The sequence below is a fragment of the Paramagnetospirillum marisnigri genome (genome assembly GCF_001650715.1).
In the GTDB taxonomy this organism is placed as follows: domain Bacteria; phylum Pseudomonadota; class Alphaproteobacteria; order Rhodospirillales; family Magnetospirillaceae; genus Phaeospirillum; species Phaeospirillum marisnigri.
On record NZ_LWQT01000120.1, the window covers coordinates 1 to 56,684 of the forward strand.

A 56,684-nucleotide genomic window follows, 5' to 3' on the forward strand; every position below is an offset into this window, starting at 1 on the left:
ATCCACCCAGACGATGCCCTCACTGTGACAGGCTCCTTGCGGATGCTGCGGAGCCTAAAGTGCCAAAGTAGTGCTAGTGTCCCGATTCTGAAATTCGCAGCATCCAATTCAAGCTCCTTTCGAATTTCAGAATCGATCTGGACACTAGTAACTTATTGTTTCTAGTGTGGTTTGCGAATTCTAAGTTCCTAATGTCGGGTGCGGAAAAATGATAGGAACTTCGAATCCACCACACTGGGACATGGAGACGCGTTGATGCCAAACCCGCCCGTTTCCGCCTCTGTCGCCAAGGCGGTCCCTCAGGCCCAGGGCGTCGGCTCGACCCCGGAAGAGATCATCCAGGCCCATGACGGCTATTGGAGCGAATTCCTGCCAGGTCTGGAGGCCAGGGCGGCAAAGGGCTTGAGCCCCGGCGAGATGGCCGAGGCGGTTCGTTCATTCGAGTGGGGGTATAACGGCTTCATCAACCCACCCATCCGCGAGAGAATTCCCCGGCTGGATTTCGGCGAGTTCGCCGACCGGCCCGCGCCTCAGCGCCTGGCGGTGGAAGATGGCCGCTACGTGGCCCTGGAGCACTCGCAGGACTATGGAGTGGTCTTCGACCTGCTGCGCTCCATGGTCACACCCGATGTGGATTGCGTGGTGGAGTTCGGCAGTGGCCTTGGTGCCAATCTCGCTCGTCTGCGAGCCAGCCTGCCGGATCGATTTCCCACCTATATGGCCTGCGAGCCTGCCGAGGGCGGACGGCGGGCGGCCCGGCTGATGTTCGCCAATGATACGGCCGTGCGTCTGGAAGCCCACGCTTTCGATTATCACCAGCCCGATCTGGGAGTCTTGGACAGGTTTCGGCGGGTTGTGGCCTTCACCAGTCATTCCATCGAGCAGATCCCGATCCTTGGCGATGCCTTCTACGACAGTCTGCTGGCCGCTCCGGTGGTCTCCTGCCTGCATTGGGAGCCCTTCGGCTGGCAACGCTTTTCCAACCTGTCCGATCTGGTGGCGCGCTGCCGCCAGGACCGGGAGGCCTGGGTGGAGTTTCACCGCAGCTTCGTCTATCGCCTGGAGGATCAGTATCTGCAGACCAACGCCGCCGCCTGGTCGTCCATGCTGGATTACAACACCGACCTGCTGAAACAGGTCTCGCGGCGCTCGGAGGAGGGCAGGGTGATGCTGACCGCCCTGGGATATGACCTGGAGGGGGTGAATCCCTTCAACCCCTCCTCGCTGGTGGCGTGGCGCAGACCCTGATCAGTGGGACAGCAGGGTGGTGACGCCGATGATCCCCCAGCCGACCACGGTTCCGCCGATCACCACCACCGACACCACCAGCGCCGCGACGCCGATGACGCGCTTTGCCCAGCACTTTGCCGTCCCGCAGGCTTCCGAAGTCATGCCATCCCTCTGATCTTTAAATTAGAACGTTCGCATAATTAGTGTGATTCCGGTCAAATACAAGCTTGGCCTTCTTGCTTGCGTGCATTGAAGGCATGCATGAACGACAAAGGCCCCGGCCGTTCCCGGCCGGGGCCCCGGATTACGCGGCTGCGAGACGGATCAGCCGTGATGGACGCCACCGCGCAGGATGCGGATATAGTTCACCCGGTCGAAAGCGGCCACGTCGCCGACGGCCCCCCGGCTCATGCGGCCCCGGATTTCCGAGATGTTTTCCACCTCGCGCAGCTTGAGATCGGCCACCAGGCCGTCATGCAGGGTCTTCATGTAATCGACGCCATGGCGGAGCAGGGCGGAGGTGGTCATCACCGCATCGGCGCCGACGAACAGATACTTGACCACCTCGGCGGCGGTCTGCACCCCGGTGCTGGCGGCGATGGAGCCCTTCACATTGCCGGCCAGGGCGGCGATCCACAGCAGGGGCAGACGGATTTCACCCTTGTGGCTGAGCTTGAGGTCACGCACCAGCGCCAGTTCCTCCAGATCGATATCGGGCTGGTAGAAACGGTTGAACAGGACGAAACCGTCCGCGCCCGCCTGGTCCAGGGTCTTGACCATATGGCCGACCGAGCTGAAATAGGGGCTCAGCTTCATGGCGACCGGGATCGAAACGGCTCCCTTGACCGCCTTCAGGATGTCCACATAGCGGGCCTCGACCTCGGCGCCGCTTTGGTTCAGATCGGTGGGCAGATAGTAGATGTTCAGCTCGATGGCCTGGGCGCCCGCCTGCTCCATCTGGGTGGCATAGTCGATCCAGCCGGTGCGGGTGGTGCCGTTGAGGCTGGCGATCACCGGAATATCCACGGCGGCGCGGGCCTTGCGGATCAGGTCGAGATAGTTCTTCGGCCCCACATTCTCGGCCATATGGGCGGGGAAATAGGAGAAAGCCTCGGAACTGCCCTCGGCCACCAGACGCTCCATCTCATCGATCTCGTTCTCGATGTCTTCCTGGAAGATGGAGGGAAGCACCACCGCTGCCGCGCCACAGTCTTCCAGCTTGCGCAGATTGCCGATGTCCAGCGATAGCGGCGAGGCCGACACCACCAGGGGGTTCTTCAGGGTGAGGCCGAGATAGCGGGTGGACAGGTCCATGGGGGCGTTCCTCTACTTGGCCGAGGCTTCGGCGAGTCTGGTACGAGGCTAGCGTGGCCGGACCTTGCAGGCAAGTCGCCCGGCATCGACAGGGCCGGACTTAACCATTATCGTCACCGCCATCATGACCGATCCACGCTCTCCCCATCTCTGGCTGGCGCTTAGCCCCCATGGTTTTGGCCATGCCGCCATGACGGCTCCGGTCATCGCCGAATTGCGCCGCCGCCTGCCGGGGCTGCGTCTGACCATCCAGACGGCGGTGTCCCCCGAATTCCTGAGCAGTCGCTACGGCACCGACTTCACCCTGGTGCCCCATATCCCCGATTTCGGGCTGCGCATGCTCTCGGCCACGCATATCGACCTGGAAGCCTCGGCCCGGGGCTATGTGGAGTTGCATGCGGATTGGCCCGGGCTGGTGGCGCAAGAGGCCGCACGTCTGCGGGCGGCGGCCCCGGACCTTGTCCTGGCCAACATCCCCTATGTGACCGTCGCGGCGGCCCATGCCGCCGGAATCCCCGTTGTGGCGCTGAGCTCGCTGGAATGGGCGGACATCTATGACCACTATCTCGGCCACAGGCCGGAGGCCGACGCCATCAAGGGCCAGATGGCCGAAGCCTATAATCGGGCGGCGGTGTTCCTGCGGGTCACTCCCGCCATGGATATGCCCAGCCTGCGCAATATCCGCGACATCGGGCCGGTGGGGATGAAGGGCAGGGGGGACACGGCGGCGCTGAAGGCGCGACTTGGCCTGGGCGCGGCGGATCGGCTGGGGCTGATCGCCTTCGGCGGCATCGACCACGACATGGATCTGAGCCGCTGGCCGCGCCTGCCCGGCTGGCATTGGCTCAGCACCCTGGCGGCGCCGGAGTCGCGTGACGACATCCGGCCCTGGAGGGAAACGGGCTGGGACTATGCCGACATGGCCGCCTCGGTGGAGGTCATCGTCACCAAGCCGGGCTATGGCACTTTTGTCGAGGCGGCCATGGCCGGTGTGCCGGTGATCTATACCGCGCGGCCCGATTGGCCGGAATGTCCCCATCTGGACGGATGGTTGAAACAGCATGGGCGAGCGGTGGAATGTCGGACGGAGGATCTGTCCGGGGATGGTCTCGAAATTCAACTGCGAAAGTTGTTTTCCCTTCCGATTCCGCCACTTGTGACCGCAAACGGCAATTGTGAAGCGGCGGATATGCTTGTCGCCATGCTGCGTGGCTAGACGGTTTGGCTGCGAACGCAGTTGCGGGGGTGAAAATTGTCACGACGGGGTATCGAAATCCATTCACAGAATCATTATGTGTGTGACGTCGGTTGGCCGTGCCGTGGTACGCAGCCGCCGAGGCTCCCCGGTCTTCTCCTCTTCCGGCGGGTGCCGACACAGACTAGGCGGGGCGGCTTCGAGCGCGATGGAGCCAGCCCCGCTTTTCTTGCCTTGCGGGGATGATCGATGAGTCAAAGTCTGATCTATGTGACTGCCTCGGGGCGGGAAGAAGCGCTGAATCTGGCGCGTGTCCTGGTGGAATCACGGTTGGTGGCCTGCGCCAATGTGCTGGATGGCGCCACCTCGCTCTATTGGTGGGAGGGCAAGGTGGCCGAGGAGCGCGAGGCGGTCATGATCTGCAAGACCCGCTCCGCCCTGGTCCAGGCGGTGATCCACCGCCTCAAGGAACTGCACAGCTATGACTGCCCCTGCGTGGTGGTCATGCCCATCGCCACCGGCAATCCCGACTTCCTGGCCTGGGTCGACGCCGAGACCGCCCCCGCCATTACCTAGGCAGCCAGACCGAGGCCATGGCCTGGGCGGCGATGCCCTCCTTGCGGCCGGTGAAGCCCAACCCCTCGGTCGTGGTGGCCTTGACGCTGACCCGGTCCTGGGAAATGCCCAGGATCTCAGCCACCCTGGCCGCCATGGCGGCGCGATGGGGGCCGACCTTGGGGCGTTCGCAGATGATGGTGACATCCACATTGACTATGCGGCCGCCCTTGGCGGTGACCAGGGAGGCGGCATGGGCAAGGAAACGCCAGGATTCGGCGCCCTTCCACTTTGCATCCGATGGCGGGAAATGGTGGCCGATATCCCCCGCCGCGATGGCGCCCAGGATGGCGTCGGTCAGGGCGTGTAGCGCCACATCGGCGTCGGAATGACCCTTGAGCTTGCGGTCATGGGGGACCAGTACACCACAGAGCCAGCAGCCGGAGCCGTCCTCGAAACAGTGAACATCGTAGCCCGAGGCGGAGCGGACCTCGCCGGGGCCTTCGAACAGGCGGCGCGCCCGCTCCAGGTCGGCGGCGGTGGTCAGCTTCACATTGTCCTCGGAACCGGCCACCAGGGTGACTTTCAGCCCGGCCCGCTCGGCCACGGCGGCGTCATCGGTCAGTTCCTCGCCCAGCACGGCGGCATGGGCCGCCAGGATCTCGGCGAAGCGGAAGCCCTGGGGGGTCTGGGCCCGGAACAACTGGTCGCGGTCAACCGTGTCGGCGACGAAGCCGTCCTTGCCCCGCTTGAGGGTATCGGCCACCGGCACGACGGGCAGGGCGGCGGCGTGGCTGTCCAGGGCGGCGACGACGCGGCCGATGGTCCCGGCGTCGATGAAGGGCCGCGCCCCGTCATGGATCAGCACCTTCGACACATCCAGCCCGGCAAGGCTTTCCAGGCCGAGGCGGACGCTGTCCTGGCGCGAGGCACCGCCCGGGACCGGCTCCAGCACCGGAAGTCCGGCGGCGGCGATATCGTAAAGCTGGCGGTCGTCGGGATGGATCACGGCGCGCACCATGTCCACCTCGGGATTGGTGGCGAAGGCGGCCAGGGTATGGCGCAGGACCATGCGACCGGCCAGGTCGTGGTATTGCTTGGGCAGGTCGCCGCCGAATCTGCGCCCACGCCCCGCCGCCACCACCAAAGCCACCGTTTTGCCCATGGTCCGCCTCCGCTGCAAAGAGCAGGTAAACTATGACCGATGGGCGCATAGCTCAACCTCTTTGCGATGCGGCAAAGGATGGTATAGTCGCCATCATGTCCGCTTCACTGGTCCTCAACCTGTTCGCCGTGGTGGCGCTGCTTCCGGCGGCGCTGATTCCGCTGCGCTCCGAGGCTGATCGCGACGGCCCGTTCTGGGGGGCCATCGCCCTGGCGGTGTCCGGTCCGGCGGCCTGGGGCGTGCTGCTGGTCAGCGAGGGCTGGCAGACCAGCCTGTCGGCGGCGCTGTGGATCAGCATCGGGGCCTGCGCCGCCCTGTTCGCCGCCCAGTCCATGGTCTCGCGCCAGGCCTGGCGGCTGGCGCCGCTGCTGATGCCGTTCCTGGCGGTGCTGGGCATCCTGGCCTCGCTGGTGCGCCATGTGGAGGATCCCCAGCCCCTGGTGGGCGGCGCGCCCGCCGCCTGGCTTGACATTCATATCATCGTTTCGGTGCTGACCTATGCCCTGCTCACCCTGGCGGCGGTGGCCTCGCTGGGGGCCTTCCTGCAGGAACGCGCCCTCAAGCGCAAGCGGCCCACCCGCCTGACCCGCATGCTTCCCAGCGTGGCCGATGGCGAGAGTCTGGCCGGGCGTCTGCTGCTGACCGGCGAACTGGTCCTGGGGCTGGGACTGATCACTGGCATGGCCACCCAGTATTTCGAGACCGGCGCCCTGATGGTGTTCGGCCACAAGACCCTGCTGTCGCTGGTGGCCTTCGGCCTGATCGGGCTGTTGCTGATCGGGCATCGGGTCTGTGGCGTTCGCGGCCGCATGGCCGCCCGGGTGGTGCTGGTGTCGTATCTGCTGCTGACTCTCGCCTATCCCGGCGTCAAATTCGTCACACAAGTGCTGCTTTCCTAAGCTGCCCGTTCCTGTGGCAGCTTTTGCCGTTGCGTCTTGGGGCAACTGCATAATAAATAAGCACCATGACAGAACAGCGACGCCACTCCCTCGCCATTGGTCCGGTCCGTCTGGACAGCCCCGTCATCCTGGCCCCCATGGCCGGGGTCACCGACATGCCCAACCGCCGTCTGGTCAAGCGACTGGGGGCGGGTATGGTGGTGTCCGAGATGATCGCCAGCCAGGCCATGATCCGCCAGAACCGCCAGACCATGAAGATGGCGTCCCACACGCCTGATGAGTTTCCCATGGCGGTGCAACTGGCGGGGTGCGAGCCCGAGGTCATGGCCGATGCCGCCCGCCTCAACCAGGATCTGGGCGCCGCCATCATCGACATCAACATGGGCTGCCCGGTCAAGAAGGTGGCCCTGAAGGGCGAGGCGGGCTCGGCCCTGATGCGCAACGAGAATCTGGCGGCTCGCATCCTGACCGCCGTGGTCAAGGCGGTGTCGATTCCGGTGACCCTCAAGATGCGCACCGGCTGGGACATGACCAGCCGCAATGCCCCCAGTCTGGCGAAGGTGGCCGAGGAGTGCGGCATCCGTATGGTGACGGTGCATGGCCGGACCCGCAGCCAGATGTATAGCGGCTCGGCCGATTGGGCCTTCATCGGCGAGGTGAAGCGCGCCGTCTCCATTCCGGTGGTGGGCAATGGCGATGTGGAAAGCATCGACGACGCCCGCACCATGCTGGAGATGTCGGGCGCCGACGGCGTGATGATCGGGCGCGGCACCTATGGGCGGCCCTGGCTGCCGGGGCAGGTTGCCCATTACCTTGCCACCGGAGATCGCTTGCCCGATCCCGGCCTGGCGGAGCAATACACCATCCTGACGGAGCATTTCGAGGCCATGCTGCTTCATTACGGAAGCGTGGCTGGCGTGCGCAACGCCCGCAAGCATATCGCTTGGTATTCCAAGGGCCTGCCCGGTTCGGCCGAGTTCCGCGCCGAGATCAACCGCCTGGGCGAGGTCGAGGCGGTGAGGGAGGCCATCCGCCGCTTCTACGAGCCGCTGCTGTGCCGGGAGGCGGCATGATGGGCGGCCCCGCTTTCCGGCCCGGGGCCGCCTATGACCCCGGCATGGTCCTTGGCGCCCTGGGGGCGGCGGTCCTGGCGGTGGATTCCGACAACACCATCCGCTACGCCAATGGGGGCGCCGAGCAGTTGTTTTCCTGCGGCGCCAGCTATCTGTGCGGCCGGGCCATCACCGAGTTCCTGCCCCCCGATTCGCCGGTCCTGGCGCTGCTGGAACAGTCGCGCGGCGAAAGCATCTCGGCGGCCGAGCACGGTATCGCATTGGATACGCCGCGTACCGGCCACCGTACCGTTTCGGTTCAGGTCTCGCCCATCGTCGAGATGCCGGGCAGCGTGGTGGTCAGCCTGCACGAGCAATCCATCGCGCTCAAGATCGGCGCCCAGCTCACCAGCCGCAACGCGGCGCGCTCGGTGACCGCCATGGCCTCGATCCTGGCCCATGAGGTCAAGAATCCGCTGTCGGGCATCCGGGGCGCCGCCCAGTTGCTGGAGCAGAACGCCAACGAGGACGATTGCATCCTGACCCGGCTGATCTGCGACGAGGCCGACCGCATCGTCGCCTTGGTGGACCGCATGGAGGCGTTTTCCGACAAGCCCACCGTGGCGCGCCAATCGGTCAACATCCATCGGGTGCTGGAACATGTGCGGCGCATCGCCGAGGCCGGGTTTGCCCGCAACATCCGGGTGGTGGAAAGCTACGACCCGTCACTTCCCGCCGTGTGGGGCGATCGCGACCAGTTGATCCAGGTCTTCCTCAACCTGATCAAGAACGCCGCCGAGGCGGTGCCGGAGGAGGGCGGCGAGATCATCCTGTCCACCGGCTACCAGCACGGCATCCGTCTGGCCCTGCCGGGCAGCGACGTGCGTCGTCATCTGCCGCTGGTGGTCAGCATCCAGGACAATGGACCGGGTATCCCCGAGGATCTGCGGCCCAATCTTTTCGATGCCTTCGTCACCACCAAGACCACGGGCAGCGGCCTGGGTCTGGCCCTGGTGGCCAAGATCGTCGGCGATCACGGGGGAGTGATCGAGTTCGACAGTGTTCCGCGGCGCACCATTTTCCGGGTGATGCTGCCCATGGTTCAGGATGGGGATGTATGAGCACCATGACCACTACCGCCACCATCCTGGTGGCAGACGATGATCGCGGCATCCGCACCGTGCTGTCCCAGGCCCTGGGTCGCGCCGGTTACGAGGTGCGGACCACCGGCAATGCCTCGACCTTGTGGCGCTGGGTGTCCGAGGGCGACGGCGATCTGGTGATCACCGATGTGGTGATGCCCGATGAAAGCGGACTCGACCTGCTGCCGCGCATGAAGAAGATCCGGCCCGATCTGCGCATCATCGTCATGAGTGCCCAGAACACCTTGCTGACGGCGGTCAAGGCCACCCAGCGCGGCGCCTTCGAATACATGCCCAAACCCTTCGACCTGAAGGAACTGGTCAACGTGGTCGGGCGCGCCCTGTCCAGCCCGCGCGCCGCTCCCGCCGATGCCGCTTCGGGCGATGACGAGGAGAAGCTGCCGCTGATCGGTCGTTCGGCGGCCATGCAGGAAATCTACCGCACCCTGGCGCGCCTGATGGGCACCGACCTGTCGGTGATGATCACCGGCGAATCCGGTACCGGCAAGGAGTTGGTCGCTCGGGCGCTGCACGACTACGGCAAGCGCCGCAACGGTCCCTTCGTCGCCATCAACATGGCGGCGATCCCGCGCGAACTGATCGAAAGCGAACTGTTTGGCCATGAGAAGGGGGCGTTTACCGGCGCCACCCAGCGGGCCGCCGGTCGTTTCGAGCAGGCCGAGGGTGGTACCCTGTTCCTGGATGAAATCGGCGATATGCCGCCCGAGGCCCAGACCCGGCTGCTGCGGGTGCTGCAGGAAGGCGAATACACCACGGTGGGCGGGCGCACTCCCATCCGCGCCAATGTGCGCATTGTCGCCGCCACCCATCGTGACCTGACCCAGCTGATCCGTCAGGGCCTGTTCCGCGAGGATCTGTTCTATCGCCTGAACGTGGTGCCGATCCGGCTGCCGCCGCTGCGCGAACGCTCCGAGGATGTGCCGGAACTGGTGCGCCACTTCCTGGCCCTGGCCAATGCCGAGGGTCTTCCCGCCAAGACCATTGATTCCCAGGCCATGGAACGGCTGAAAAAGCACCGCTGGCCCGGCAATGTCCGCGAGCTGGAGAATCTGGTTCGCCGCCTGGCGGCTCTCTACTCCCAGGAAGTGATCGGTATCGAGGTCATCGAGGGCGAGTTGGTGGGCGGATCGCCCGTGGCCGATGCCATCGGCGGCGGAGTCGAGGGCGAGGGGCTGTCAGCCACGGTGGAACGGCATCTGCGGGAATATTTCGGCAATCACGGCGATGGATTGCCGCCCGCCGGGGTCTATGACCGGGTGCTGCGCGAGGTGGAGAAGCCGCTGGTGACCATCGCCCTGGAAGCGACCAGGGGCAACCAGATCAAGGCGGCGCACTTGTTGGGGCTCAACCGCAACACGCTGCGCAAGAAGATCAAGGATCTGGATATCCAGATCAGCCGCGGCCTCAAATAGTCATGGCCGCCCGTCCGGGAGCCCTGATCCGACTCCGGCTGTGGGCGCGACGGGTCGATCTGCCCCGGCGCCTGTCCTATCTGCTGACCTTCGCGGCGGTGCCCTCGGTGGCCGCCACCGTCTGGGCCATGGGCGTGGCGGGCGGCGCCACTCCCGACCCCCGCACGGTGCTGTCGCTGCTGGTCCTCGACATGGTGCTGCTGCTGGCCCTGGGGGCCGTGGTGGGCTTTCGGGTGCTCGAGGTGCTGCGCGCCCGGCGGCAGGGGTCTTCCGGGTCCAAGCTGCATTTGCGCTTCATCATGCTGTTCGCCCTGGTGGCGGTGACGCCATCGGCGCTGATGAGCGTCGGTTCCGCCGCCTTTTTCCGCTATGGCGTGGAAAGCTGGTTCTCGGATCGGGTGCGCACCGCGCTGCAGGCTTCGTTGCAGGTGGCGCACGCCTATCTGGAGGAGCACAAGCAGATCGTCGGCGGTGATGCCCTGGCCATGGCCAACGACATCAACCGCGAGGGCGGGCTGCTGCTGCGCTCGCCGCAGGCCTTCGCCCAGTTCCTCGGCACCCAGGCCGCCATCCGCGGCCTGACCGAGGCGACGGTGTTCGATTCGCGCGGCACCATCCTGGCCCGGTCCGGACTGATCTTCGCGGTCGAGGCCAATATCGACCAGATTCCGCAATGGGCCTATGACAAGGCGCGGGCGGGCGACGTGGCGGTGATGACCGGCAGCGGCGACGACCGGGTCAAGGCGCTGGTGCTGCTGCCCGGCCTGTTCGGCGAGACCTATCTGTTCGTCGGTCGGTTCGTCGATCCCAAGGTGGTCGGCCATATGGAGCAGACCTCGGCGGCGGTGGCCCAGTATGAACGGCTGGAAGGTCGCCGGTCTGGCCTGGAAACGGCCTTCTCCCTGGTCTTCGCCGTGGTGGCGCTGCTGCTGGTCCTGACATCGGTCTGGATCGGGCTGAGCATGGCCAACAAGCTGGCGACCCCCATCGCCCGTCTGATCGATGCCGCCGAGCGGGTGCGCTCGGGCGATCTCGATGCCAGGGTGGCCGAGGATGCCGCCGACGAGGTGGGCGTGCTGAGCCGCGCCTTCAACCGCATGACGCATCAGCTCGGTACCCAGCGTACCGAATTGATGGATGCCAATCGCGAACTGGACGAACGCCGCCGCTTCACCGAGACCGTGCTGTCGGGTGTTTCCGCCGGGGTGATCGGGCTGGACCGGCAAGAACGCATCCACCTGCCCAACCGTTCCGCCAGCGAACTGGTGGGCCGCCCCCTGGACGAGGAGGTGGGGCACCCTCTGCGCGAGGTTCTGCCCGAACTGGCCGAGGCCTTGGACGAGGTGGTGCGCCGCCCGGATCGACTGGTCCAGCGTGAGGTTCGCCTTGATACCCCCGGCGCCCGGTCCCGCATCCTTCTGGTTCGGGTCGCCGCCGAGCATCTGGAGGGCGAGATCATCGGTTATGTGGTCACCTTCGATGACATCACCGAACTGGTTTCGGCCCAGCGCAAGGCGGCCTGGGCCGATGTGGCGCGCCGTATCGCCCATGAGATCAAGAATCCCCTGACCCCGATCCAGCTATCGGCGGAGAGGCTTAAGCGTAAATATCTCAAAGAGATACAGACAGATCCTGAGACGTACATTAAGCTGATCGAGACCATCATCCGTCAGGTTGGGGATATCGGGCGCATGGTGGACGAGTTCTCGTCCTTCGCCCGCATGCCGGCACCGCAGATGAAGAGCGCCGATCTGGCCGATATCTGCCGACAGTCCTTGTTCCTGCAACGCACCGGTTCGCCCGAAATCGAGTTCGTCGCCACCATTCCGGACCAGCCGGTGGTTCTGGTCTGCGACGGCCGCCTGATCGGTCAGGCGCTGACCAATCTGCTGAAGAACGCGGTGGAAGGCATCCAGGGAAGGGAAGATCCCGACGCTCCCAAGGGGCGGATCGGCCTGACCCTGGCGCTTCATCCCGATCGGGTGGTGATCGAGGTTTGCGATAACGGCAAGGGCCTGCCGCGCGAGAACCGCGAGCGGTTGACCGAGCCCTATGTCACCACGCGGGCCAAGGGTACCGGATTAGGTCTTGCCATCGTCAAGAAGATCATGGAAGACCATGGCGGTGACTTGTATCTTGAGGACGCGCCTGACGGCGGCGCCCGTGTCGGGCTGATCTTCCCCCCGAGCGAGCCCAGTGGTCAGGCCCCCCAGTCTGGTGCGGAAATCCATGGCGCATGACATCCTGATCGTCGACGACGAAGGCGATATTCGCGCTCTCATCGCCGGTATCCTTGAGGACGAGGGACATTCTACCCGCGAGGCCTCCAATTCCGACGAGGCGCTGGAAGGTATCCGGGCGCGGCGTCCCAATCTGGTGATCCAGGATATCTGGCTGCAGGGCTCGCGCCTCGATGGGCTGGGTGTGCTGGAAGCGGTCAAGCGCGACCATCCGGAAGTGCCGGTGGTGATGATTTCCGGCCACGGCAATATCGAGACGGCGGTGCAGGCCATCAAGGTCGGCGCCTATGACTTCATCGAGAAGCCGTTCAAGGCCGACAGGCTGCTGTTGGTGGTGGAGCGCGCCATTGAGGCCGCCCGGCTGCGGCGCGAGAACGAGGAACTGAAACTGCGCGCCGGGTCCACCGGCGAGCTGATTGGCGGGTCGGTGGCGGTGGCCCAGGCCCGCCAGGCCATCGACCGGGTGGCGCCCACCAATTCCCGGGTGCTGATCACCGGACCCGCCGGTTCGGGCAAGGAAGTGGTGGCCCGCCTGATCCATGCCCGCTCGCGCCGGGCCGATGGCCCCTTCGTGGTGCTGAATTGCGCCGCCATGCATCCCGACCGCATGGAGGTGGAGCTGTTCGGCACCGAGCACGGCATGGATGGTCCCGAGACTCCCCGCAAGATCGGTACCTTCGAACAGGCCCATGGCGGCACCTTGCTGCTGGACGAGGTCGCCGACATGCCGCTGGAGACCCAGGGCAAGATCGTTCGCGTCTTGCAGGACCAGATGTTCGAGCGGGTGGGCGGTGGAAAACGGGTCGAGGTCGATGTGCGCGTCATCGCCACCACCAATCGCGATCTTCAGACCGAGATGGCTTCGGGACATTTCCGCGAGGACCTGTTCTATCGCCTGAATGTGGTGCCGGTGCGCATGGCATCGTTGCGCGATCGCAAGGAGGATATTCCCGCCTTGGCCCGCCAGTTCATGCAGATGACGGCCAGCGTGGCCGGCGTGCAGCCCCGGCCCATTTCCGAGGACGCCATGGCGGCGCTGCAGGCCTATGATTGGCCCGGCAATGTCCGCCAGCTCAGGAATGTGGTGGATTGGCTGTTGATCATGGCGCCGGGTGATGCCCGCGAGCCCATCCGGGCCGACATGCTGCCCAGCGAAATCGGCGCCATCACACCCGCCGTCCTGCGCTGGGACAAATCCAGCGAGATCATGACCCTGCCGCTGCGCGAGGCTCGCGAGCTGTTCGAGCGCGAATATCTCCTGGCCCAGGTCAACCGTTTTGCCGGCAATATCTCACGCACCGCCGCTTTCGTCGGCATGGAGCGCTCGGCGCTTCATCGCAAGCTGAAGCTGCTGGGCGTCAACACGGACGAAAAGAAATGAAGGTCATCGTCTGCGGCGCGGGCCAGGTCGGCTTCAACATCGCCCATTACCTGGCGGGCGAAAACAACGACGTCACCGTCATCGACCAGCGTCCGGACCTGATCCGCAAGGTCAGCGACACCCTGGACGTGCAGGTGGTGCAGGGCTTCGCCTCGCACCCTTCCGTGCTGGAACAGGCGGGGGCGGGAGATGCCGACATGCTGATCGCGGTGACCGCCGCCGACGAGGTCAACATGATCGCCTGCCAGGTGGCGCATTCCCTGTTCAACGTGCCCACCAAGATCGCCCGGGTGCGCAGCCAGAGCTATCTGCAGCCCATCTGGGCCAATCTGTTCTCGCGCGAGCATCTGCCCATCGACGTGGTCATCAGCCCCGAGATCGAGGTGGCGCGCGCCATCACCCGGCGGCTGCAGGTGCCGGGCGCGCTGGACGTGATTCCGCTGGCGGGGGGCAAGGTCAGCCTGATCGGGGTGCGCTGCACCGAGGACTGCCCGCTGATCCATACGCCGCTACGCCAGTTGACGGTGCTGTTTCCCGATCTCGCCATCGTCATCATCGGCATCGTCCGTGATGGCAAGGCCCTGGTTCCCACCGGCGAGGACCAGATGCGCGAGGGCGACGAGGTTTATTTCGTGGTCGATACCAGCCATGTGGACCGCGCCCTGGGGGCCTTTGGCCGCGAGGACAAGGAAGCCCGGCGCATCGTCATCTTCGGCGGTGGCAATATCGGCCTGTTCCTGGCGCAGCAGTTGGAAGAAGCCCATCCCGGCACCTCCATCAAGGTGATCGAGGCCAACAAGGAGCGGGCCGAGTTCATCGCCCGCACCCTGAATCGCACTGTGGTGCTCAACGGCGACGTGCTGGACCCGGAAATCCTGGAGGAGGCCTCGGTGGCCGCCGCCGAGGCCGTGGTCACCGTCACCAATGACGACGAGACCAACATTCTGGCCGGGCTGCTGGCCAAGCGCTATGGCTGCCGCCGTACCCTGACCCTGATCAACAAGGGCACCTACAACGCCCTGGTGGGACCGCTGGGCATCGACGTTGTGATCAGCCCGCGCGCCATCACCGTGTCCAATATCCTCCAGCATGTGCGGCGCGGCCGCATCCATGCCGTCCATTCCCTGCACGAGGGCTTTGGCGAGTTGATCGAGGCCGATGCGCTGGAAACCTCCAATCTGGTGGGCAAGCCGCTGCGCGACGTCAAGCTGCCCGTCGGCGTGCTGATCGGCGCCATCGTCCATAACGGCCAAGTGATCAGCCCGCGCGGCAGCACGGTGATCCAGGCCGGCGACCGCGTCATCCTGTTCGCCACCGCCGAAGCGGTGAAGAAGGTGGAAAAGATGTTCTCGGTCCGGCTGGAATATTTCTGATGGGATTGCCCCGGCCCCGTGCCGTCATTTTCGACTGGGACAACACATTGGTGGATTCGTGGGATTGCATCCGCGAATCCTACAACATGACCTTCCGTCATTTCGGCATGGCGGAATGGAGCATGGAAGAGACCCAGGCTCGCGTCGCCGCCTCCATGCGCGATTCCTTCCCCGCCATGTTCGGCGAGCGTTGGCCCGAGGCGAGGGACGTCTTCACCGCCAGTTTCGCCGCCATCCACTTGGATCACCTGCATCCGCTGCCGGGTGCCAAGGACATGCTGGACTCGCTGCGCGCCGCCGATATCACATTGGCGGTGGTCAGCAACAAGCGTGGTTCCTTCCTGCGCAAGGAAGCGGGGATCATGGGCTGGGAGGGCTATTTCACCCGACTGGTGGGGGCCGACGACGCCACCTTCGACAAACCCGACCCGGCCCCGGTGCACATGGCCCTGGAGGGAACCGGCATCGCCGTGGGTCCCGAGGTGTGGTTCGTGGGCGATTCGCCCATCGATATCCAATGCGCCGTCAATTCCGGCTGCTCGCCGGTCCTGATGCGGCCGCACCCCCCATACGAAGGTGAGTTCCCGGTCTCACCGGCCCGGTTTCTGCCGGGTTGCGGCCCGCTGGCCGATCTGGTGCGAGAACTATAGGTTCCCATCCCGGCAAATTGGTGCTAACCAAATGGGTTCGGCGGGGCGGCCTGCGGGTTTGCCCCAATACAACACTGGACAAATAAGAACGGATCCATCCCATGTCCGCAGAGAAGTCCCAAAATGTGCAGGATGTGTTTCTCAACTACATCCGCAAGAACAAGACTCCCGTCACGATCTTTCTGGTCAATGGCGTCAAGCTCCAGGGCATCGTTACCTGGTTTGACAATTTCTCGGTGCTGCTGCGTCGGGACGGGCATACTCAACTGGTCTACAAGCACGCCATTTCCACGGTGATGCCCTCCACCCCCATTTCGCTGTTCGAGCCGCCCATCAAGGAAAACGGCGAAGAGTAAGGTGGCAAGCGGTTCGGCCGAGTCTCAGCGCCAACGGGCCATGGTCGTCCACCCCGCCGTCAAGACGGCGGGGGAGGCCCTTCGCGCGCCCGAGGCCCGTCTGGCCGAGGCGGTGGGGCTGGCCCAGGCCATCGATCTCGACATCGTCGCCGCCGAAGCGGTGACGGTGGCCAAGATTCGTCCCGCCACCTTGCTGGGCAAGGGGGCGGTGGAGCGTCTGGCCGAGCTGATCACCGAATCCGAGATCACCCTGGTGGTGGTGGACGGCCATCTCTCGCCGGTGCAGCAGCGCAACCTTGAAAAGGCCTGGGCCTGCAAGGTCATCGACCGCACCGGCCTGATCCTGGAGATTTTCGGCGAGCGGGCGCGGACCCGTGAAGGCTCGCTGCAGGTGGAACTGGCGGCACTCAGCTATCAACGCTCGCGGCTGGTGCGGTCCTGGACCCATCTGGAGCGCCAGCGCGGTGGCTTCGGCTTCCTGGGCGGCCCCGGCGAGACCCAGATCGAGGCGGACCGCCGCATGATCGGCGATCGCATCGTCAAGCTGGAGCGCGAACTGGAAGACGTCAAGCGCACTCGCGACCTGCACCGCAAGGCGCGCCGCCGGGTGCCTTATCCCATCATCGCCCTGGTGGGCTATACCAATGCGGGCAAGTCCAGCCTGTTCAACACCATGACCCGGGCCGAGGTTCTGGCCAAGGACATGCTGTTCGCCACCCTTGACCCCACCATGCGGACCCTGGAGCTGCCCTCGGGCAAGAAGATCATCCTGTCCGACACGGTGGGCTTTGTCTCCGACCTGCCGCACGAGTTGGTGGCGGCGTTCCGCGCCACCCTGGAAGAGGTGCTGGAGGCCGATATCGTGGTCCATGTCCGCGACATCTCCCATCCCGACACCGAGGCCCAGGCCGCCGATGTGGAAACCGTTTTGCGGGAACTGGGGCTGGCGGAGGTGGTGGATCGCGGACTGATCGAGGCCCTGAACAAGATCGACCTGCTGGACGAGGGGCGGCGCGACGAGGTGTTTAACCAGGCGCGGCGCCGTCCTGATTGCCTGGCGTTGTCGGCCTTGACCGGCGAGGGCATCCAGGACCTGTTGACCGAGCTGGATCGCCGGATCGGCGCCGGGCGCGAGGTGGTGGATCTGTCCCTGCCGCTGTCCGATGGCGCCTCCATCGCCTGGCTGTATCGTCATGGCGAGGTGGTGGCCCGGCGCGACGACCAGTCCCACGCCTTCATGCGGGTCAAGCTTGACGCCGCCGATCTCAAACGCTTCCATCAACGTCAGGCCGATGGGCGAGGTGCATCGTGAGTTCCATGGTCGATCCCCAGTCCGTCGCCGCCATCATCCGCGAGGTCGCCGAAGCCGAGATATTGCCTCGCTTCGGCCATCTCTCGGCGGGACAGATCCGCGAGAAAAAGCCGGGGCAACTGGTCACCGAGGCCGATACCGAAGCGGAACGGGTGCTGTCGCTCCGTCTGACCGGCTTGCTGCCTGGGTCGAAAGTCGTGGGCGAGGAGGGGGTGGATGCCGATCCCGCCCTGCTGGGGGCGCTGGAGCAGTCCGACCCGGTCTGGATCATCGATCCGGTGGACGGCACCGGTAATTTCGCCAAGGCCAATCCTCGTTTCGCCGTCATCATCGCCCTGGTGGTGGACAAGATTACCCGGGCGGGCTGGATCTATGATCCGGTGGCCGGACGCATGGTGGTGGCGGAACAGGGGAGTGGCGCCTGGCTGGGGGGCGATCGGCTGTCGGTCCTGGCTCCGGCGCCGCTGGAAAAGATGACCGGTTCGGTCAAGCGCTCGGCCCATCTGGTCTCGAAGGTGGCCAAGGTCGGACGGAAGGGCAGCGCCGCCCACGACTATATCGACCTCGTAACGGGCGTGCTGCATTTCGCCCATTTCGCCCGGCTGATGCCGTGGGACCATGCCGCCGGTGTGCTGATCCATGCCGAGGCCGGGGGCTATTCCAGCCTGTTGAATCACAAGCCCTATCAGCCGATTCCGTGCAAGGCCGGTCTGCTGCTGGCCCCCAGCGAGGGCAGCTGGCGCAGCCTCAAGGTGCTGGTGGAATAGGGCTACTGGATCACCAGGGCGGGCTCGATATCCGTCCTGGAAAAGTCGTCACCCTTGAACAACAGGGGGAGTGTCCGCGTCTTGGCGACGGCATAGGCAAAGATATCCCCGAAATTGAGATTGGCCGGATGGCCGCTTCCCTTTCCGAATGCGACGAAAGCGTTCCACGCGGCAGCCATGTCGCTGGGGCCTGGGGGCGCGATCTCGAACAAATCGGGGGAGAGAAGGTCGTCGAGCAGGACCACTGCCGGATGACCAAGGCGGCCATAGGCGACCATGCGGGCCTCAACGACGGAAACGCTGCTGATAACCACGCGGCGAGCCTGTTTCAGGCGGGAAAGGTACTGAAGATGGTCGGGCTCGTTCAGGATGATCGCCATCAAGGCCGAAGTATCGATGGCGATCATCGGGGCAGACCGGCATCGTCGTATTCGACCGCCTCGAAGCCGTCCATTCGGGGGGATAGGCGGTGCAGTTGGGCCAGGACAGCGTCGAACCGGGCCCAGGGCGAGGGTGACGGGTGATCGCGGCCGATATCTTCCAACATCCGGTCCAGCGCGGCTTCGACGGCGGCGGTCTTGCCGAGGCCGGTCATCCTGCTCAGCCGTTCGATCTTGGCGACCACTTGTGGATTGGCGATTTGAACGGGCATGGCGTTTCCAAATGTATATTGATCGTCAATAAATATACATAATGGCGACGCGTTGCCGCAAGCCGCGCCCTTATCCCTCCCGGTGAATGGCGAAGGGGCCAGAAGCCTGGCAGACCGGCATCATCTCGATGCGGTTGATGTTGACATGGGCGGGCAGGGAGGCGGCCCAATAAACCGCTTCAGCAACGTCTTCCGAGGTCAGCGGCGTGGTGCCGTCATAGACCTTGGCCGCCTTGTCGGCATCGCCGTGGAAGCGGACCACCGAGAATTCCGAGCCGCCGCACAGGCCGGGCTCGATATTGGTGACGCGGACCTTGGTCTTGACCAGATCGGCGATGAGATTCAGCGAGAACTGGCTGACGGCGGCCTTGGTGGCGCCATACATATTGCCGCCGGGATAGGGATAGGTCCCGGCCACCGAGCTGATATTGACCACATGGCCGCGGTTGCGCTCCACCATGCCGGCCAGCACGGCGCGGGTCATGTACATCAATCCCTTCAGATTGGTGTCGATCATGGTTTCCCAGTCGTCCAACTCGGCGGCCTGGGCCGGTTCCAGCCCCAGGGCAAGGCCGGCATTGTTGACCAGCACGTCGATATCCCGGAATTCCGCCGGAATGGCTTCGACAAAGGCAGCCACGGCGGCGCGGTCGCGCACATCCAGTACGGCGGCGTGAACCGGAGTTGGCAGATCCACCTTCAGAGCGTCGAGCCGTTCGGCCCGGCGGCCGCAGACCACCAGCCGCGCGCCTTCGGCAGCAAAGCGCCGCGCGATGGCGGCGCCGAATCCGGCGGTGGCGCCGGTCACCAGGACGCAACGATTTTGCCACATGATCAGTCAGCCTCGGATGCACGGGGGCCAAGCGGCCGCTTGGGGTCGTCGTCGCGCAGCATCACCAGATGGGGCATGGGCGACAGGGCGTTTTCGATCTTCCAGATATAGACGCGATAGGTTCCGAACGGCTTTACCGAGCTGGCATTGTGCTCGACCACATTGGCGTCGGTGGTGATGCGGAATTCGCCCTCCATGTTCAGGCCCATTTCGGCCAGGATCTGGGCATCGGAAGGCTTCATGGCATTGGCGTGGATGGCGATGGCGCCGTTTTCCTTCGAGCGCATGGCCAGCAGGCGGGCATCGCGACGCAGCAGGGCGATCAACTGGACCTTCTCCAGGCGCCCGGCGCGCTCGTATTCGACCCCGAAGCGGCCGCGGCCCTTGGACTCCAACTTGCGCACCGCGATATCGCGCATCAGGTCCTTCTTGATATTGGCGATCTTCTCCGGCTCGTTTTCCGGAGTGACCTTGCCCTTGCGATAGTCATCCAGGATGGGCGCCCAGAGCAGGTCGCCCTTGAAGGTCAGCGAGTAGTCGCCGTAACGCGACAGCCGCAGCTCGCTCTTGAACTTGTCGGGGATGTAGCACGACGACAGCAGCAGCATCGCCGCCAGCACCCCCAGACGCTTCAGCCAATCACCGACCACCCGACCCTCCGGATTTTTCCAGGCCTTTGGCAGCCTGCCACAGCGCTTCCATTTCGTCGAGCGACGCCGTTTCGGGCGAGCGTCCCTGGGCCTTCAATTCGGATTCGATATGGCCGAAGCGGCGCTCGAACTTGGCATTGGCGCGCTTCAGGGCGCGTTCGGGGTCGATATCGAGCTTGCGGGCCAGATTGACGCAGACGAACAGCACGTCGCCCATCTCGTCCTCCAGCCGGTCATGGGGGGCGCCGGTCTCGATCTCGTGGGTGATCTCGCGCGCTTCCTCGGCCAGCTTGTCCAGAATGGTGACGGCCTCGGCCCAGTCGAAGCCGACGCGGGCGGCGCGTTTTTGCAGCTTCAGGGCGCGGGTCATGGGCGGCAGGGTGCGGGCGACGCCCGCCAGCACGCCCGGCGCCTCGGGATCGGCGGATTTGGCGGCGCGCTCCCGGGCCTTGGTCTCTTCCCAAGCCTCCACCTGACCGGCACTGTCGCGGCCATCGGGCTGCTCGAACACATGGGGATGGCGGCGGATCATCTTGTCGGCGATGGCGGTGGCGATAGCATCGAAGTCGAAATGACCCTGCTCCCGGGCCATCTGGGCGTAGAACACCACCTGGAACAGCAGATCGCCCAACTCGTCCTTGAGGGCGGGCATGTCGCCATGGTCGATGGCCTCGGCCACCTCATAGGCTTCCTCGATGGTATAGGGCGCGATGGTGGCGAAGCTCTGCTCCAGGTCCCAGGGACAGCCGCCCTTGGGGTCGCGCAGCCTCGCCATGATGGCGATCAGCCGGTCGATGGGGCGCGGCTCAGGCATCGGGCTTGGCCTCGGCGGCGAAGTCGGCGCCCCGGCCCCAGGGATCGTCCACCATCAGCCGGGGGCTGACCTGGGCATAGGTGGCGGTGATCTCCTCGAAGGGCACGTCGTTGAAGCTGCCGCGCTGGCGGACATATTCCATATGGCGGCGGTTGCTGGTGTCGAATTCGTGGAACACCGAATCCTCGCTTCCGTCCCATTCCAGGGGATGGACCCCGAATTTCTGGCACAGCGACAGATTGAAGGCGGGGGTGGCCTTGACCCAGCGCCCCGCCAGCCAGACCTCGGCGAAGGCGTGCCAGCACAGCACGTCGCCGCCATTGACCTCCAGCAGCTTGGGGGTGGCGAGGTGGTTGCGCACATCGGCGAAGCCCACCCGGGCGGGAATACCCACCGCCCGCAGGCAGGCGGCCAGCAGGGCTGCCTTGGGGATGCAAAAGCCGCTGCCGAGCGCCAGCACGTCCTTGGCGGAATAGCTTTCCGGGACATTGAAACGGACATAGGGATCGTAAAGCACCCGGTCGCGCACGGCGTAATAGATCCGCACCGCGGTGTCGCGGGTGTCGGTTCCTCCCCCTGCCGCCTCGCGGGCGAAGGCGATGATGGCGGGATCATCGGACTGGATGAAGCGGGAGGGGGCCAAGCTTGCTGGATCGGGGGTCATGGCGGGCAGCCGTGCAAGGAAGAGGGAAAGGCAGGATACAAAAAAAGAAGGCGGCTTCCTCGCGAAAACCGCCTTCCGATACCGAATTTGTCCGGCTCAGCCCAGATTGGCCTCGACGAAGTCCCAGTTCACCAGATTGTCCAGGAAGCACTGGACGAAATCGGGGCGGCGGTTCTGCCAGTCGAGGTAATAGGCGTGTTCCCACACATCCACGGTCAGCAGCGCGGTCTGGCCATGGGCCAGGGGCAGGTCGGCATTGGCGGTCTTGGTGATCTTCAGCTTGCCACCATCCAGAACCAGCCAGGCCCAGCCCGAGCCGAACTGACCGACGGCGGCGGCCTTGAAGTCTTCCTTGAACTTGTCGAATCCGCCCAGATCGGCCTCGATCTTGGCCAGCAGCTTGGCGCCCGGCTTACCGCCGCCGCCCTTCTTAAGGCAGTTCCAGAAGAAGGTGTGGTTCCACACCTGGGCGGCGTTGTTGAAGATGCCTTGCTTGGCGGGCAGGTCGGCGGCCGCGATCTTGATCACCTCTTCCAGCGACTTGGACGCCAGATCGGTGTCCTTGGTCAGGTTGTTGAGGTTGGTCACATAGGCGGCGTGGTGCTTGCCATGATGGAACTCGAAGGTGCGGGCCGAGATATGGGGCTCCAGCGCATCAATGGCGAAGGGAAGGGACGGAAGCTCGAAAGCCATGGGATCACCTCGTATGGATCAAGGGGTTCTGATAGGGATTGGAAAATCTCTAAATGATTGGCTGAAACATATGGTCTCGGACCCCGGATGTGAAGGCCCAATTATGCGAAAGACAGCCGGGCCTGTGCGGTGGCCAGCCGCGCCGAGGCCAGACCGCTGGCGATGGCGGCCTCGATTGTACAGGGCCAGGGCGAGGCCAGCCAGTCACCGGCGAGGAAAATATGGGGATGCGCGGTACGCGGCCCCGGACGCCGGGCGATGGTGTCGCGGTCATGGGCCAGGGTGGCGCGGCGCTCCTTCATGATGCGGAAGGCGGGCGGCGACGAAGCGGGCAGGCCGATGGCGCGGCAGGCCTCGTCCCACAGCAGGGCGGCCACATCCTCGGCCGGGCGCTCGGCCAGGGAATCGGCGGCCGAAACCGTCACCGACAGCACGTCGCCCCGGGCGAACAGCCAATGCCCGGCGGCATTGACCAGGCCGAGGAAATGGGAGCCGCCGGGCAGGGCGGCTGGACCGTCCAGGCGGAAATGGGCGTTGACGATGGGCCGGGTCGGCATCTCGGGCATCTGGCCGGGCAGGACCGAGGTCAGCGCCCAGGGCGGCAGGGCCAGGATGGCCCGGTCCTGGGGACCAAGTTCGATGCGGCCGTCATCGAAGGTGAGACCATGACCATCGGCGGCCAACAGGCGGCGGCGGAAATGGATTTCGGCGCCAAAGCTTCCCAGGGTGGCCAGGGCCGGAGCCACCAGCGCCGCCGACAGGCCCAGGGGGAAGACCCAGGGGATCAGGGCCGCATTGCCGCCCAGCAGGGCGCGGCGCATGGTCCAGGCGAACATGCGGGCCGAGGCTTCCTCGGGCGCGGTGTTGAGGATGGCCTCGCACATGGGCAGCCAGAAGCGGGTGAAGGAGCGGCCGCCGCCCAGGCGGCTTTTCACGGTTTCGGCCTTGCCGGTCCAGGGCAGCCCCAGGGCGCGCAGGATTTCCCCCAGCCCGGCGGGCAGGCTGGTCGGCGTCACCGTCCAGCGGCTGCCGGTGGCGAGATCGGCGAAGGGAAAAGCCGGGGCGGTGGGGATCATGGCCTCCAAGCCGCCGGTGGCGCTGGCATAGGCCAGCGCGGTGCGGTTGGCGCCCAGCACCAGATGGCTGCCATTGTCGATGATCCGGTCCAGCTTCTCGTCGCGGAACGAGCGGCAGCGGCCGCCCGCGTGACCGGCGGCCTCGTGCAGCACCACCTTGCGGCCCGACCGGGCGGCGGCGACGGCGGCGGAAAGGCCGGCCAGACCGGCGCCGACGATGTGGAGGGTGCCGTTCACGGTGGCGCTCACGCCGTCAGGCCGCGATAGATGCCGGAGACCAGGATCACGGCGGCATCGACGCGCCCCAGCTTGACCCGCTCGGCCAGGGGGTCGCCCTTGCGCAAGCGCCTCGACAGTCGTTCCGCCACCCGTACGGTCATGGCGGCCTGCAGGCGCAGCCTTGTATCCTTGATCAGGGCGGGAAGCGGCTGGGCCAACTCGATCAGGGCATCGGTGGCGTCAAGGGTACGGTCGATCACGGCGCGCAATTCGGGCGGCGACCTGGTTCCGGTCAGGACCTCGGTGGTCAGCCCCGCCTGATGCATCCAGTCGCGCGGCAGGTAGACCCGGCGCAACTGGGCAAAATCCTTGCCGCAGTCCTGCAGGTGATTAAGGACCTGCAGTGCCGCGCACAGGGCGTCGGATGGGGCATAGGTGGCATGGGATTCGCCGTGCAGATCCAGCAGGAAGCGCCCGACCGGCGCCGCTGAATAGCGGCAATAGCTCATCAGGTCGGCCCAGTCCTCGCAATAGTCCCGCACCGCGTCACGGCGGAAGGCGTGCAGCAACTGCGAGGCATCCTCGATCAGGGGGGCTTCGCCCTTGACGGCGGCGCGATAAGTCTCGGCCAGCACCAGCGCCGGGCCTGACGCGTGGCCGTGCAGAGCTTCGTCGAGGGCGTTGAGGCCCGCCACCTTCGCTTCCGGGGACATAAGGGCATTGTCGGCGATATCGTCGGCATGCCGGGCGAAGTGGTAATAGGCCATGATGGTGGCGCGCTTGTCGGCGGCGAGCAGCAGCGAGGCGACCGGAAAATTCTCCTCGTTCGCCGTCTTGCTGGCGGCAACATAGGTTTCTGCGGCGGCGGCGCGGGTCACGGCGGCTCCTGGCGGTGGTGCGGATGCGATTGCGGCCCTATATATGCCATGCGCCGCCTTGGAGAAACAGAAGCTTGATGCCCCATTCCGACGACCTATCCCATGCAGCCCGTCAGGTCCATGACCTGGACCGCGAGCGCTTCCTGACCGCCCTGTTCGCGCCCAAGGATCGCCGTGAAGGTCTAATGACGCTCTATGCCTTCAACCTGGAGATAGCCCGGGTGCGTGAAAGCGTGCGCGAGCCCATGGCGGGAATGATCCGGCTGCAATGGTGGCGCGAGATGCTGGCGACCGTCGACGAGGATGGTGATGCGGACCGTCATCCGGTGGCGGCGCCGCTGCTGGATCTGGTGCGGGCCCACGCCCTGCCGCTGGAGCTGTTCGAGGCGCTGCTGGCATCCCGCGAGCGCGACCTGGACCCCGACGGCCCCGCCGACCTGGAGGCGGCCGAGACCTATGCCGCCGACAGTTCCGGCGCCCTGAGCCAATTGGCCATGCTGGCGCTCGGCGTGGGGGAGGAGGAGGCGTTGCGGGCCGCCCGGCATGTGGGTATCGCCTGGGCGCTGCTGGGGCAGGCCCGCGCGGTGGGATTTCACCTGTCAATCGGCCGGTTGACGCTGCCCGAGGCGTTGTTGCGCTTGGCGGGCAGCAGCGGCGGGGCGGTCATGTCCGGGCAGGCGCCGCGCGCCGCCATTACCCAGGCGGTACGGGCCATGGCGCAATTGGCGGATGGCCATCTGAAAAAGGCGCGGCGGCTGCGAGTGCCGAGGGCCGGGTTGGCGGCGGTGCTTCCGGCGGTGCTTGCCGACGGCCATCTTTCTGCGCTAAGATCATGTGGTTGGGATCCATTCCATCCCAAGCTGGCCCTGGCGAGGCATCGGCCTCTGGCTCTGGCTTTTTCCCATTGGCGGGGCCGTTTCTGACGCAAATTACGATATCGAAACGTCATGTTGCGGTATCGCAATGATGGCGCGTCAACCGCATTGACGTAATGTTCAGCCTTGTTGTCCGGCCAGGAAGGCGGCATCGCCACCGGCAGCGGCGGTATTGACGCTGAGGCAGGTTTCGGCGGCATAGCGCAGCAGGGTATTGGGGCCGCCCGCCTTGGGACCGGTCCCGGAAAGTCCTTGTCCCCCAAAGGGTTGCGATCCAACCACCGCGCCGATCATGGAGCGGTTGACATAAACATTGCCCACCCGCAGCCGGGCGCGAATATGGTCGATGGTGGCATCGATGCGGCTGTGGATGCCCAATGTCAGCCCGTAGCCGCTGGCGGCGACGGTGTCGATGACAGCGTCCAGCCCTTGGGACTCCCAGGCCACCACATGCAGGATGGGGCCGAACACCTCGGTGTCGAGACGCTTGGCATCGGCCAATTCGAATACCCTTGGGGCGAAGAACAAGCCGCCGGAAGTGCTGGGCGCCTGGGCCACCAGTCGGGAGCAACCGGCCATGCGCTCGGCATGGGCCTCCAGCATGGCCTTGGCCTCGGCATCGATCACCGGGCCGATATCACTGGCGAGGTCCTTGGGATCGCCCACCACCAATTCGGCCATGGCGCCGACCAGCATGGGCTCAAGTTTCACCCAGGCCTCGCGCTGAATCAGCAACAGGCGGAGCGCCGAACAGCGCTGGCCCGCCGAGCGGAAGGCACTTTCCATCACATCACCCAGCAATTGCTCGGTCAGGGCGGAGGAATCGGCGATCATGGCGTTGATGCCGCCGGTCTCGGCGATCAGCGGCACGATGGGGCCATCCTTGGCCGCCAGGGCTCGCTGGATGGATTTGGCGGTGGCGGTGGAACCGGTGAAGGCCACCCCGGCGACGGCGGGATGGGACACCAGGGCGGCTCCGATGGCGGGGCCGCCGGGGACCAGATGCAGCACCTCCTTGGGAATACCGGCGGCGTGCAACAGGCGCACCGCCCGGGCGGCCATCAGCGGCGTCTGTTCCGCCGGTTTGGCCACCACCGTATTGCCCGCCGCCAGGGCGGCGGCCACCTGACCCACGAAAATGGCCAGGGGAAAGTTCCACGGCGAGATGCAGACGAATACGCCCCGGCCGCGCAAGGACAGGGTATTGGCCTCCCCCACCGGGCCGGGCAGGTGGTGCGGCGCGAACAGCCTACGGGATTCGGCGGCATAGAAACGCAGGAAGTCCACCGCCTCGCGGATTTCGGCCAGGGCGTCGGGGATGGTCTTGCCCGCCTCAATGATGGCCAGGGCCATCAAGCCGACCCGGTCAGCCTCCAGCGCATCGGCGGCCTTGTCCAGCAGCGCTGCCCGCGCCGGGGCGCCGAGCCCATCCCAGGCGGCAAAGGCGGTGGCGGCCGTCGTCATGGCCTGCTCCGGATCGGCGTCGGGCGGAGACGGCGCGGGCGGCACCTTTGCCAAGCCCTTCTCCAACTCAGCCAGGGCCAGGGGGCAGGCGAGGTCGAGGCCGCGTGAATTGATCCGCTCGGCGGCGAACAGGTCGCGGGGCTGCGGGATGGGCGAGGGGGCATCCAAGCGGTCGAGGGGATCGCCGACAACCTCCGCCACCGGCAGGGCGGAATCGGCCAACCGGTTGACGAAGGAGGTGTTGGCGCCGTTCTCCAGCAGGCGCCGCACCAGATAGGGCAGCAGGTCCTGGTGGCTGCCCACTGGGGCATAGGTGCGGCAGGGACGGCCGGGCACCATCTGGTGATAGAGCGATTCGCCCATGCCGTGCAGGCGTTGGAACTCCCAGTCGGCGCGGCTGCCCGCCAGTTCCGCCACCGCCGCCATGGTATGGGCGTTGTGGGTGGCGAATTGGGGAAAGATCACGTCCCCGGCGGCCAGGGCGGCGGCGGCGCAGGCCAGATAGGAGATGTCGGTGGCGGCTTTGGTGGTGAATACCGGATAGGCATCGAGGCCACGTTCCTGCGCCCGCTTGATCTCGCTGTCCCAATAGGCGCCCTTGACCAGGCGCAGCATCAGGCGACGACGACCGGCGCGGGCCTGATCGGCCAGCCAGCCGATCAGGGCCTGGGCGCGGGTCTGGTAGGCCTGCACCGCCAGCCCGAAGCCGTCCCAGCCCGCCAGGGAGGGCTCGGCCAGGGCGGCGGCGACGGCATCCAGGGACAGGTCCAGGCGATCGGCCTCCTCGGCATCCACCGTCAACCCGATATTGACGTCCTTGGCGAGGCGGCACAGCTCCAGCAGGCGGGGAATCAGCTCGGCCCGCACCCGCTGGCGCTGGGCCATTTCGTAGCGGGGGTGCAGCGCCGACAGCTTGACCGAGATTCCCGGCCCCGCCACGGGACCCCGCCCGGCCGAGGCGCGGCCCACCGCGGCGATGGACTCGGCATAGGAATCGAAATAGTGCCTTGCGGCCTCACCGGTGCGCGCCGCCTCGCCCAGCATGTCGAAGGAGTGGCGATAGCCCTTGGCCTCCCATTCGGCGGAATGGGCCAGGGCCTCCTCGATGCTGCGGCCCATGACGAACTGGCGACCCAGCAGTCCCATGGCTGCGATCAAGGCGCGGCGCATCACCGCGTGGCCCAAGCGCTCGGCCAGGGAGCGTACGGCACCGGGTTTGACCGGGTGCAGGCCGCGCGCCCCGAACATCAGCGCCCAGGTGGAGGCGTTGACGAAGGATGACGGGCTGTGGCCGAGATGCTCCTCCCAATGGGCGGCGCCCAGCTTGTCGTCGATCAACCGGTCCTGGGTGGCGGCATCGGGAATGCGCAGCAGCGCCTCGGCCAGGCACATCAGGGCGACGCCTTCCGGCGTCGACAGGCGGTATTCCGCCAGGAATCCGTCGAGATCGAGGAAATGGGGGCGATGGGTCCGGGCCAGTTCGACCATGGCCCGTGCCTGGGCGAGAATTTTCCGGCGCTGATCCGTCGACAATGGCACCGAATGGGCCAGAAACGGCACCAGCGATCCCTGGTCGGCCGCCTTCAACTGGTGAAGGGCGGCACGGCTGGGATCGCTGGCGAAACCGGAGGTCTGGATCATTCAACCTCCCGGGGGGATGCCCCCTCAGTCGGAAAGCTTGCAGGTCTTGAAGCCGAACAGGGTATAGGCCGGGCACCAGCTCAGCAGCGCGGTCAACAGCGGCACCACGCCGATCCAGCCCCACCAGCCGATGGTACCGGTGGCGGCCAGGGCGATGAGGGCGAGTCCGGCGATGATGCGGGCGATGCGGTCGATGCTGCCGATATTCTTGCTCATAAGGGTCTCCTGCATTGGATATGGCGATGACGTGGCGGCATTAAACCCATCATCGCCATCCGCGTCCGTGACCAAGTCACACACCGCTGCTCAATGACTCGATGGCTGCGCGATCCAATACCGTCAGGGCACCGCGCCCCAGCGCCACCCAGCCCCTCCGCTCGAATTCCTTCAACTGGCGGCTGATGACCTCGCGCGCCGTGCCCAATTCCACCGCCATGTCCTGGTGAGTGGCCCGGACGGCGCCATCGGCTCCGGCACGGCCCAGCAGCCAGCCCGCCAGTCGCACGTCGATGCGGCCGAAGGCCACTTCCTCGATCAGCATCAGCAGGTCGGCGATGCGCAGCGCATAGGCGGAAAACACGAAGTCGCGGAAGGCCTCGGAACGAGCCAGCAGGGTCTTGAAGGCCGATGACGGCAGGATGATCATCTCCACCGGCGTCTCCGCCACGCCCTCGGCGCCATAAGCCTCGTTGGCGATCAGGCAATTGGTGGTCAGAACACAGGATTGGCCGCGTTCCACCCGGTAGAGAACAATCTCGCGCCCGCCTTCCGACAGCTTGTGAACCCGGATGGCGCCGTCCACCACCAGCACATAGTTGGAACATTCGGCGCCGTCGCGAAACAGCACGGTCCCGGCGGGAACGGTCATGGCCCGGGCCGACTGGTCGAACAGCCGTGCCGAGTCGGGGTCGAGGCGGGTCAGCCCGGGGAAACTGGTCAGGCTGGGGTCCGCCATTACACCGCTTCCACGACGCAAGTGAGGTTGAGCTCGCCCGCCGTGTTGTTGACGGTGGCGAGGCAGGCTTCGACCCGGGCGGGGATGGAGACCGAAAAACGGGTGACATAGATCCCCTGTTCGGGGATACGCTGGGCGTCCATGCGCACGATATTGGCCTGGAACTGGCCGAATACCTCGGACAGTCGCGCCACCAGACCGGGGCGGTCACCGCCGGAAACCACCACCCGGTGGGTGATGCGGCCCAAGGGCCCATGGCTGGCGTCAAGCTCGAAGCCACGCACCGAGACGCGCGCCCCGGCCAGTTCGGGCAGGTGGCCGAGATCGGCCTCCACCTCGGCGGGGCTGAGATCGGCCGGAATATCGCAGACCGACGAGAATTCCCCGCCGCTGCCCAGCATGGCGAAGCTGGTATCGCCCAGATTGGCGCCGATATCGAACAGCCGCCCGGTGATGGCCGCCACCAGGCCGGGACGATCGGGGCAGAACACGGAAATCAGCACGGTGGACATGGCGGCCTCGCGGTTTGGAGCATTCTCGACGTCATCATGGGCCAGACGCGGCCATTTGTTAACCCCGAGACATCCGTCTATACTCCGCGCCATGAAACGTGCGCTGGTCCTGGCAATAGTCGTGGTGGCCGCCCTGGTGGCCGGTTGGTGGTGGTGGCGGGAAAAGACCTTGGCCATCGACCCCGCCGATTCCGTCCAGGTGGCGCGTGGTCGGGTACTGTATGCCACCCATTGCGCCTCCTGCCATGGTGCCCAGCTTCAGGGCGAGCCCGACTGGCAGACCCGTAAGCCCTCGGGCGAGCTTCCGGCGCCGCCCCACGATGCCAGCGGCCATACCTGGCACCATTCGGAAGAGCAGTTGTTCGCCATCATCAAGCACGGTATGGCGCGCTTCGCGCCGCCGGGCTACAAGACCGCCATGCCGTCCTTTGTGGGCGTGCTGACCGATTCCGATATCCGGGCGGCGCTGGCCTTTATCGAGTCCAACTGGCCGTTGGAAATCCACCAGCGTCGTGCCGCCATGGGCGGGCGCTGACCAAGCAGAAGGGGGGAGCCGCCTTGGCTGCCAAGATCAAGATCGGCAATTACGGCTATACCTGCCAGCCGCGCTGGGGCTTCGGGCGTCCGACCCATCCCCGCCTGACCGAGATCGTGGAACGCCACCGCGCCGATTACGGCCGCCTGATCGACCGTTTCGCCGAGTTGTCCGATCTGTTCGCCGCCATCCCGTTGCAGGCGCCCGAGGATTCTCCCGGCCCGCGCTGGATGAATCCGTGGTTCACCGCCGTGGACGCGGTGGCGCTGACCGGCATGCTGGCCCGCCATGATCCCCGGCTGCTGATCGAGATCGGCTCGGGCAATTCCACCAAATTCGCCCGCCACGCCATCACCCAGCGGCGCTTGCGCACCAAGATCGTCTCCATCGATCCCGAGCCGCGCGCCGAGGTCGATGCCCTGTGTGACGAGGTGATCCGCGCCCCGGCCGAATTCGTCGATCCGGCGGTGTTCTCGCGGCTGAAGAGCGGCGACATCCTGTTCATCGACAGTTCCCATCGCAGCCTGGAGAATTCCGACGTCACCGCCTTGTTCCTGGAGGTGCTGCCCGAGCTGCCGCCCGGCGTCATCGTCCATATCCACGACGTCTATCTGCCCTACGACTATCCGCCCCATGCCGAGGGGCTGATGTATAACGAGCAGTATCTGCTGGCCGCCCTGCTGCTGGGCGAGGCCAAATGGCTGGAACCGGCCTTTCCCGCCTTCCTGGCGTCGCAGGACCCGCAGTTGTCGGCGCGGCTCGATCCCATCTGGCGGGCGGTGGGGACCAACGCCTTCCCGGCGCCGTCCAATTCGTTCTGGCTGAATATCAAGAAACGCCGCTAACGATCTGACTCAATAGGCATAAATCATATATTATTCTCCCCCCGCGAAGCCAGGGGAGGGGGCTCGGTCGGCGCAGGTTCTTCCACGTTGATGTCCGCCGGTTTCTTGCCGGCGGCATGACGGGTCCAGGCCTGGATGAGGCCGTCTTCCAGGGCGTGGGCGAAGCGGGCGGGATCGAAGACGGGTGAGCTGGGCAAAGCCTGCATCAGGTGCTGGCGCAACCCCGCCAACCGGTCGGGATGGCGGCCCAGTTCGGTGGCCCGGGCCAGGAAGACTTCCGGTGTCGCCACGGCAAGCTCCGCCAGTCCCACCGCATGCAGCAGCGAGGTCGCCACCCGAGATCCCAGCCGAGGGCCGGTGACGGTCAGCATGGGCACCCCCATGCGCAATGCGTCGGCGGCGGTGGTATGGGCGCCGCAGACCAGGGCGTCCAGGAACAGATCGGCGGCGGCAATGCGCCGCAGATGCTGGTCACGCGGCAATGGCGGCGCCCAGATCAGGCGGCCGGGATCGATCCCGGCGGCGCGGGCGGCCTGTTCCAGCCGCGCCCTGGCGGCATCGGGCGGCGCCAGTTGCCACAATACCGAGCCCGGCACGGTGGCGAGGACCGCCAGCCACAGGCTGAAGCTTGCGCGATCCAGCTTGCGATGGCCGTTAAAGGAGCAAAACACCACGCCAGTGGCGGGCAGGCCCAGTTCCGCCCGATCGGGAATCGAACCCGGCGGGCTCCATGCCTGATTGGCCTGATAGCTATGGGGCAGGCGGATCAGCGTCTCGCTGAAATGCCCGGCATGGTCGGGCGGCACCAGCACCGGATCGACCACGGCGTAATCGAGCCAGGGGGCGCCGGAACTGGCGGCGAGGCCCAGCCACACCGCCTGCACCGGCGCCGGGCGATGGGCGGCGATGCCGGGGCGGGCATGGCGGGTGAAGACCGAAAGGTCGATCAGGACATGGACGCCATCGGCGGCGATGCGGGCGGCGGCGGCACGGTCGGTCATGGCGGCGAGATCGACGAAGGCGCCATGGCAGTCGGCGGCGATCCGGGACCGCCAGTCCGAGCCGTCGTCCGGGCCGACGGAATAGGCTTTGGGAATGACCCGACTCCGGTCGTGATGGCGGAACAGATCGCCTGCCAGATGCATGGTGGCGTGGTCGCGGAAATCCGGCGACAGATAGCCTACCACCAGGGGCGGCGGCGCCTTGGCCTGGGGCCGGATCACCGGCCGGGGCAGGCTCGGCACCCGGAAGGTGGCCTCGGCGCTGGCGATGCGGCGCAACTCCTCGCCGCTGAACGGGTAGAACAGGGCGTCCTGGGTGGAGATCAGCAATTGCCGCCGCGCCAGGGTGTCACCAAGCCGCGCCCGCATCTCGGCGAACAGGGCCTCCTCCTCGTCCCATTGGGCGCCCTCGCGATAGGCGCGCAGCAGGTGGCCCTGGGGCGCGGCCAGATCGGGGGCGAGTTCCAGGGCGCGCTTCAGCCGCTCCACCGCCGCGTCGACGCGGCCCAGCCGCAGCAGGGTCTGGCCCAGCAGCGCCTGCAACTCGGCGACGCCGGGATGAAGCCGCACCGCGTCCTCCAGCGGCGCCAGGGCGTCCTCGGGCCTGCCGCTGGCCAGCAGCAGGCCCAGATTGACATGGCCGCCGGGATGATTGGGCGCCGCCCGGGTCAGGCGGCGGAAAGCGGCCACCGCCTCGGCCTGACGGTTGAGCTGGCGATAGGCGTTGCCCAGGGCCAACAGGCTTTCCGGGTCCTCGGTGGCGGCCAGCCGTTCGAGGAGGGGCAGGGCCTCGTCGGCGCGGTCCAGGGCCAGCAGCCCCTTGGCCTTGCTGAACAAGGCGGGCTGGTGTCCGGGTTCGGCCGCCAGGATACGGTCGAGATGGGGCAGGGCCTCGCCATGGCGCCCGGCCATCAGCAGGAACAATGCCAGATTGTAGCGGAGCGACGCGGCGCCGGGGGCGGCGGCCACCAGCCGTTCCACCACGGCGATGGCAGGCTTCAGCTTGCCCGACTGGGCCAGCTTTGCCGCTCTCGCCATCTCCTGGTCAATGTTCAGCGCCATGGCGCCTTTGTCGCCGAGCCCGGCGCCGGTTTCAAGGTGGAAAGACGTGGGTGGGATGGGCGATGCCTCGCCAGACCCCGTAACGCTTCTCGAACCAGTGATGCCGGATGGTGTGGAACACCTCGCCACTCCAGCCCTGGACTCCGACTTCCATGTGATCACCGTCCAGACGCACCAGACAGTAGCCGTTGGAATCCTCGCGCAGGCGGGTGGAACAGGCGGTGGTTGCTTGGACCAGCACCAGCGATCCGCCCTTCTCGCCGTTGATCAGCTCCACATGGGCGTGGTGGACATGGCCGGTCAGCACCAGATCGATGCCGTGTTCCACCAGGGTCTCGTAGGGATGGCCGCCGCTGGTGGTGGCGGGGGGATGGTGCATGAACACCACCCGGGCGGCCTTGGGGTTGGCCTCGGCCAGGGTGGTCTCCAGGTGGTCGAGATGGGAATCCTTCAGCGCGCCGGACTTCCAGCGCAGGCTGCGGGTGCTGTCCAGCCCCATGGCGACCACCGCCGAATCGGCCCAGACCGGCCGGACATCGTGGCCGGGAAGGTTGCGATGGAATTTGGCCCGGGGCCGGAAGAGGCGGGCCAGCGGACGATACAGGGGGTAAAGGTCGTGGTTGCCGGGCACCACCAGGGCGGGGGCCGGGATATGGGAGAGGAAGGCGCGCGCCTCGGCGAACTGGTGCGAGCGGGCGCGTTGGGTCAGATCGCCAGAAATGATCACCAGATCAGGGCGGTGATGTTCCAGGTCGAGCAGGAGGGCGCGAACCACCTTGGCCTCGGTGCGGCCGAAATGCAGGTCGGAGAGATGGGCGATGGTCCTCATGGCGCTTCCGGCCGAGGCGGCATCAACACGCGCAATGCCTGGGGCCGGGCCTTGAACACCAGTGGCGAGGCCATCACCGTCACCTCGCCGTCCAGCGAGACCATGATCCGGTGCTTGGGACTGGTGACCCGGACCTCGCGGGTGACGAAAGTCTGAAGCCTGCGACTGCCACGCCAATGCCCGATAACGGTCTCGGCCATCAGCCACAGCAGCGACAGGCGCCCGGAGCAGGCCGCCACATGGATTTCAAGGGTGCCGGAATCCAGGCTTTGACGCGACAGCGGCGGCGTTTCCTCTCGCCAGGCATTGTTGGTGATGAACAGCATGGGGGTCCGAACCACCACATGGCCCTCGGGAAGGTCCAAGGTGACGTCAACCATGGGGTAACGACGAAAGGCCCTGAGCGCGGCCAGGACCATGGCCCGCCATTTGCGCATGCCGTCGCGCTGCAGGTGGTCGCGGCGGCGCACGATCCAGGGATGCATGCCGAGCGAGGCCCAGATGGCGAAAGGCAGGCCGTTGACCTCGGCCAGATCGATATGGGCGGGGGAGGCATTGGCCAGGACGCGGGCGGCTTCGATCGGGTCGGCGGGGAGGCCCAGATCGCGGGCGAACAGATTCAGCGTTCCCAAGGGCAGGATACCCAGTGGCTTGTCGCGACCGAGCCCGGCGACGATGCCGGTGAGAATGGTGCCGTCGCCGCCGCCGATGACCACGGCATCCAAATCCGGGCGTCTGGCCGCGTCGGAAAGGGTGCGCGCCAGATCGCGGCGGCTGACGATCTGTGGTTCCACATGGTGGCCGCCTTCGCCCAGCACGGCACAGATGGCCGCCACGGTGGCATCCAGGGGAAGCCTGCGGAAACTGCCGCCAGAGCGGTTGATGACCAGGGCCAGTCGCATGCTAAGACTTGCACCGCTTTCCAGGGCCGCTGTCAAGGGTGACGAGGGGTCAGTCCTTCGGCGGCTGGAATGGCAGGTCGAAGCAGAAGCTTGCCCCCTGGCCCAACTGCGATTCGACGTGGATGGCGCCGCCATGTCGCTCGACGATGCGCTTGCACAGGGCTAGGCCGATACCGGTGCCTTCGTAGCGCCCGGCGGCGTGCAGACGCTGGAAAATGACGAAGACCCGCTGGTGATAGGCTTCCTCGATGCCGATGCCGTTGTCCTCGACCCGGAAATGCCAGCGGCCATCCTGCTGAGTGGCGGAGATGCGGATCAGTGGCGCCACATCGGGCTTACGGTACTTGATGGCGTTGGACATCAGATTTTGGAACAGGCTGAGCAGTTGGCGACGGTCGCCGATCAGCGGCGGCAATTCTCCCACCTCGATGATCGCCGCGCTTTCCTTGATCTGGATCGAAAGATTCTGTCGTGCCTCGGCCACCACCTCGTCCAGGTCGCAGGGCTTGAACGGCTCGCCCTGGGAGTTGACCCGGGAGTAGGCCAGCAGGTCGACGATCAAGTCATGCATGCGCTTGGCGCCGCCAACGGCATAGGAAATGTATTCCCGCGCCTGATCGTCCAATTGTTCCTGATATCGCTTTTGCAGCAATTGGAGATAGGAGGCGATGGATCGCAGCGGCTCTTGCAGGTCATGGGAGGCGATATAGGCAAAACGTTCCAGGTCGGCGTTGGAGGTGGCCAGTTGCCGGGCTTTCTTCTCGGTTTCGGCGCGCAATTCCTCCAGATGATGGGTACGCTCCTCCACCTGCCGTTCCAGGGAGTGGCTTTGAGCCTCCAGTTCGGAGGCCAGCAGCATGCGGGAATAGGCCCGGCGGTCCGACAGGCTGGCCAGCCAGAACAGCATGACCGCCAATATGGTGATCGCCACCGCCAGCGAGGCGAATTCGATCCAGAACGAGGCAAACGCGGTGGTTCGGGTTATGCCCACCGTTACCACCAGGGGATATCGTTCCAGGGTGCGGTAGCCGACGATCTTGGCATTGCCGTCCGCCACCGAGATGAAACGGGCAATGCCATGGGGGGTGCTGGCGAGGAATTTTGTGAACAGGTCACTTTTGGCCACCGAGCGGCCGAAAGACCCATATTGATCCGGCAACCGGGCCAGAAAGATGCCGTCACGGCGAAGGACCGAAATTCCGCCGGCCGGTTCGATCAGCAGGCTTTCCAGAACCTCAACCAGATAATGGGGGTCGATGCCCAGTCCCACCATGCCCCGGAAATTCCCCTTGGCATCACGGATGGCTCTTGAAAGAGGGATGATCTGGTGTCCATCCAGACGGTCGGTGATGGGATCGCCGACCAGCATTCGGCCCTGGTCGAGCCCCGCCCGATGGGCGCGGAAATGCTGGCGGTCCGAGACATCGATGGGCTGGCCGACCAGCCCGGTGGACGCCAAGCCGGGGCCGACCGACTTGCCATCGATACCGGCCACCACGAAATTGCGGGCCTCGGGAAAGCCGACCAGACGGCTTTGGAACCAGTTCAGCTGATCCGGCTTGGGCCAATGATCCGGGTCAATGGTCTGGCTGGCTTCCAGCAGTAAATTATCGATACTGCGGAAGGTCGAATCGGTCTGGAACTCCAGCGTCCGGGTCAGGGTGGTGACCAGGGATTCGGCGGCTCTGTTGGACTGAGTCCAGGCCACCCAGGTATGGACCGAGGCGAGCACGAGCATGAGGGCAATCACCACCATGCTGGCCTTGCGGGCGGCCATGGGGACCTTGGGAGACTGTATCGAGTCGCGCTGATCCAGGGTGGCGGTCAATCGTCCCTCTTTCCAGAACTGGAACCTGACCCGAGTATCATGGAAATTCCGGTCCTCCGACCCTGACAAAAGTATTAGTTAAGGCGACTTCAACCGGAACGTAGGGTCCTTACGGCGGCATCTCGCTCAAAAAGGTAGAGCAGAATGCGCAGAGCCTCGCCTCGGGGGGTGGTCAGGTCGGGGTCTCGCTCCAGGATAAGGCGGGCATCGTCACGGGCGGCGGCCAGCAACTCGCCGTGGAGGGTCAGATCGGCCAGGCGAAATTCCGGCAACCCGCTCTGGCGGGTGCCCAGCATCTCGCCACCGCCGCGCAGGCGCAAATCCTCCTCGGCGATGCGAAAACCGTCCTCGGTGGCGCGCATGATCTCCAGACGGGCCTTGGCGATCTCGCCCAGGGGATGGCCGTAGAGCAGCAGGCAGCGCGACGCCTTGTCGCCGCGTCCGACCCGGCCGCGCAACTGGTGTAACTGCGCCAGGCCAAACCGCTCGGCGTGTTCGATCACCATCACCGTGGCCTCGGGGACGTCGACACCCACCTCGATCACGGTGGTGGCCACCAGGACGGAGAATTCGCCCGAGGCGAACTTCTCCATCACCGCATCCTTGGCGGTGGGCTTCATGCGGCCATGCACCAGTCCGACCCGGTCGCCGAACATCTCGGACAAGGCGCGATGACGCTCCTCGGCGGCGGCGAGGTCCGAGGTCTCGGACTCCTCCACCAGCGGGCAGACCCAATAGACCCGGGCGCCGCCAGCCACGGCTCGCCCGATCGCCGCCGCCATCTCGTCCAGGCGGGCCAGGGGAACCACCCGCGTGTCAATGGGTTGACGACCGGGCGGCTTCTCGTCCAGGCGGGAGACATCCATGTCGCCATAGGCGGTCAGCAGCAGGGTGCGGGGAATGGGGGTGGCGGTCATCACCAGCATGTCCACCGCCGTGCCCTTGGCGGCGAGGTCGAGGCGCTGATGCACGCCAAAGCGGTGCTGCTCGTCGATCACCGCCAGGGCCAAATCCTTGAAGACCACATCTTCCTGGAACAGGGCATGGGTGCCCAGCAGGATGTCGACCTCGCCCGAGGCCAGGGCGGCCAGCACCTTGTCGCGGGCCTTGCCCTTGTCGCGGCCGGTGAGCAGGGCAAGGCGGATGCCCGCCGCCTCGGCCAGGGGCGAGATGGTGGCGAAGTGCTGGCGGGCGAGGATTTCGGTGGGCGCCATCATGGCGGCCTGGGCACCGGTCTCCACCGCGCTCAGCATGGCCAGCAGCGCCACCACCGTCTTGCCCGAGCCCACATCGCCCTGGAGCAGGCGCAGCATACGCGACTCGGATGCCATGTCGGCGTCGATCTCGGCCAGGGAGCGGCTTTGCGCCCCGGTCAGGCTGAAGGGCAGGGCGGCCAGCGCCTTGACTCGCAGCGATCCGTCGCCTCGCAGCACCCGCCCTTTCAGGCGGCGCATCTGGGCGCGCACCAGGGCCAGGGCAAGCTGGTTGGCCAACAATTCATCGAAGGCGAGACGGCGCCGCGCCGGGGTATCGCCGGTGGCGGCGGCCTCGTCGGCGGGGGTGTGCAGCGACATCAGGGCCTGATGCCAGCCGGGCAAGCCTTGCCGGGCCAGCCAGGGCCCATCCTGCCATTCTGGCAGGTCGGGAGCCTTGGCGATGGCGGCCTTGACCGATTTCGCCACCAGCCGCCCGGTGAGGCCGCCGGTCAGGGGATAGACCGGCTCCACCGTCATCACCTCGGCCAGCTTGTCCAGGGGCGCGATGTGGTCGGGATGGCTGATCTGGATTTCGCCGTTGAAATGCTCCACTAGGCCGCTGACCACCCGGACCTCGCCCTCCGGCAACTGCTTCCTCAGCCAGTCCTCGCGGGCGTGGAAGAACACCAGATGCAGGAAGCCGGTCTCGTCCGAGAGGCGCACCCGATAGGGACGCTTGGGTGTTTCCGAGGGAAAATGGGCCTCGACCCGTACCACCAGGGTGGCGACCTTGCCGTCCGGGGCATCGGCCACTTTGGGCGAGAAGCGGCGGTCGATCACGCCCGAGGGCAGGTGCCACAACAGGTCGACCACCTTGCCGCCCGCCAGCTTTTCATAAAGCGGCGCCAGCCGGGGACCGACCCCGGCCAGGGTGGTGACCGGCGCGAATAGCGGGAACAGGCAGGAAGGGCGCATGGGGAGGCTGACAGACGGGAGGCGAGGGGCTATATCCTAAGCCTCTTGCCAACCGAAGCAATGCCTGGGTGTGATGGACGATCCCAAATTCAGACGCGTGATGCACCGGGCCCATTACATGGGCTCCAACGAGAACGACATCCTGTTCGGCGGTTTCGCCGAGAAATATCTGGCGAGCCTGAGCCCGGCCCAGTTGGATAAGTTCGAAGCCCTGCTGGCCAACAACGACACCGACCTGTTCAACTGGGTCACCGGCAAGGAGCCGGTGCCCGCCGAATGGGACGACGAGGTGATGACCCGGATCAAGTCCTTCGTCCAGAATGAAGCGGCACGCTGTTGAAAAGACTGGATGACCTGATTTCCCAGGCGGGCTCGTTCGCCGTCGCCGGAGCGCCGGAAGGGCGCGACGCCCTGCTGGTGGCCGAACTGGCGGCGAGCGCTGGGGATATTCTGCTGGTGGCCCGCGACGATGGCCGCATGGCCCGCCTCGCCGAGGCGCTGGCGTTCTTCGCCCCTGATCTGCCGGTTCTGGAATTCCCCGCCTGGGACTGCGTCCCCTATGACCGGGTCTCGCCCAATGTGGATGTGGTGGCGCGGCGCATCGACACATTGGCCCGGCTGGCCGATGGCGGTGGGCAGGGGCCGCGCCTGATCCTGACCACCGTCGCCGCCCTGGCGCAGCGGGTGCCGCCGCGCGAGGGGCTGGCCAAGGCCACCCTGAACGCCCGCCCCGGCGCCAGCCTGTCCATCGAGCGGCTGGTGGAGTTCCTGCATCGCAGCGGCTATGTCCGCGCCGACACGGTGATGGAGCCGGGCGAATTCGCGGTGCGTGGCGGCATCGTCGACCTGTTCCCGCCGGGTGCGGCCGAGCCCATGCGGCTCGACTTCTTCGGCGACGAGATCGAGGCGGTGCGCAGTTTCGACCCCATGAGCCAGCGCACCACCGGCCCGGTGGCAGGATTCTCCTGCCGTCCGGTGAGCGAGGTCGGGCTGGACGACGCCTCCATCGCCCGCTTCCGCGCCGCCTATCGCGAGCTGTTCGGGGTGGTCCAGGGCGCCGACCCGCTCTACGAGAGCATTTCCGAGGGCGTCAAGTTCACCGGCATGGAGCATTGGCTGCCGCTGTTCCACGATGGACTCGACACCCTGTTCGCCTATTGCCCCGAGGCGGCGGTGGTCCTGGACCATCAGGCCGACGAGGCCCTGGCGGCGCGGCACGCCCTGGTGCTGGAATACTACGACGCCCGCGTCTCCATGGGCGGATCGGGGCTGGCGGAATCCGGCATGGTCTACCACCCGGTGCCGCCGCCCAAGCTCTATCTGGAGCGCGACGAATGGGACCGGCTGCTGGCGGTGCGGCCGGTGCTGCGGCTGTCACCGTTCGATGCCATGGACGGGGGCGCCGCGTTCGACGCCGGGGGGCGGCTGGGGCGCGATTTCGCCGATGTGCGGGCCCGGCCAGGTGTCAACCTCTATGACGAACTGCGCCAGCATGCCGAGGAGCAGGCCAAGACGGGGCGGCGGGTGGTGGTGGCCGCCTGGACCATTGGGTCACGCGACCGCCTCGCCGGGCTGCTGAAGGATCACGGCCTCAAGGGGGGGGAAACGGCGGACAGCTGGACCGATGTCCAGGCGCTGCCCAAGGGCAAGGTGGCGCTGGCGGTGCTGGGTCTCGACCACGGCTTCGTCACTCCCGATCTCGCCCTGATCACTGAGCAGGATATCCTGGGCGACCGTCTGGCCCGCCCGGCGCGCAAGAAGAAAAAGGGCGCCCAGTTCATCGCCGAGGCCTCGGCCCTGTCGGAAGGCGATCTGGTGGTGCATGTGGAGCACGGCATCGGCCGCTATGACGGGCTGGTGGCGCTGCAGGTGGCGGGCGCGCCCCATGACTGCCTGCGGGTTCTCTATGACGGCGGCGACAAGCTGTTCGTGCCGGTGGAGAATATCGAGGTACTGACCCGTTTCGGCTCGGATCAGTCCGGGGTGGCGCTGGACAAACTCGGCGGCACCGCCTGGCAGGCCCGCAAGGCCAAGCTCAAGAAGCGCATCCGCGACATCGCCGACCAGTTGATCGGCATCGCCGCCCAGCGGCAACTGCGCCAGGGCGAGACCCTGACCCCGGCGGAAGGGCTCTATGACGAATTCTGCGCCCGTTTCCCCTGGGCCGAGACCGATGACCAGATGCGCGCCATCGAGGATTGCGTCGCCGATCTGGCTTCGGGCAGGCCCATGGACCGGCTGATCTGCGGCGATGTGGGCTTCGGCAAGACCGAGGTGGCGTTGCGCGCCGCCTTCGTCGCCGCCCTGCAAGGCCTGCAGGTGGCAGTGGTGGTGCCCACCACCTTGCTGGCGCGCCAGCATTTCCGGACCTTCACCGAGCGCTTCAAGGGCCTGCCGGTGCGGGTAGAACAGCTTTCCCGCCTGGTGACCGCCAAGACCGCCACGGCGGTGAAGGCCGGTGTGGCGGAAGGCTCGGTCGACATCGTGGTCGGCACCCATGCCCTGCTGGCCAAGGGCATCGGTTTCAAGCGCCTAGGCCTCTTGATCATCGACGAGGAGCAGCATTTCGGCGTCGCCCACAAGGAACGCCTGAAGCAACTGAAATCCGACGTCCATGTCCTGACGCTGACCGCCACCCCTATTCCCCGCACATTGCAGATGGCGCTGTCGGGGGTGAAGGAGATGAGCGTCATCGCCACGCCGCCGGTGGACCGTCTGGCGGTGCGGACCTTCGTTCTGCCCTATGACCCGGTGGTGCTGCGCGAAGCCATCCTGCGCGAGAGGTATAGGGGAGGGCAGGTGTTCTATGTCTGCCCGCGTCTGGCCGATATCGACCGGGTGGCCGAGCGCCTTGCCAAGCTGGTGCCCGAGGTCAAGACCGCCGTCGCCCATGGCCGCCTCGCTCCCGCCGACCTGGAGGAGGTGATGGTGGCTTTCGGCGACAAGCAGTACGACGTGCTGCTCTCCACCAATATCGTCGAATCCGGCCTGGACATGCCCAGCGTCAACACCCTGATCATCCATCGCGCCGACATGTTCGGCCTGGGCCAGCTCTACCAGCTGCGCGGCCGGGTCGGGCGCGGCAAGACCCGGGGCTATGCCTATTTCACCCTGCCCAACGACAAGCTGTTGTCCAAGGCGGCAGAAAAGCGCCTCCAGGTCATGCAGGCCCTGGACACTTTGGGGGCGGGCTTCCAACTGGCCTCCCACGATCTCGACATCCGGGGCGCGGGCAATCTGCTGGGCGAGGAACAATCGGGCCATATCCGAGAAGTCGGCATCGAGCTGTACCAGCAATTGCTGGAAGAGGCGGTGGCCGCCGCCAAGGGCGGCACCGGGGCCGAGGCCGCCGAGGAATGGTCGCCGCAGATCGCCATCGGCTCGCCGGTGCTGATCCCCGACACCTATGTGGCCGACCTCTCGGTTCGCCTGGGTCTGTACCGCCGCATCGCCGCCCTGGACACTTCGGAAGAGATCGAGGCGCTGGCGGCCGAGCTGATCGACCGCTTCGGTAAGCTTCCGCCTGAGGTTGAGAACCTTCTGGAAGTCATTGCAATAAAAGCTCTTTGCAAGCAAGCTGGTATCGAGAAGGTGGATTCAGGTCCCAAGGGGGCGGTGGTCACTTTCCGGGGCAATGTCTTCGCCAATCCGGTCGGTCTGGTGCAGTTCATCAGCCGGGCGGGCGGGTCGTGCAAGCTGCGTCCCGACCACAAGCTGGTCTTCCTACGCAACTGGGAAGACCCCCGCGACAGGGTTGCGGGATTGAGAAAGGTGGTCGGCAAAATGGCGGAATTGGCTTTGGCCTGAAAAAGGAGTATAGCCCCAGGCCTCGGATTTTAGGAATCACCATGAAATATCCTCAGCCCCCCGCGGTCGTTTCCCTCGACGAAATCCTTCCCGACGAGCCCCTGCTGATGATGGGCGCCGGTCCGGTGCCGATTCCGCCCAAGGTGGCCTATGCCAACTCGCTGGTCATCAACCATCTGGGCGACACCATGAACCGGGTGGTCGAGCAGGTGAAGAGCATGTCCCGCTACGTCTTCCAGACCGAATCCGGTCATGTGATGGGCGTGGCCGGTCCGGCCTCGGCCGCCATGGAAATGGCCATCGCCAATCTGGTGGAGCCGGGGGCCCGGGTCCTGTCCATCTGCAACGGGCTGTTCAGCTCGCGACTGGCCGAGATGGCCGGTCGGGTGGGGGGCGAGGTCACCCGCTTCGACGTCCCCGACAAGCAGAGCGCCAATCCCGCCGATATCGAGCGGCTGCTCAAGGAAGGCCGCTATGCCGTCATCACCGTGGTGCAGGGCGAGACCTCCAACACGGTGTGGAACCGTGATCTGGTGGAGATCTGTCGCCTGGGCAAGCAGTATGGCTGCCTCAATATCGTCGACGCCGTCTGCACCCTGTCCACCATGGAAATGGAAATGGACGAGTGGGGCGTGGATGCCATCATCACCGGTGGCCAGAAGGGCCTGTCCTCCATTCCCGGCGTGTCGCTGATCGCCTTTTCCGAGGACGCCTGGCGCCATATCGAGAAGCGCAACGCTCCCATGGCCCATTGGTGCCTGGATGCGCGGTTGGCCGACAATTTCTGGAACAAGCACGCCTATCACTACACCGCGCCGGTCTCCGGCATCCTGGCGCTGCACGAGGCGCTGCGTCTCATCGGCGAAGAAACCCTGCCCTCGCGCTTCCGCCGCCACGCGGTGTGTTCGTCGGCGCTGCAGGGCGGTATCGAGGCCATGGGCCTCGACCTGCTGATCCAGGCAGAGGCAAGGCTGCCCTCCGTGGTAGGCATCACCGTTCCCGACGGCGTGTCGGCCGACAAGGTCCGCCACATCATGTCCCAGGTCCACAAGGTGGAAATCTCGGGCGCCTTCGGGCTCAACATTCTGCGCATCGGCCAGATGGGCGAGCAGAGCCGCACCCATAACCTGTTCCGCACCATCCACGCGCTGGGCACAGCCATGCGGGTGGCTGGCGGCAAGGTCGACCTTCCGGCCGGCATGGCGGAGATGGAGCGGGTGCTGGCCTCGGGGGGCTGAGCCTCAGCCCTCGACCACCACCCGGTCGCGGCCCTGCGCCTTGGCGGCGTAGAGGCGCCGGTCGGCGATGGCGAGCCAGTTCTGGTAAGACTGGCCTGCCTCGCCATCCCAGCAGGCCACGCCCAGGCTGGCGGTCACGGGTATCCGGACTCCGCCCCGGGCGGCGATGGGGGAGGCGGCCAGGGCCTGGCGCAGCCGCTCGGCAATGACCACGGCGCCGGATTCGGCGGTGTAGGGCAGCAGGATGGCGAATTCCTCGCCGCCCATGCGGCCGATGATATCGCCCGGCCGCAACTGCCCCTTGGCGAGGCTCACCAGCGCCTTCAGCACGTCGTCGCCGACCAGATGGCCGTGGGTGTCGTTGATCCGCTTGAAGTGATCGAGATCGAGGAAGACCAGCGACAGCGCCGCGCCCGAGCGCCGGGCCTTGGCCATTTCCTGCTCGGTGCGCTCCTGGAACTCGCGGCGGTTCAGGGCGCCGGTCAGGGGATCGGTCGAGGCGAGAACCTGCAGATTCTCGTGGGCCACCCGCAACTCCCGCAACGCCGACTCGGCCTTCTCCTGGGCGTGGCGGGTAATTTCCAGCATCTGCTCCTCTGTCAGGACCTTGGAGAAATCCTTGGTGGTCCAGAACGCCACCACCACGCCATAACTGAGGATGGTGAAACCGGCGGCGAAGATGCCGTGGGCGTACCACCACATGTGGTTCCAGGGCGCCGATTGCAGGAAGGCCCAGGACGACTGGGCAAAGAACGCCACCGCTATGGCGAAATAACGGGTCATCATCGGCGCCTTGACCCGGCGGACCAGCATGATGGTCAGGCTGAGCAGGGACAGGGCGAGGGCGGTATGTTCCATGCCAAGGTGGAGACTGAGCATCTCCTGCGGCCATTCCAGCGACCCGGCGGAGAGCACGGCAGCCAGCCCCCCCATGGCGGCCCACCACCAGCCCCATCCGGGCTGGGAGCGGTCTTGCTGGCTGGATGCGCGCCCGAAAGCCAGGACCGCAGCCAACAGGAAAATGGCCATGGCCAGACGCGAGGCGGGACCGAAGATCAAAAAGAGGCGCAGGCAGGAATCCGCCAGAACCGTCAACGGGCCGTGCGGGGCATAAAGGATGGTGAAGCTGCCGAATCCCAGGGTCAGCCAGCGCAGGAAGGGTTCCCGCGAGTCGCGATAGCAGAGATAGGCAATGAAGGTGACGAAGCCGCCTTCCACCGTCGCCACCGCCATGGCGAATTCATGCATGGGAAACGACTTGAACACCAGCGAGGGCGAGGTGAATTCCCGGATGTAAAGAATTCCGACGATCGGCAACATGGCGAATGCCAGTTGCAGCAATACGGCATAGGCATGCGTCAGGCGATAATAGGACGACGTGTCGACTCCGCCGCTGGTCTCAGCCGGTCGAGCCGCGTCATGTCCCACAGAAAATGGCTTGTCACCATGAGCATGCATGACCGCGCGAGGTCCCGAACTAGCTATCCCAACACGTCTTCCGGCGGACCGATCACAAGAAATCAGTTTCCGGCTTTACCTTAGGGAGCAGCCTATCCCGCCTTCACGGTCGTATATACCAACCGAAAGTCCTAAGCAAAACGCCGTCAGAAGATGGGTTTGTCCCCAAAGACCAGGGTAATGCCTTCCGGTAGGACGGCGCGGTCGCGGCCCGAGCGCTTGGCCTCGTACATGCGCTGGTCGGCCAGTTCGATCAATTGGGGCCAGTCGGTGGCATGGTCGGCATTGATCTCGGCGACGCCGATGGACGCGGTCATGGGGCTGCCATCTGGCCGCAGGCCGAAGCCGGTGGCGCGCAGGCGCTCCAGCATGATCTTGGCGCCTTCGGTGGTGGTATCCGTCAGGATGGCGACGAATTCCTCGCCACCCCAGCGGACCAGGACATCGCCGCGCCGCAGCCCCTCGCGCAGTCGCTCCGACAAGGTCCGCAAGGCCTTGTCGCCTTCCTCGTGACCGAACTGGTCGTTGATGGACTTGAACTTGTCCAGGTCGAAAAAGGCCACGCACATGGGAGTGTGCTTCATGGAGGCCAGCCGGAACTGCAGGTCCAAGGCCTCGCCGCCGGACCGCCGGGTGTAGGCGCCGGTCAGCGGGTCGATCATCGCCCGGTTAACCAGGGCGGTAATGTAGTGAAGCTGGCTCATGCCCGAGAACATGGCCACTCCCATCACCAGCACCATCAGCCACAGCATGGGGCCGTGCTGATCCATGGTTAGGGTTTCGCCTCCCAGAAACAGGCCAAGAATGGCGAAAAAGAAGGCCGGGGCCGAGAACAGCGCCACCTCGAAGGCGGTCAGCGGAAAGATGGCGAGCCCCGCCAGGACGATGTTGGGCATCAGGGCGTAAAGCTTAGTGACCAGCAGGGCGGTGCCGGTCACATTCAGCGAGGCGGTGATGTGGATGGACAGGATGTAGAAGACCGGCGGCACCAGCAGCATGCCCATCAGCATGGCATCGGCCTGAAGTCGGGTCTTGCTGATTTTCCACGGCCAGGCCAGCAGGAAGAAGACGACGCCGGAGCCCAGGCGCAGCACCGTCATCATCGCCCATTCCGGCCAGGGAAACACGAACCAGTCGATGATGGACCACAGCGGCACCATCAGGGCGAAGATGGCCGCCACCAGTTGGATGCGCGAAATGATCACCGAGGCGGCATGGCGCCGGATATGGGCTGAGTGCCGCAACGGCACCAGCAGGTCGAAGAACTGGCCCCAGGTGATCTTGATGGGAGCGAACAAATGGGCCGCGAAAGAGCGCCAGCCCCTCGGGTTGTCGCCGTCATCGCCAATGATGTCCGATTGGATCTGTCCCATGCTGGCCGTCCCCTTCGCGTCGCCGGGCCCAGCCAGGAGCGGGCCATCCGGCGGTGGGGCTGAACCTAGTCAAATTTCCATGGGGTTACAATGGATATGGCGTGGCGAGATATGTGCGGCATGGGCGAGAGGTCGCCACAGTCTTTGGTGCTATATGGCAAGTCTGGTCTGACCAGATTTGACCTTCCGCAAATCCCTCCCTATGATTCGGCCTCCCGTTTTCCAGAAAGGGGGAGGGGTAGTGACCATGGGGACGCCGAGTCGGCCGCCATCAGCCGTCCATCAGGGTCTGGCAGAACGCCTGATCTGCATACATGACGAGATCAAGGGGGGCGACGATTTGACGGCGCTCAGCCGGATCGCCATCGCTCTGTATGACGAGCGCACCGATATCCTGAAGACCTTCATCCATTCCAGCGATGGCGACAGCCCGTTCGATCATTCGGCGGCGCGGCTTTCCACCCTTCCCACCTTGCAGGAACTGGCCCGTACCGGCGGGCGCCGTGTCATCAATGACCTGGAGGCGGTGGCCGCCACCGGGCAGGAGCATGCCAACAGGCTGTCGTCCCTGGGCTATGGCTCCAGCTACACCATGCCGATCCGCTCGAAGAACCAGTTCTTCGGCTTCCTTTTCCTCAATTCATTCAGCAAGGACTTCTTCACGCCCAAGGTCGTGCACCGGCTGCGGCCCTATGCCGAGATGATCGCGCTGCTGGTGATGCGCGAGCTGGACATGGTGCGCATGATGCAGGCGGCGGTGCGGGTGATCCGCCAGGTGTCGGCGGTGCGCGACGAGGAAACCGGGGCCCATCTGGCCCGCATGGCGCGCTATACCCGCATGATCGCGGTCAAGCTGGCCGATCGCCACGGGTTCAACGACGAGTTCATCGAGTACCTGTTTCAGTTCGCCCCGCTGCACGACGTGGGCAAGATCTCGGTTCCCGACCACATCTTGTTCAAGCCCGGCAGGCTCGACGAAGGCGAATTCGAGATCATGAAGGGCCATGTCAAGCGGGGCCTCGAGATCGTCGACCTGATGGCCCATGATTTCGGCATGCAGTCGCTCAGCTATTTCAGCGTGCTGCGCAATGTCATCGCCTATCACCACGAGGCACTGGACGGCAGCGGCTATCCCCATGGGCTGAAGGGGGCGGAGATTCCCATGGAGGCCCGCATCGCCGCGGTGGCCGACGTGTTCGACGCCCTGACATCGGAACGTCCCTATAAGAAGGCCTGGAGCAACGATCAGGCACTGGACTTGCTGGTGGACCAATCGGGCACCAAGTTCGATCCCGATTGCGTCGCCGCCCTGGTTGACTGCCGGGCCGAGATCGCCGATATCCAGAGTCGGTTCGAGGCCACGGTGTTCGATTGAAGTCTCTTCTCCTGTTCATCCTGGTGCTGCTGGGAGCGTCCCAAGCCGATGCCGCCGAGGTGATCGGCGGTGCCGCCGCGGGCTGCGTCGCTGGTGCCGAGGCTCTTCCCCTGGTCTCGGAGTCCTATCAGGTGCTGCGTCCGGCACGGCAGCGCTATTGGGGCCATTCCGATACCGTCGCCTTCGTGAAGAGTCTGGCGGTCTCCACGGCAGGGCAGGGGCTTCTGTTGATGGGCGACATGGCCCAACCCAGGGGCGGTCCCATGCCGTCGGGCCATGCCAGCCACCAGAACGGGCTGGACGTGGATATCTGGTTCAGGGTGGCGTCCACGCCCCTCTCCGAAAGGGAACTGGCCAATCCGCGTCCCCTGGCCATGGTGCGGGGCCAGGATGTGTCCGAGCACTGGGGGCCGGTCCAAGCCGCCATGCTGGAACGGTCGGCCCGTGCCCCCGAAGTGGAGCGGATCTTCGTCAATCCGGTGATCAAGCTGGCCATGTGCCGCGCTGCCAATGGCGGCGAGCGGTCATGGCTGGGCAAGCTGCGGCCCTGGTGGGGGCATGACGAGCACTTTCACGTCCGTCTGCGCTGTCCGGCCGACAGTCCCTTATGCGAGCCCCAGAAGCCGTTCCCCGAGGGCGACGGCTGTGGCGAGGAATTGCTGTCCTGGCTGGCGAAACCGACATCGCCCGTGCCGCCCGAACGTCCCCATGTCCAGACCCGGCCCATGCCCGAGGCCTGCGCCACCGTCTTGAACGGCAAATAGAACTTCACTTGCAAAGCGCCGCGCAACGGCGTATGTAGCGGCCACCAATCCACACGCGGGAATGCGGCGGCGGCACGGCTGTGTCGTTCGTTCGCTCCGGTGTCAGGCTTCGGCCCGACGACTCCCGCGGAGGTTCAACCGGAGAAGCAAAGGATTTTCCGATGGCTCTGCCCACGTTCACCATGCGTCAGCTCGTCGAAGCCGGCGTGCATTTCGGCCACAACACCCGCCGCTGGAACCCGAAGATGTCTTCGTACCTCTTCGGCATCCGCAATGGCATCCACATCATCGACCTGCAGCAGAGCGTGCCCATGCTGCACCGCGCCATGCAGGCGGTGCGTGACGTGACCGCCGGCGGCGGCCGTGTCCTGTTCGTCGGTACCAAGCACCAGGCCTCGGGCATCGTCGCCGAGAGCGCCCGCCGTTGCGGCCAGTACTTCGTCAACCATCGCTGGCTCGGCGGCATGCTGACCAACTGGAAGACCATTTCCAACTCCATCAAGCGGCTGCGCGAACTGGACGAGCAGCTGACCTCGGGCGCCCTGGGCGGCCTGACCAAGAAGGAGCAGCTGGTGCTGCAGCGCGAGCGCGACAAGCTCGAGCGCGCCCTGGGCGGCATCAAGGAAATGGGCGGCCTGCCCGACATCCTGTTCATCATCGACACCAACAAGGAGCAGCTGGCGGTTCAGGAAGCCAACAAGCTGGGCATCCCGGTGGTGGCGATCATCGACTCCAATTGCGATCCGGCCGGCATCACCTATCCGGTGCCCGGCAACGACGACGCCATCCGCGCCATTCAGACCTATTGCGATCTGATGGCTGGCGCCGTTCTGGACGGCATCTCCGCCGAGATCACCCGTGGCGGCGGCGACGTGGGCGCCAGCTCGGAAGCCCCGGTCGAGCAGATCCCCGAGGTGGTCGAGGCCGCCGAGGGCGAGGCCGCCGCTCCGACGGCCTGAACCTTTTGTTTCCAAGGCAATGGCGGCGACACACCATCGCCGCCATTCGCTTGACGGATCATCCGTATTCATAGGGCTCCCACCAGGGGGCCATCGTCCGAGAGAGGAAGACCAATGGCCGAGATTACCGCTTCGCTGGTCAAGGAGCTGCGCGAGAAGACTGGCGCCGGCATGATGGATTGCAAGAAGGCGCTGGGCGAGACCGCCGGTGACGTGGAAGCCGCCATCGACTGGCTGCGCAAGAAGGGCCTGGCCGCCGCCGCCAAGAAGGCCGGCCGCGTCGCCGCCGAGGGTCTGGTGGGCGTCGCCGCCGCCGGAACCAAGGGCGTGGCCGTCGAGGTCAATGCCGAGACCGACTTCGTCGCCCGCAACGAGCAGTTCCAGGGCTTCGTCAACGCCGTCGCAACCGTGGCCCTGGCCGCCGGTTCCGACATCGAGGCCATCAAGGTCGCCGCCTGCCCCGGTTCCGACAAGAATGTCGCCGACCAGCTGACCGCCCTGATCGCCACCATCGGCGAGAACATGAACCTGCGTCGCGCCGTGCGCCTGGAAGTCGCCAATGGCGTGGTCGCTTCCTATGTCCATTCGTCCATCGCGCCCGGCCTGGGCAAGATCGGCTGCCTGGTGGCCCTGGAATCCACCGGTGACCAGGCCCGCCTGACCGAACTTGGCAAGCAGATCGCCATGCATGTGGCCGCCGCCAACCCGCAGTTCCTCGATCCCAGCGTGGTGGACACCGCCGCCCTGGACCGCGAGAAGGCCGTGTTGACCGAGCAGGCCCAGGCTTCGGGCAAGCCCGCCGCCGTCATCGAGAAGATGGTGGAAGGCCGCATCCGCAAGTACTACGAGGAAGTCTGCCTGACCGAGCAGGTCTTCGTCATCGACCAGGAGAACAAGATCTCCAAGGTGCTGGAGAATGTCGGCAAGGAGATCGGCGCGCCGGTCAAGCTGGTCGGCTTCGCCCGCTTCGCCCTGGGCGAGGGGATCGAGAAGGAAGAGAAGGACTTCGCCGCCGAGGTGGCCGCCCAGTTGGGCCGCTGATCCAGCGAAAGCCGTTGGGGCCGCTCGGGCGCACAGGCCGGGCGGCCCTTTTCGTGTCCGCCCCCACAAGGGGGGCGACAGCGGGTGGGAATGGTGTATGATCGCCGCCGCCCGGACCTGATTACCCGAGGGAATCCATGGCCAGCCACGCCAATTTCCGCCGCGTCCTCCTCAAGATTTCCGGCGAAGGCCTGATGGGGAATCGCGAATACGGCCTCGATCCGGCCACCGTCGAACGCATCGCCCGCGAGGTCAAATCCGTTCGCGAAATGGGGGTCGAAGTCTGCGTCGTCATCGGCGGAGGCAATATCTTCCGTGGTGTCTCCGGCGCCGCCAACGGCATGGAGCGCGCCGCCGCCGACAACATGGGCATGCTGGCCACCGTGATCAACGCGCTGTCGGTGCAAAACGCGCTGGAGCGGGTGGGATGCGAGACCCGGGTCCAGTCGGCCATCGTCATGCCCACCGTGTGCGAGGCCTTCATCCGTCGCCGCGCCATCCGTCATCTGGAAAAGGGCAGGGTGGTGATCTTCGCCGCCGGGACCGGCAATCCGTTCTTCACCACCGATACCGCCGCCGCGCTGCGCGCCGTCGAGATGGGCTGTGACGCGCTGCTGAAGGCCACCCAGGTGGACGGCGTCTATTCCGCCGACCCCAAGAAGGTTAAGGACGCCACCCGTTACGACAGGCTCACCTTCAACGAGGTCCTGGCCCGTGACCTCGCCGTGATGGATACCTCGGCCATCGCGCTCTGCCGCGAGAACAAGGTTCCCATCGTGGTCTTCGACCTGCACCGGCCCGGCGCCTTCGCCGAGGTTGTCGCAGGGCAGGGTTTGTTCACCATCATCGCCAACGACTAGGATCAGGGAGTCGATCGTGTCCGCTCCGACCAATTGGGGTGACCTCAAGAAGGACGTCACCCGCCGCATGGACAGCGCCGTCGAGGTGCTGAAGAAGGAATTCTCGGGCCTGCGCTCGGGCCGCGCCTCGGTCAACCTCCTCGACCCGGTGGTGGTCGAGGCCTATGGCCAGACCATGCCGCTGTCTCAGTGCGGCACCGTCGGCGTTCCCGAACCCCGCATGCTGACCGTGCAGGTCTGGGACAAGGGCCAGGTCAAGGCGGTGGAAAAGGCGATCCGCGATGCGGGTCTCGGCCTCAATCCCCAGACCGACGGCCAGATGATCCGGGTGCCGATTCCCGCCCTGAACGAGGAGCGTCGCAAGGAACTGCAGAAGGTCGCCGGAAAGTATTCGGAACAGGCCCGCGTCTCGGTGCGCAACGTCCGTCGTGACGGTATGGACTCCTTGAAGAAGATGGAAAAGGACGGCCATATCTCCGAGGACGAGATCAAGAAGCACGAGAAGGAAATCCAGCAGATCACCGACGACACCATCAAGAAGATCGACGAACATCTGGTTCACAAAGAAAAAGAAATCATGCAGGTCTAGTTTCCGCACATGGAAGCCGCCCCGTCCCACGCCATGCCCGTCGCACCGCCCGTTCACATTGCCATCATCATGGATGGTAATGGGCGGTGGGCGAAGGCGCGCGGCTTGCCTCGCACCGCCGGTCACAAGCGCGGCGCCGAGGCCGTGCGCCGCACCGTCGAGGCGGCGCGCGAGATGGGCGTGTCCTACCTGACCCTTTACGGTTTCTCGTCCGAGAACTGGAAGCGGCCCGAGGGCGAGGTTACCGACCTGATGGGCCTGTTGCGCCTGTATCTGCGCAACGAGGTCAAGCATCTGCATAAGAACGGCATCCGCCTCAAGGTGATCGGGGACCGCCAGCGCCTGGGGGCCGATATCGTCCGGCTGATCGAGGACGCCGAAGCCAAGACCAGCGGCAATACGGCCCTGACCCTGGTGCTGGCCCTGTCCTATGGCGGCCGTCAGGAACTGGTGGACGCCGCCCGCAAGCTTGCCAGGGACGTTGCCGAAGGTCGGCTGTCACCCGAGGCCATCGACGAGGACGCGGTCGGGGCGCGGCTTTATACCACCGGCATTCCCGATCCCGACCTGATCATCCGGACCAGCGGCGAGCAACGCATCAGCAATTTCCTGCTGTGGCAGGGCGCCTATGCCGAGCTGGTCTTCATCGAGACCCTGTGGCCGGAATTCGGCCGGGCGGAACTGGAGAGCGCCATTCACGAATTCCATGGCCGCGACCGTCGCTACGGGGCGGCAAGGTGATGGGCGCGTGCTGAAGACCCGCATCCTTTCGGCCCTGGTCATGGCGCCTCCGGCCCTGCTGGCCGCCTGGTGGGGCGGCTATGCCTTTGCTGCCCTGGTGGCGGTGGCCGCCGCCCTGATGTGCTGGGAATGGCACCGCATGGTGGCGGGAGAATTCGCCCTGTCCGGCCGCATTGCCGCCATCGGCTGCCTTGCCGCCGTGTTGCTGGCCTTGGTCGGTCCCGCCGAGGCGGTGCTGCTGGTGCTGCTGATCGCCATGATCTCGGCTTTCGTCGCCGGCCCCGATGGCGTCGGCCGCTCCTGGGCGGGGGCGGGTGCTCTCTATATCGGCCTGCCTTCGGTGGCGCTTGTCTGGCTGCGGGGCGATCCGGTCATGGGCGACGCCGTGGTGTGGTGGCTGCTGCTGATGGTCTGGGCCACCGATATCGGTGCCTATGCCTTCGGGCGGATGATCGGCGGGCCGTTGCTGTTGCCCGCCGTCAGCCCAAAGAAGACCTGGGCCGGGCTGATCGGCGGCATGATTTGCGCCGCCCTGGCGGGCTGGGGCATCGCCGCCGCGTTCGGCCTGCCGGGTCAAGCCTCCGTCATGCTGGTGAGTGCCATTGGCGCGGTGGTGGCGCAGATCGGCGATTTGTTCGAATCCTGGGTCAAGCGGCGTTCCGGCGTCAAGGATTCCAGCTCCATCATTCCGGGCCATGGCGGGGTTCTCGACCGCGTTGATGGCCTGTTGTCCGCCGCCCTGGTGGCGGCGGTCTTGGCCATGGTCAGCGGTCATTCCGTCCTGGCCTGGTAAGTAGAGAAAAGAGAGGGATCGCGATGAGCGCAAGGCGGGGTGTTACCATTCTGGGCTCGACCGGGTCGATCGGCTGCAACACCGTGGATCTGGTGGAGCGGCGGCCGGATCTTTATCGGGTCGAGGCTCTGGTGGCCAATTCCCGCGTCGATATCCTGGCAGAGCAAGCGCGCAAGTTGGAAGCCAAGCTGGCGGTGGTGGCCGACGAATCCGCCTATCCGGCGCTGAAGGAGGCCCTTGCGGGGACCGGCATCGAAGCCGCCGCGGGAGCCAGGGCGGTGGTCGAGGCGGCCGAGCGGCCCGCTGACTGGGTGATGGCCGCCATTGTCGGCGCCGCCGGTCTGGCGCCTACCCTGGCGGCGGTGCGCCGTGGCGCCGTGGTGGGGCTGGCCAACAAGGAATGCCTGGTCTGCGCCGGTCAATTGATGATGGCCGAGGTCCAGAAGCATAAGTCGACCCTGCTGCCGGTGGATTCCGAGCATTCGGCCATCTTCCAGGTGTTCGAGTTCGATCAGCACGACAGGATCGAAAAGATCATCCTGACGGCGTCGGGCGGGCCGTTCCGGGCCAAGGACCGCGATTTCATGAAGGATGTCACCCCCGAACAGGCGGTGGCGCATCCCAACTGGTCCATGGGGGCCAAGATTTCGGTTGATTCCGCGTCCATGTTCAACAAGGGCCTCGAATTGATCGAGGCGCATCATCTGTTCGACATGCCGGAAGACAAGATTGATATCGTGGTTCATCCCCAATCGGTCATTCATTCGCTGGTGGCCTATGTGGACGGCTCGGTGCTGGCGCAACTGGGCTCGCCCGACATGCGGACCCCCATCGCCTATGCCCTGGGATGGCCCAACCGCATTGAAGCCCCGGCGCCCCGGCTCGACCTCGCCACCATTGCCACCCTGACCTTCGAGGCCCCCGATCCCGTCCGCTTCCCGTCGCTGCGACTGGCGCGCGAGGCATTGCGGGCGGGGGGATCCGCGGCGGCGGTGCTCAATGCCGCCAATGAAGTGGCCGTGGCCGCCTTCCTCGACCGCCGCATCGGCTTCCTGGATATCGCTGCCGTGGTGGAACGCACCGTCGAGGGCGTCAACCACTGTGAACTGACCTCCATCGATGACGTCCTGGCCAAGGACGGCGAGGCCCGACGCTTCGCCTCGTCCATTCTCGGCCGGACCTCCTGATCCCGGAGTACCATGGAACTCTCCTCACTTCTCAACAGCGTCATTCACGGCGTCTGGTACTATGTGGTGATCTTCCTGTTCATCCTGACCGTCGTGGTCTTCATCCACGAGATGGGCCACTTCCTGGTGGCGCGTTGGAACGGCATTCGGGTGGATGTGTTCTCCATCGGATTCGGGCCAGAGGTCTGGGGCTGGACCGATCCCGCCACCGGCACCCGCTGGCGCTTCAGCCTGGTGCCGCTGGGTGGCTATGTGAAGTTCTTCGGCGATGCCGACGCGGCGTCAACCACCGGTGACGATCGCCCCATGACCGACGAGGAGAAGGCGGTCGCCTTCCAGTTCAAGCGGGTCGGGCAGCGCGCCGCCGTGGTGTTCGCGGGCCCGGCCGCCAATTTCATTTTCGCCATCCTCGGCCTTGCGGCCATGTTCGTGATCCTGGGCCAGCCGGTGACCGAACCGGTGATTGGTGCCGTCAATGCCGGCACGGCGGCGGAAGCCGCCGGCTTGAAAGCCGGGGATCGCATCACCCGCATCAATGGTCAGGCGGTGACCCGTTTCCAGGACATTCAACGCATCGTGCGCTTGGAGATCGAGCGTCCGCTGGACTTGGAGGTTCGGCGCGGCGAGACGGTGCTGTCGGTCACCGCCCAGCCGCGCGTCATCCAGCGCAAGGGCGTGTTCGGCGACATGGAGAAGGTGCCGATCCTGGGCATCGCCGCCGATCCGACCCGGACCACCGTCATTAGCCATGGCCCCATTTCCGGCTTGGTCGAGTCCCTTCGCGAGACCGAGGGGATGGTGCGCTCGACCTTCATCGGCATCGGCCAGATGATCAACGGCACGCGGGATACCGATGAACTGGGCGGTCCCATCCGGATTGCCAAGGGCGCGGCAGAGGCAGCGCAATTGGGCGTGGCCAGTGTGGTGTTCTACACAATCCTGCTGTCGCTCAATCTCGGCCTGATCAATCTTTTCCCTATCCCGGTTCTGGATGGCGGCCATCTTCTGTTTTACGCATTCGAAGCGATCCTTGGCCGTCCTCTGGGGGAGCGCGCACAAGAATATGGTTTCCGAATCGGGCTGTTTCTGGTATTGGCCTTGATGGTCTTCGCCACACGTAACGACATTGTCTCGTTACCGATCTGGGAAGCGGTGAAGCGGCTGTTTTCGTGACCCGGGTCCGCGAATCGGCGCTGCGGACTCGAAGGGGGGACTCGATGGGTTTCTTGCGGTGGACCGGTCTGCTGGTGGTGGCCGTTATTTTTCTCGGCCTGGCAACCGGCTCTGGCGTGGCCCAGGCCCAGGATGGCGGGCGCATCGCGTCCATATCCGTTCAG

At 65.7% G+C, this 56,684-nt stretch carries 54 protein-coding genes (1 of these 54 running past the window's edge); 31 read left to right on the top strand and 23 right to left on the bottom strand.

Features of this window, described 5'->3' with window-relative positions:
• Positions 1–255 precede the first annotated feature (255 nt).
• Positions 256–1,248: a hypothetical protein gene (locus tag A6A04_RS19575; RefSeq protein ID WP_068495706.1), complete on the top strand. Its 993-nt coding sequence runs from the start codon at positions 256–258 to the stop codon at positions 1,246–1,248.
• Here A6A04_RS19575 and A6A04_RS22785 read toward each other — a convergent pair whose 3' ends face one another.
• Positions 1,249–1,392, bottom strand: coding sequence for a hypothetical protein (locus tag A6A04_RS22785; RefSeq protein WP_172822829.1), 144 nt, complete (start codon positions 1,390–1,392; stop codon positions 1,249–1,251).
• A 162-nt stretch (positions 1,393–1,554) separates the two neighbouring features.
• Positions 1,555–2,544, bottom strand: coding sequence for a dihydroorotate dehydrogenase-like protein (locus tag A6A04_RS19580; protein ID WP_068495707.1), 990 nt, complete (start codon positions 2,542–2,544; stop codon positions 1,555–1,557).
• A gap of 124 nt (positions 2,545–2,668) precedes the next feature.
• Between A6A04_RS19580 and A6A04_RS19585 the strand changes: the two genes are divergently transcribed.
• Positions 2,669–3,760, top strand: coding sequence for a hypothetical protein (locus A6A04_RS19585; protein ID WP_068495708.1), 1,092 nt, complete (start codon positions 2,669–2,671; stop codon positions 3,758–3,760).
• A 228-nt stretch (positions 3,761–3,988) separates the two neighbouring features.
• Entirely contained in the window at positions 3,989–4,315 is a 327-nt protein-coding gene (cutA, locus tag A6A04_RS19590; protein ID WP_068495709.1) for a divalent-cation tolerance protein CutA, read from the top strand.
• On the opposite strand, the gene A6A04_RS19595 is transcribed toward cutA, so the two are convergent.
• Entirely contained in the window at positions 4,308–5,459 is a 1,152-nt protein-coding gene (locus tag A6A04_RS19595) for a bifunctional 2-C-methyl-D-erythritol 4-phosphate cytidylyltransferase/2-C-methyl-D-erythritol 2,4-cyclodiphosphate synthase (protein WP_068495710.1), read from the bottom strand. The two genes, cutA and A6A04_RS19595, sit on opposite strands and share 8 nt — an antisense overlap.
• 95 nt (positions 5,460–5,554) lie before the next feature.
• On the opposite strand from A6A04_RS19595, the gene A6A04_RS19600 reads away from it, so the two are divergent.
• From A6A04_RS19600 to A6A04_RS19650, 11 genes are all read left to right on the top strand, one after another.
• A complete protein-coding gene (locus A6A04_RS19600) occupies positions 5,555–6,358 on the top strand; it encodes a cytochrome C assembly family protein (protein ID WP_068495711.1) in 804 nt (267 codons plus the stop codon).
• Positions 6,359–6,423: 65 nt separating this feature from the next.
• Positions 6,424–7,431 (top strand): tRNA dihydrouridine synthase DusB, encoded by a 1,008-nt coding sequence (dusB, locus tag A6A04_RS19605; protein ID WP_068495712.1) that lies wholly within the window; start codon positions 6,424–6,426, stop codon positions 7,429–7,431.
• Positions 7,431–8,531, top strand: coding sequence for a two-component system sensor histidine kinase NtrB (locus A6A04_RS19610; protein ID WP_068495871.1), 1,101 nt, complete (start codon positions 7,431–7,433; stop codon positions 8,529–8,531). The genes dusB and A6A04_RS19610 overlap by 1 nt, the downstream gene beginning before the upstream one ends.
• Positions 8,528–9,985, top strand: coding sequence for a nitrogen regulation protein NR(I) (gene ntrC, locus A6A04_RS19615; RefSeq protein ID WP_068495713.1), 1,458 nt, complete (start codon positions 8,528–8,530; stop codon positions 9,983–9,985). The genes A6A04_RS19610 and ntrC overlap by 4 nt, the downstream gene beginning before the upstream one ends.
• A 2-nt stretch (positions 9,986–9,987) precedes the next feature.
• Positions 9,988–12,225 (top strand): sensor histidine kinase NtrY-like, encoded by a 2,238-nt coding sequence (locus tag A6A04_RS19620; protein WP_068495714.1) that lies wholly within the window; start codon positions 9,988–9,990, stop codon positions 12,223–12,225.
• Positions 12,215–13,606: a nitrogen assimilation response regulator NtrX gene (gene ntrX, locus A6A04_RS19625; protein ID WP_068495715.1), complete on the top strand. Its 1,392-nt coding sequence runs from the start codon at positions 12,215–12,217 to the stop codon at positions 13,604–13,606. The genes A6A04_RS19620 and ntrX overlap by 11 nt, the downstream gene beginning before the upstream one ends.
• Positions 13,603–14,979, top strand: a complete 1,377-nt coding sequence (gene trkA, locus A6A04_RS19630) for a Trk system potassium transporter TrkA (protein ID WP_068495716.1) — start codon at positions 13,603–13,605, stop codon at positions 14,977–14,979. The genes ntrX and trkA overlap by 4 nt, the downstream gene beginning before the upstream one ends.
• Complete coding sequence (locus A6A04_RS19635; protein ID WP_068495717.1) at positions 14,979–15,629, top strand: HAD family hydrolase; 651 nt, start codon at positions 14,979–14,981, stop codon at positions 15,627–15,629. Before trkA ends, A6A04_RS19635 begins: the two co-directional genes overlap by 1 nt.
• A gap of 101 nt (positions 15,630–15,730) precedes the next feature.
• The gene (gene hfq / locus A6A04_RS19640; protein ID WP_008617630.1) at positions 15,731–15,985 is read left to right on the top strand and encodes an RNA chaperone Hfq; all 255 of its coding nucleotides are present in this window, start codon (positions 15,731–15,733) and stop codon (positions 15,983–15,985) included.
• Between the two features lie 40 nt (positions 15,986–16,025).
• The gene (hflX, locus tag A6A04_RS19645; protein ID WP_068495872.1) at positions 16,026–17,297 is read left to right on the top strand and encodes a GTPase HflX; all 1,272 of its coding nucleotides are present in this window, start codon (positions 16,026–16,028) and stop codon (positions 17,295–17,297) included.
• A 5-nt stretch (positions 17,298–17,302) separates the two neighbouring features.
• Positions 17,303–18,064, top strand: coding sequence for an inositol monophosphatase family protein (locus A6A04_RS19650; RefSeq protein WP_068495718.1), 762 nt, complete (start codon positions 17,303–17,305; stop codon positions 18,062–18,064).
• 2 nt (positions 18,065–18,066) lie between these two features.
• On the opposite strand, the gene A6A04_RS19655 is transcribed toward A6A04_RS19650, so the two are convergent.
• The 9 genes from A6A04_RS19655 to hpnC all read right to left on the bottom strand — a co-directional run bounded on the left by A6A04_RS19655 (position 18,067) and on the right by hpnC (position 24,542).
• Positions 18,067–18,471, bottom strand: coding sequence for a type II toxin-antitoxin system VapC family toxin (locus A6A04_RS19655; RefSeq protein ID WP_068495719.1), 405 nt, complete (start codon positions 18,469–18,471; stop codon positions 18,067–18,069).
• Positions 18,468–18,716, bottom strand: a complete 249-nt coding sequence (locus tag A6A04_RS19660) for a type II toxin-antitoxin system VapB family antitoxin (protein ID WP_068495720.1) — start codon at positions 18,714–18,716, stop codon at positions 18,468–18,470. Before A6A04_RS19660 ends, A6A04_RS19655 begins: the two co-directional genes overlap by 4 nt.
• 70 nt (positions 18,717–18,786) lie before the next feature.
• Positions 18,787–19,548 carry an SDR family oxidoreductase gene (locus A6A04_RS19665; protein ID WP_068495721.1) on the bottom strand — a complete coding sequence of 254 codons (762 nt, stop codon included), beginning with the start codon at positions 19,546–19,548 and terminating at the stop codon, positions 18,787–18,789.
• 2 nt (positions 19,549–19,550) lie between these two features.
• Positions 19,551–20,198 carry a hypothetical protein gene (locus tag A6A04_RS19670; RefSeq protein ID WP_245651315.1) on the bottom strand — a complete coding sequence of 216 codons (648 nt, stop codon included), beginning with the start codon at positions 20,196–20,198 and terminating at the stop codon, positions 19,551–19,553.
• The gene (gene mazG, locus A6A04_RS19675; protein WP_068495722.1) at positions 20,188–21,012 is read right to left on the bottom strand and encodes a nucleoside triphosphate pyrophosphohydrolase; all 825 of its coding nucleotides are present in this window, start codon (positions 21,010–21,012) and stop codon (positions 20,188–20,190) included. Before mazG ends, A6A04_RS19670 begins: the two co-directional genes overlap by 11 nt.
• Complete coding sequence (locus A6A04_RS19680) at positions 21,005–21,676, bottom strand: transglutaminase-like domain-containing protein (RefSeq protein WP_068495723.1); 672 nt, start codon at positions 21,674–21,676, stop codon at positions 21,005–21,007. The genes mazG and A6A04_RS19680 overlap by 8 nt, the downstream gene beginning before the upstream one ends.
• 96 nt (positions 21,677–21,772) lie before the next feature.
• Positions 21,773–22,369, bottom strand: a complete 597-nt coding sequence (locus A6A04_RS19685; RefSeq protein ID WP_068495724.1) for a superoxide dismutase — start codon at positions 22,367–22,369, stop codon at positions 21,773–21,775.
• Positions 22,370–22,470: 101 nt separating this feature from the next.
• Complete coding sequence (locus tag A6A04_RS19690; protein WP_082915080.1) at positions 22,471–23,694, bottom strand: hydroxysqualene dehydroxylase; 1,224 nt, start codon at positions 23,692–23,694, stop codon at positions 22,471–22,473.
• A complete protein-coding gene (hpnC, locus tag A6A04_RS19695) occupies positions 23,691–24,542 on the bottom strand; it encodes a squalene synthase HpnC (RefSeq protein ID WP_068495725.1) in 852 nt (283 codons plus the stop codon). Before hpnC ends, A6A04_RS19690 begins: the two co-directional genes overlap by 4 nt.
• Before the next feature lie 77 nt (positions 24,543–24,619).
• Between hpnC and A6A04_RS19700 the strand changes: the two genes are divergently transcribed.
• A complete protein-coding gene (locus tag A6A04_RS19700; RefSeq protein WP_082915081.1) occupies positions 24,620–25,465 on the top strand; it encodes a phytoene/squalene synthase family protein in 846 nt (281 codons plus the stop codon).
• Positions 25,466–25,537: 72 nt separating this feature from the next.
• Here the strand turns inward: A6A04_RS19700 and A6A04_RS19705 are convergent, their stop codons facing one another.
• From A6A04_RS19705 to A6A04_RS19720, 4 genes are all read right to left on the bottom strand, one after another.
• Entirely contained in the window at positions 25,538–28,522 is a 2,985-nt protein-coding gene (locus A6A04_RS19705) for an L-glutamate gamma-semialdehyde dehydrogenase (protein WP_068495727.1), read from the bottom strand.
• A 24-nt stretch (positions 28,523–28,546) separates the two neighbouring features.
• Positions 28,547–28,738: a YgaP family membrane protein gene (locus tag A6A04_RS19710; protein ID WP_068495728.1), complete on the bottom strand. Its 192-nt coding sequence runs from the start codon at positions 28,736–28,738 to the stop codon at positions 28,547–28,549.
• 76 nt (positions 28,739–28,814) lie between these two features.
• Positions 28,815–29,477 (bottom strand): Crp/Fnr family transcriptional regulator, encoded by a 663-nt coding sequence (locus A6A04_RS19715; protein ID WP_068495729.1) that lies wholly within the window; start codon positions 29,475–29,477, stop codon positions 28,815–28,817.
• Entirely contained in the window at positions 29,477–29,989 is a 513-nt protein-coding gene (locus A6A04_RS19720) for a glycine cleavage system protein R (protein WP_068495730.1), read from the bottom strand. Before A6A04_RS19720 ends, A6A04_RS19715 begins: the two co-directional genes overlap by 1 nt.
• Before the next feature lie 91 nt (positions 29,990–30,080).
• Here A6A04_RS19720 and A6A04_RS19725 point away from each other — a divergent pair, with 91 nt between their 5' ends.
• Both A6A04_RS19725 and A6A04_RS19730 read left to right on the top strand, forming a co-directional pair.
• Positions 30,081–30,524, top strand: a complete 444-nt coding sequence (locus A6A04_RS19725) for a c-type cytochrome (protein WP_068495731.1) — start codon at positions 30,081–30,083, stop codon at positions 30,522–30,524.
• Positions 30,525–30,547: 23 nt separating this feature from the next.
• Positions 30,548–31,369 carry a class I SAM-dependent methyltransferase gene (locus A6A04_RS19730; protein WP_068495732.1) on the top strand — a complete coding sequence of 274 codons (822 nt, stop codon included), beginning with the start codon at positions 30,548–30,550 and terminating at the stop codon, positions 31,367–31,369.
• A 23-nt stretch (positions 31,370–31,392) separates the two neighbouring features.
• Here the strand turns inward: A6A04_RS19730 and A6A04_RS19735 are convergent, their stop codons facing one another.
• From A6A04_RS19735 to recG, 5 genes are all read right to left on the bottom strand, one after another.
• Complete coding sequence (locus tag A6A04_RS19735) at positions 31,393–33,432, bottom strand: O-linked N-acetylglucosamine transferase, SPINDLY family protein (RefSeq protein ID WP_245651316.1); 2,040 nt, start codon at positions 33,430–33,432, stop codon at positions 31,393–31,395.
• A 31-nt stretch (positions 33,433–33,463) separates the two neighbouring features.
• Positions 33,464–34,261 (bottom strand): metallophosphoesterase family protein, encoded by a 798-nt coding sequence (locus A6A04_RS19740; RefSeq protein ID WP_068495733.1) that lies wholly within the window; start codon positions 34,259–34,261, stop codon positions 33,464–33,466.
• Positions 34,258–35,163, bottom strand: coding sequence for a lipid kinase MamU (mamU, locus tag A6A04_RS19745; RefSeq protein ID WP_068495734.1), 906 nt, complete (start codon positions 35,161–35,163; stop codon positions 34,258–34,260). The genes A6A04_RS19740 and mamU overlap by 4 nt, the downstream gene beginning before the upstream one ends.
• 49 nt (positions 35,164–35,212) lie before the next feature.
• Positions 35,213–36,991: a sensor histidine kinase gene (locus A6A04_RS19750; RefSeq protein ID WP_068495735.1), complete on the bottom strand. Its 1,779-nt coding sequence runs from the start codon at positions 36,989–36,991 to the stop codon at positions 35,213–35,215.
• Between the two features lie 89 nt (positions 36,992–37,080).
• Positions 37,081–39,162, bottom strand: a complete 2,082-nt coding sequence (gene recG / locus A6A04_RS19755) for an ATP-dependent DNA helicase RecG (protein WP_068495736.1) — start codon at positions 39,160–39,162, stop codon at positions 37,081–37,083.
• 73 nt (positions 39,163–39,235) lie between these two features.
• Between recG and A6A04_RS19760 the strand changes: the two genes are divergently transcribed.
• The 3 genes from A6A04_RS19760 to A6A04_RS19770 are packed head-to-tail and all read left to right on the top strand — an operon-like array spanning position 39,236 to position 44,207.
• Positions 39,236–39,502, top strand: coding sequence for an FAD assembly factor SdhE (locus tag A6A04_RS19760; RefSeq protein ID WP_068495737.1), 267 nt, complete (start codon positions 39,236–39,238; stop codon positions 39,500–39,502).
• A complete protein-coding gene (gene mfd, locus A6A04_RS19765) occupies positions 39,499–42,969 on the top strand; it encodes a transcription-repair coupling factor (protein WP_068495738.1) in 3,471 nt (1,156 codons plus the stop codon). The genes A6A04_RS19760 and mfd overlap by 4 nt, the downstream gene beginning before the upstream one ends.
• 41 nt (positions 42,970–43,010) lie before the next feature.
• Entirely contained in the window at positions 43,011–44,207 is a 1,197-nt protein-coding gene (locus A6A04_RS19770; protein WP_068495739.1) for a pyridoxal-phosphate-dependent aminotransferase family protein, read from the top strand.
• A gap of 3 nt (positions 44,208–44,210) precedes the next feature.
• Here the strand turns inward: A6A04_RS19770 and A6A04_RS19775 are convergent, their stop codons facing one another.
• The gene (locus A6A04_RS19775) at positions 44,211–45,527 is read right to left on the bottom strand and encodes a GGDEF domain-containing protein (protein WP_172822830.1); all 1,317 of its coding nucleotides are present in this window, start codon (positions 45,525–45,527) and stop codon (positions 44,211–44,213) included.
• A gap of 284 nt (positions 45,528–45,811) precedes the next feature.
• Positions 45,812–47,038 (bottom strand): GGDEF domain-containing protein, encoded by a 1,227-nt coding sequence (locus A6A04_RS19780; protein WP_082915083.1) that lies wholly within the window; start codon positions 47,036–47,038, stop codon positions 45,812–45,814.
• A 247-nt stretch (positions 47,039–47,285) separates the two neighbouring features.
• Between A6A04_RS19780 and A6A04_RS19785 the strand changes: the two genes are divergently transcribed.
• The 11 genes from A6A04_RS19785 to bamA form a co-directional block, all read left to right on the top strand.
• The gene (locus A6A04_RS19785; RefSeq protein WP_068495878.1) at positions 47,286–48,413 is read left to right on the top strand and encodes an HD-GYP domain-containing protein; all 1,128 of its coding nucleotides are present in this window, start codon (positions 47,286–47,288) and stop codon (positions 48,411–48,413) included.
• A complete protein-coding gene (mepA, locus tag A6A04_RS19790) occupies positions 48,410–49,177 on the top strand; it encodes a penicillin-insensitive murein endopeptidase (protein ID WP_068495740.1) in 768 nt (255 codons plus the stop codon). The genes A6A04_RS19785 and mepA overlap by 4 nt, the downstream gene beginning before the upstream one ends.
• A gap of 161 nt (positions 49,178–49,338) precedes the next feature.
• Positions 49,339–50,136, top strand: coding sequence for a 30S ribosomal protein S2 (gene rpsB / locus A6A04_RS19795; protein WP_068495741.1), 798 nt, complete (start codon positions 49,339–49,341; stop codon positions 50,134–50,136).
• A 114-nt stretch (positions 50,137–50,250) separates the two neighbouring features.
• Positions 50,251–51,177 (top strand): translation elongation factor Ts, encoded by a 927-nt coding sequence (gene tsf, locus A6A04_RS19800; RefSeq protein ID WP_068495742.1) that lies wholly within the window; start codon positions 50,251–50,253, stop codon positions 51,175–51,177.
• A gap of 137 nt (positions 51,178–51,314) precedes the next feature.
• Complete coding sequence (pyrH, locus tag A6A04_RS19805; protein ID WP_068495743.1) at positions 51,315–52,037, top strand: UMP kinase; 723 nt, start codon at positions 51,315–51,317, stop codon at positions 52,035–52,037.
• Between the two features lie 16 nt (positions 52,038–52,053).
• A complete protein-coding gene (frr, locus tag A6A04_RS19810) occupies positions 52,054–52,626 on the top strand; it encodes a ribosome recycling factor (protein ID WP_068495744.1) in 573 nt (190 codons plus the stop codon).
• Between the two features lie 9 nt (positions 52,627–52,635).
• Positions 52,636–53,367, top strand: coding sequence for an isoprenyl transferase (locus A6A04_RS19815; RefSeq protein ID WP_068495745.1), 732 nt, complete (start codon positions 52,636–52,638; stop codon positions 53,365–53,367).
• 7 nt (positions 53,368–53,374) lie between these two features.
• Positions 53,375–54,160, top strand: a complete 786-nt coding sequence (locus A6A04_RS19820; protein WP_068495746.1) for a phosphatidate cytidylyltransferase — start codon at positions 53,375–53,377, stop codon at positions 54,158–54,160.
• A 23-nt stretch (positions 54,161–54,183) separates the two neighbouring features.
• Positions 54,184–55,347, top strand: a complete 1,164-nt coding sequence (locus A6A04_RS19825) for a 1-deoxy-D-xylulose-5-phosphate reductoisomerase (RefSeq protein WP_068495747.1) — start codon at positions 54,184–54,186, stop codon at positions 55,345–55,347.
• 12 nt (positions 55,348–55,359) lie between these two features.
• Complete coding sequence (rseP, locus tag A6A04_RS19830) at positions 55,360–56,520, top strand: RIP metalloprotease RseP (RefSeq protein WP_068495748.1); 1,161 nt, start codon at positions 55,360–55,362, stop codon at positions 56,518–56,520.
• Positions 56,521–56,564: 44 nt separating this feature from the next.
• Positions 56,565–56,684, top strand: partial view of an outer membrane protein assembly factor BamA gene (gene bamA / locus A6A04_RS19835; RefSeq protein ID WP_068495749.1) — the start only. 2,166 nt of this gene lie beyond the right edge of the window; the window shows 120 of its 2,286 coding nt (coding positions 1–120); its start codon is at positions 56,565–56,567; its stop codon lies beyond the right edge, outside the window.

Excerpts from the sequence above, each read along its gene's own strand:
- A6A04_RS19700 (WP_082915081.1), top strand. The coding sequence starts at position 24,620 with ATGCCCCATTCCGACGACCTATCCCATGCAGCCCGTCAGGTCCATGAC.
- A6A04_RS19575 (WP_068495706.1), top strand. The coding sequence starts at position 256 with ATGCCAAACCCGCCCGTTTCCGCCTCTGTCGCCAAGGCGGTCCCTCAG.
- A6A04_RS19620 (WP_068495714.1), top strand. The coding sequence starts at position 9,988 with ATGGCCGCCCGTCCGGGAGCCCTGATCCGACTCCGGCTGTGGGCGCGA.
- recG (WP_068495736.1), bottom strand. The coding sequence starts at position 39,162 with ATGCGCCCTTCCTGCCTGTTCCCGCTATTCGCGCCGGTCACCACCCTG.
- A6A04_RS19600 (WP_068495711.1), top strand. The coding sequence starts at position 5,555 with ATGTCCGCTTCACTGGTCCTCAACCTGTTCGCCGTGGTGGCGCTGCTT.
- A6A04_RS19705 (WP_068495727.1), bottom strand. The coding sequence starts at position 28,522 with ATGATCCAGACCTCCGGTTTCGCCAGCGATCCCAGCCGTGCCGCCCTT.
- trkA (WP_068495716.1), top strand. The coding sequence starts at position 13,603 with ATGAAGGTCATCGTCTGCGGCGCGGGCCAGGTCGGCTTCAACATCGCC.
- A6A04_RS19635 (WP_068495717.1), top strand. The coding sequence starts at position 14,979 with ATGGGATTGCCCCGGCCCCGTGCCGTCATTTTCGACTGGGACAACACA.
- A6A04_RS19650 (WP_068495718.1), top strand. The coding sequence starts at position 17,303 with ATGGTCGATCCCCAGTCCGTCGCCGCCATCATCCGCGAGGTCGCCGAA.
- A6A04_RS19735 (WP_245651316.1), bottom strand. The coding sequence starts at position 33,432 with ATGGCGCTGAACATTGACCAGGAGATGGCGAGAGCGGCAAAGCTGGCC.
- A6A04_RS19825 (WP_068495747.1), top strand. The coding sequence starts at position 54,184 with ATGAGCGCAAGGCGGGGTGTTACCATTCTGGGCTCGACCGGGTCGATC.
- A6A04_RS19680 (WP_068495723.1), bottom strand. The coding sequence starts at position 21,676 with ATGACCCCCGATCCAGCAAGCTTGGCCCCCTCCCGCTTCATCCAGTCC.
- A6A04_RS19715 (WP_068495729.1), bottom strand. The coding sequence starts at position 29,477 with ATGGCGGACCCCAGCCTGACCAGTTTCCCCGGGCTGACCCGCCTCGAC.
- cutA (WP_068495709.1), top strand. The coding sequence starts at position 3,989 with ATGAGTCAAAGTCTGATCTATGTGACTGCCTCGGGGCGGGAAGAAGCG.
- A6A04_RS19780 (WP_082915083.1), bottom strand. The coding sequence starts at position 47,038 with ATGGGACAGATCCAATCGGACATCATTGGCGATGACGGCGACAACCCG.
- A6A04_RS19660 (WP_068495720.1), bottom strand. The coding sequence starts at position 18,716 with ATGCCCGTTCAAATCGCCAATCCACAAGTGGTCGCCAAGATCGAACGG.
- A6A04_RS19655 (WP_068495719.1), bottom strand. The coding sequence starts at position 18,471 with ATGATCGCCATCGATACTTCGGCCTTGATGGCGATCATCCTGAACGAG.
- A6A04_RS19760 (WP_068495737.1), top strand. The coding sequence starts at position 39,236 with ATGGACGATCCCAAATTCAGACGCGTGATGCACCGGGCCCATTACATG.
- tsf (WP_068495742.1), top strand. The coding sequence starts at position 50,251 with ATGGCCGAGATTACCGCTTCGCTGGTCAAGGAGCTGCGCGAGAAGACT.
- A6A04_RS19665 (WP_068495721.1), bottom strand. The coding sequence starts at position 19,548 with ATGTGGCAAAATCGTTGCGTCCTGGTGACCGGCGCCACCGCCGGATTC.
- hflX (WP_068495872.1), top strand. The coding sequence starts at position 16,026 with ATGGTCGTCCACCCCGCCGTCAAGACGGCGGGGGAGGCCCTTCGCGCG.
- A6A04_RS22785 (WP_172822829.1), bottom strand. The coding sequence starts at position 1,392 with ATGACTTCGGAAGCCTGCGGGACGGCAAAGTGCTGGGCAAAGCGCGTC.
- A6A04_RS19740 (WP_068495733.1), bottom strand. The coding sequence starts at position 34,261 with ATGAGGACCATCGCCCATCTCTCCGACCTGCATTTCGGCCGCACCGAG.
- mazG (WP_068495722.1), bottom strand. The coding sequence starts at position 21,012 with ATGCCTGAGCCGCGCCCCATCGACCGGCTGATCGCCATCATGGCGAGG.
- dusB (WP_068495712.1), top strand. The coding sequence starts at position 6,424 with ATGACAGAACAGCGACGCCACTCCCTCGCCATTGGTCCGGTCCGTCTG.
- A6A04_RS19725 (WP_068495731.1), top strand. The coding sequence starts at position 30,081 with ATGAAACGTGCGCTGGTCCTGGCAATAGTCGTGGTGGCCGCCCTGGTG.
- A6A04_RS19720 (WP_068495730.1), bottom strand. The coding sequence starts at position 29,989 with ATGTCCACCGTGCTGATTTCCGTGTTCTGCCCCGATCGTCCCGGCCTG.
- A6A04_RS19710 (WP_068495728.1), bottom strand. The coding sequence starts at position 28,738 with ATGAGCAAGAATATCGGCAGCATCGACCGCATCGCCCGCATCATCGCC.
- rpsB (WP_068495741.1), top strand. The coding sequence starts at position 49,339 with ATGGCTCTGCCCACGTTCACCATGCGTCAGCTCGTCGAAGCCGGCGTG.
- pyrH (WP_068495743.1), top strand. The coding sequence starts at position 51,315 with ATGGCCAGCCACGCCAATTTCCGCCGCGTCCTCCTCAAGATTTCCGGC.
- A6A04_RS19595 (WP_068495710.1), bottom strand. The coding sequence starts at position 5,459 with ATGGGCAAAACGGTGGCTTTGGTGGTGGCGGCGGGGCGTGGGCGCAGA.
- A6A04_RS19770 (WP_068495739.1), top strand. The coding sequence starts at position 43,011 with ATGAAATATCCTCAGCCCCCCGCGGTCGTTTCCCTCGACGAAATCCTT.
- rseP (WP_068495748.1), top strand. The coding sequence starts at position 55,360 with ATGGAACTCTCCTCACTTCTCAACAGCGTCATTCACGGCGTCTGGTAC.
- A6A04_RS19785 (WP_068495878.1), top strand. The coding sequence starts at position 47,286 with ATGGGGACGCCGAGTCGGCCGCCATCAGCCGTCCATCAGGGTCTGGCA.
- A6A04_RS19775 (WP_172822830.1), bottom strand. The coding sequence starts at position 45,527 with ATGTTGCCGATCGTCGGAATTCTTTACATCCGGGAATTCACCTCGCCC.
- hfq (WP_008617630.1), top strand. The coding sequence starts at position 15,731 with ATGTCCGCAGAGAAGTCCCAAAATGTGCAGGATGTGTTTCTCAACTAC.
- A6A04_RS19610 (WP_068495871.1), top strand. The coding sequence starts at position 7,431 with ATGGGCGGCCCCGCTTTCCGGCCCGGGGCCGCCTATGACCCCGGCATG.
- A6A04_RS19685 (WP_068495724.1), bottom strand. The coding sequence starts at position 22,369 with ATGGCTTTCGAGCTTCCGTCCCTTCCCTTCGCCATTGATGCGCTGGAG.
- A6A04_RS19585 (WP_068495708.1), top strand. The coding sequence starts at position 2,669 with ATGACCGATCCACGCTCTCCCCATCTCTGGCTGGCGCTTAGCCCCCAT.
- ntrC (WP_068495713.1), top strand. The coding sequence starts at position 8,528 with ATGAGCACCATGACCACTACCGCCACCATCCTGGTGGCAGACGATGAT.
- mamU (WP_068495734.1), bottom strand. The coding sequence starts at position 35,163 with ATGCGACTGGCCCTGGTCATCAACCGCTCTGGCGGCAGTTTCCGCAGG.
- A6A04_RS19580 (WP_068495707.1), bottom strand. The coding sequence starts at position 2,544 with ATGGACCTGTCCACCCGCTATCTCGGCCTCACCCTGAAGAACCCCCTG.
- ntrX (WP_068495715.1), top strand. The coding sequence starts at position 12,215 with ATGGCGCATGACATCCTGATCGTCGACGACGAAGGCGATATTCGCGCT.
- A6A04_RS19815 (WP_068495745.1), top strand. The coding sequence starts at position 52,636 with ATGGAAGCCGCCCCGTCCCACGCCATGCCCGTCGCACCGCCCGTTCAC.